Here is a 41,902-nt window from a genome sequence, read left to right as displayed (position 1 = left end):
CTCACTGCTTGAGCATGTTGTCCAGCATCAGGGCGCAGCGGATCAGCCCGAGGTGGCTGTACGCCTGCGGGTGGTTGCCCAGCCCGCGCTCGGCCAGCGGGTCGTACTGCTCGGGGAGCAGCCCGGTCGGCCCGGCCGTGTCGACCATCTGGACGAACAACTCCTCCGCGTCGCTGCGCCGGCCGGTGCGCAGGTACGCCTCGATCAGCCACGCCGTGCAGATGTGGAAGCCGCCCTCCCGGCCGGGCAGGCCGTCGTCCCAGTGGTACCGGTAGACGACCGGGCCGCTCCGCAGGTCCGCCTCGATCTTCAGCACGGTGGACAGGAAGCGCGGGTCGTCCCCGGCGAGCAGCCCGGAGATGCCGATCCAGAGCGACGAGGCGTCCATCTCCTCGTACCCGTAGGCGACGCTGTACGCCTCCGCCTCCGGGTGCCAGCCGTGCTCCAGCACGTTGTCGGCGATCCGGTCGCGCAGCTCGACCCACTCCGGCCGGTCCTCGCCGCCGTGCTGCCGCACCACGTGCAGCGCCCGGTCGACGGTCATCCAGAGCATGACCTTGGAGAAGACGTGGTGCCGGGGCGGGAGGCGGGCCTCCCAGATGCCGTGGTCGGGCTCGTGCCAGCGGCGGCGGACCGCCTCGACCATGTTCTCCAGCACCCGCCACTCGTCCTCGCGGACCGAGCCCCGGGCGTCGGCCACCGCGGCGATCAGGTCGGCGACCGGGCCGAACACGTCGAGCTGGAGCTGGTGGTTGGCGAGGTTGCCGACCCGGACCGGCCGGGAGCCGGCGTACCCGGGCAGGGTGTCGATGACCGCCTCGGCGCCCAGCTCGTAGCCGTCGACGGTGTAGAGCGGGTGCAGCCGCTCGGGGTGCCCGCCGGTGCGGTCGATGACGCCGTCGACCCAGCGCAGCAGGCCCTCCGCCTCCTCGGTGGAGCCGAGGTCGACCAGCGCGCGGGCGGTCATCGCCGCGTCCCGCAGCCAGCAGTAGCGGTAGTCCCAGTTCCGGACGCCGCCCAGCTCCTCGGGGAGCGAGGTGGTCGCCGCGGCGAGGATCGAGCCGGTCGGCTCGTGGCAGAGCCCGCGCAGGGTGAGCGCGCTGCGGGCCACCAGGTCCCGGGCGGTGCCGGGCAGCCGCAGCGAGGCCACCCAGTCCTTCCAGGGCTGCTCGGCGGCGGCCTGCCGCTCGTGGATGGGCACCCGGTGGTGCTCCAGGCTCTGGGTACCGAAGCGCAGCTCCAGCACCACCTGGCCGCCGGCGGCCGACAGGTCCACCACCGCCTTGGCGGTCTCGTAGCCGGCGTCGTTGGTGACCTCCCACTCGACGCCGGGCGAGTAGAGCGCCACCGGCTCGTTGGAGCCGAGCACCAGCAGCCCGTCGTCGAGCGGCTGGAGCTGCACGGCGACCTGACCGAACTCGGGACGCGGGGCGAAGTCGATCCGGGCCCGCCCGGTGCCGCTGAGCACCCGGACCAGCGTCGAGTCGCCGGTGACGATCGCCGGGCCGTCGGGCGTGGTCTCCTTCGCCGGCAGGTCCAGCCAGTCGGTCACGGTCAGGCCCGACCAGCGGGTCTCCACGGTCATGGTGTTGCTGCGGTAGCGCTGGCCCAGCGGGATGCCGCCCCGCTGCGGGCCGACGGTGAAGTGCCCGGCCGGGCTGCCGCCGACCAGGTCGGCGAAGATCGCCGCCGAGTCCGGCTTCGGGTGGCACAGCCAGGTGATCTTGGCTTCTGGGGTGACGAGAGCGACCGTGCGGCCGTTGGCCAGCATCGAGTGCCGCTCGATCGGCACCGCCCGCTCGCCGAAGAGCCAGTGCCGCCGGGTCTCCAGCAGCAGGCCCAGCGCCCGGGCCGCCTCGATGGGCTCGGCCACCCGGTAGTCGGCCCGGGTGTCGCCCGGGCCGATCTTGATGCCGACGTCGGGCCCGTGCAGGTTGCCGAAGGCGTTCTCGTCGGTGACGTCGTCGCCGATGAACAGCACGGCGCTGGCCGCGAGCTGGGTCCGGAGCTGGTCGACCGCGGTGCCCTTGTGGGTCGCCACCACCGACAGCTCGATGACCTCCTTGCCCTGGGTGACGGTGACGTCCTCCCAGGTGGCGGGGCCGCTGCGGACCGCCTCGATGGCCGCGGCCGCGATCTGCGGGTCGACCCCGCGGGTGTGCACGGCGACGCTGGCCGGCTTGCGCTCCAGGCGGACGCCCGGGTGGGCCGCCGCGATCTCGCGCAGCTCGTTGCGGAGCCGGGTGCGGACCGCGATCAGCTCCGGGGTGAGCCGCTCGACGAACCCGATGTCGAACTCGGAGCCGTGGCTGCCGACGAGGTGCACCTCGCTGGGCAGCCGGGAGAGGGTGGCCAGGTCGCGCAGCGCGCGGCCGGAGACCACCGCGACGCTCGTCTGCGGCAGGGACGCGAGAGCGCGGACCGCGGCCACCGACTCGGGCAGCGGCACGGCCTTGCTCGGGTCCTCGACGATCGGGGCCAGGGTGCCGTCGTAGTCGCAGGCGACCAGGAGCTGGGGGACCCGGGCGATCCGGCCGATCGCGGCGCGCAGCTCGGGATCCATCACCCCGCCGGGCGGAGTGGTGGAGGTGTTCGCGCTCACGCAGCCTCCGCATCGGGGACGCCCAGTTCGGTCAGGAAGGACTTGGCCCAGTGGCCCACGTCGTGGCTGCGCAGGTGGCGTTGCATTATCCGCATCCGGCGTCGGGCCTCGGGTTTCTCGACGTGCACGGCACGCAGCAGCGCGTCCTTCACCGCGTCGGGGTCGTGCGGGTTGCACAGGAAGGCCTGGCGCAGCTCGGTGGCGGCGCCGGCGAACTCACTGAGCACGAGCGCGCCGCCCTGGTCGGCGCGCGATGCGACGTACTCCTTGGCCACCAGATTCATTCCGTCTCGCAGCGGGGTCACCATCATCACGTCTGCCGCGACGTACATCGCGGCCAGTTCGGAGCGACTGTACGACTGATGCAGATAATGCACCGCCGGCACGCCGACCCGTCCGAATTCGCCATTAATCCGGCCTACTTCGCGTTCCACCTTCACCCGAAGTGCCTGGTAGTGCTCCACGCGCTCGCGGCTCGGTGTGGCGACCTGCACCATAACCGCGTCGGGAACTGTCAACTTTCCGTCAGCGAGGAGTTCGCGGAAGGCCTTCAGCCGGAGCTCGATGCCCTTGGTGTAGTCGAGCCGGTCGACGCCCAGGATGATCGTCTTCGGGTTGCCCAGCTCCTCGCGGATCTGCTTGGCGCGGGCCTGGATCGCCGGGTCCTCGGCCAGCCGCTCCATCTCCCGGGTGTCGATCGAGATGGGGAACGCGCCGGCCTTCACCTGCCGGCCGTCGACCTGGATCATCTGCCCCTCGTAGCGGAGGCCGAGCAGGTGCCGGGCCAGCCGGACGAAGTTCTGCGCCGCCAGCCGCTGCTGGAACCCCACCAGGTCCGCGCCGAGCAGGCCGCGCAGGATCTCGGTGCGGAACGGCATCTGCATGAACAGCTCGATCGGCGGGAACGGGATGTGCAGGAAGAACCCGATCCGCAGGTCCGGCCGCAGCTCGCGGAGCATCGCCGGGACGAGCTGGAGCTGGTAGTCCTGCACCCAGACCGTGGCCCCCTCGGCCGCGACGTCGGCCGCGGCCTCCGCGAACCGGGCGTTGACCAGCCGGTACGCCTCGCGCCAGCGCCGCTTGTAGGCCGGGGTCTCGACCGCGTCGTGATAGAGCGGCCAGATCGTCGCGTTCGACTGCCCCTCGTAGTAGCGCTCCAGCTCCTCGGCGCTCAGCGGCACCGGGTGCAGCCGGATCCCCTCCAGGTCGAAGGGCTCGGGGGCGGCGCCGGTGCCGCCGGCCCAGCCGACCCAGGTGCCCTGGTGCTCGGCGAGCACCGGGTGCAGCGCGGTCACCAGGCCGCCCGGGCTGCGTCGCCACTGCCGCCCTTCGGGTGTGCTCACCTCGTCGACCGGCAGTCGGTTCGCCACAACGACAAAGGAGCTACGGACGGTCACGATCGGCCACCTCCGGTTGCTGACGGGTCCACCGCGATGAGCGTACTGAGCGTAGCTGCGGCGTCTGTTGCCCCGTGCCGGAGTTCCCTACCCTTCCCGGAAGCGCCGAATCCAGGTCGTGATCTTGTCGACAGCTGCGGCGCGCCGCGTACTCCTGGGGCGGGGTGATGTGGGCGGAGCGGGGCGTACCTGTCAGGATTGAGGATGGCGTGCGCGCGGCCGGCCCCGGCCGGCGGCGGCGGGCGGACCTCACGGCCCGCGCCCGCGCCCGCCAGTTCGCGATCGCAACCGACGGAGGTAGCCCGCACCGTGGCCCAGTTCATCTACGTCCTGGAAAAGGCGCGCAAGGCGCACGGCGACAAGGTCGTGCTCGACAACGTGACGCTGAACTTCCTGCCGGGGGCCAAGATCGGTGTGGTCGGTCCGAACGGCGCCGGTAAGTCCAGCCTCCTCAAGATCATGGCAGGTTGGGACCAGCCGAGCAACGGCGAGGCCCGGCTCATGCCCGGCTACACCGTCGGCATGCTGGCCCAGGAGCCGCCGCTCAACGACGCCAAGACCGTGCTCGGCAACATCGAGGAGGCGGTCGCCGAGACCAAGGCCAAGCTGGAGCGGTTCAACAAGATCGCCGAGCAGATGGCGACCGACTACTCCGACGAGCTGATGGAGGAGATGGGCAAGCTCCAGGAGGAGCTGGACCACGCCGACGCGTGGGACATCGACTCCAAGCTCGAGCTGGCCATGGACGCCCTGCGCTGCCCCGCGCCGGACGCCGACGTGACCCAGCTCTCCGGCGGTGAGCGCCGCCGGGTGGCGCTGTGCAAGCTGCTGCTCGAGGCGCCGGACCTGCTGCTGCTCGACGAGCCCACCAACCACCTGGACGCGGAGAGCGTGCAGTGGCTGGAGCAGCACCTGGCCAAGTACGCCGGCACCGTCATCGCCATCACCCACGACCGGTACTTCCTCGACAACGTGGCCGGCTGGATCCTGGAGCTGGACCGGGGCCGGGCCATCGGCTACGAGGGCAACTACTCCACCTACCTGGAGAAGAAGGCCGCGCGGATGGCGGTCGAGGGCCGGCGCGACGCCAAGATGAAGAAGCGCCTCGACGAGGAGCTGGAGTGGGTCCGCTCCAACGCCAAGGCGCGGCAGACCAAGTCCAAGGCCCGCCTCGACCGCTACGAGGAGATGGCCACCGCGGCCGAGCAGACCCGCAAGCTGGACTTCGAGGAGATCCAGATCCCGCCGGGCCCGCGCCTGGGCAACACCGTGATCGAGGTCAACAACCTCGTCAAGGCGTTCGGCGACCGGGTGCTGATCGACGGCCTGTCGTTCTCGCTGCCGCGCAACGGCATCGTCGGCGTGATCGGCCCGAACGGCGTCGGCAAGACCACCCTGTTCAAGACCATCGTGGGCCTGGAGGAGCCGACCGCCGGCACGGTGCGGGTCGGCGACACCGTCTCGCTGTCGTACGTCGACCAGAGCCGGGCCGGCCTGGCGGGGGACAAGACGGTCTGGGAGACCGTCTCGGACGGGCTGGACCACCTCCTCGTGGGCAAGGTCGAGATGCCGTCCCGGGCGTACATCGCCGCGTTCGGCTTCAAGGGGCCGGACCAGCAGAAGCCGACCAAGGTGCTCTCCGGCGGCGAGCGGAACCGGCTCAACCTGGCGCTGACCCTCAAGATCGGCGGCAACGTCATCCTGCTCGACGAGCCGACCAACGACCTCGACGTCGAGACGCTCGGCAGCCTGGAGAACGCGCTGCTGGAGTTCCCCGGCTGCGCCGTGGTCATCTCCCACGACCGGATGTTCCTGGACCGGGTCGCCACGCACATCCTGGCCTGGGAGGGCGACGACCAGAACCCGGCCCGGTGGTTCTGGTTCGAGGGCAACTTCGAGGCGTACGAGAAGAACAAGATCGACCGCCTCGGCGCCGAGGCCGCCCGGCCGCACCGCGTGACGTACCGCAAGCTCACCCGTGACTGACAAGTTCGTCTACGACTGCACGCTGCGCTGGTCCGACCTGGACGCGTACGGCCACGTCAACAACTCGCGCTTCCTCACCCTGTACGAGGAGGCGCGGGTGGCGATGATGTTCGCCGGCGGGCGGGCGTGGGGAGTGGGCTCGTTCGCCGACGGGGTGGTCATCCGCCGGCACGAGGTCGACTACCTGCGCCCGGTCGACTACGCGCTGGGCCGGGCCACCGCGGAGGCGGCCCCGACGGTCCGGATCGAGCTCTGGGTGGAGGAGATCCGGGCGGCCTCGTTCACCATCGCCTACGAGCTCTACGACCGGGACGTGCTGGCCAGCCGGGCCCGCTCGGTGCTGGTCCCGTTCGACCTGGCCGCGCAGCGGCCCCGCCGGATCTCCGCCGACGAGCGGGCCTTCCTGCTCCGGTACGCGCCCGGGCTGCCGGCATGACCGCGCCGGCCACCGGCCACGGGCTGGACGGGGTGGCCGACGCGGGCGCCTTCCTGGCCCGCCTGGTCCGGCTGGACCCGGCCGTCCTGGTCCGGCTCCGGCCGGTGCCGGGGGCCGGGCGTACGGCCCTCTGGGCGCGGCTGCCGTGGGACGTGCTCGTGGTGCGTACCGTCCCCGGCACGGCGCCGGGTGACGCCACCGTCGCGGCGGCCGAGTTGCTGGCGGAGCTGTCGGCCGGCGGCGACGCGCTGCCCCCGCGCCGGGACGCCGGGTGGCGCTGGCCGCTGCCGCCGGTGGCCAGCCGGGCGGTGGAGGCGCTGCCCGGCGCGGAGGTCCGGCGGATCGCCGCCGCGGCGGCCGGGACGCTGCGCGAGGCGTCCACCCACGGCGTGGCCGGTCGGGCGGTGGGCCAGCGGGCCCTGCGGGACGCGCTGCTCGACCACGTCGCCGTGGTGGTGACCCCCGACGACGCGCCGGACGCCCCGGTGGAGGTGCCGCAGCGGCTGGTGCAGGGGCTGGTCCGGATGGGCTTCCTCGGCGCCGGCGACGTTCAGGTGCGCACCGCCGGCCGTTGGGTCGGGCTCGTCGGACCGTACGGAGCAGCCTGGTCGCGGAAGGTCGCAGACCTCGCCGTGACGCCCACCCGAGGTCATCCGAACGGATGACCCCCGTTCATTCTTCCGGTTTGGGGCAGCCGTTGGGGGGATGCCTCATCCCGGCTGTCCGGGTACCGTCCATCCTCGGATCCAACGCACCGTAGGCGACTGGATCCGCTGGGGAGTGAGGTGCGCGAGCGATGCCGTGGTGGTCATGGCGCCCAGGTCCCGCCAGTGGCGGCGATCCGGAAACTCGAAGCGGGACCACAGTGGAAGACACCGTCCGGGTCGGACCACCGACCCCCCGTCAGCCGGCGGACGACGCGGCGGCCGAGCGGCCCGTGATCGCCGACATGCCGGCAACCGTCGCCCCGGTCACCCTCGGCCGGGTCTGCGACGCGCTCGACCTGCTCGACGTGCGCTACCTGGCCGACGGCGACGGCAACCTGCTGGCCATGTGGGAGCGGCACGCCGTGCTGGTCACCCTGGAGGGCCCCGAGGACGAGATCCTGGTGATGCGGGCCCGCCCGCACGCGACGGTGCCACCGGACTGGGCCGACCGCGCCTACCGGGTGGTCAACGAGTGGAACCACACCCGGCGGTTCTGCAAGGCGTACATCGGCGACCCGACCGAGCGCGGCCAGCTGCCCATCTACGCCGAGCTCCAGGTGCCGCTCGGGGCGGGCACCCACGACGCGCTGCTGGTCGAGATGCTCGACTGCGGTGCGGCGGTGGCCACCACCTTCGTCGACTGGTTGCACGACGAGGGAGCCCTGCTCTGACGGGGTCGGCGCGGCCGCCGGCCGGTCAGCCCTCGGCCGCCGGGTCCTCCATCACGTTCACCATGAAGTACGCGGCCCGCTCCAGGTAGTCCCAGAGCGCGGCGGCGAGCTGCGGCGGCAGGTCGAGCCGGTCCACCGCCCGGCGCATGTGGCGCAGCCAGGCGTCCCGCTCGACCGCGCCGATCCGGAACGGCGCGTGCCGCATTCGCAGCCGGGGGTGACCGCGCTGCTCGGAGTAGGTGTGCGGGCCACCCCAGTACTGGATGAGGAAGAGGGTCAGCCGGTCCGCGGCCGGGCCCAGGTCCTCCTCCGGGTACATGGGCCGCAGCAGCGGGTCGGTGGCGACACCGGCGTAGAACTCGTCCACCAGCTTGCGGAAGGTGGGTTCGCCGCCGATCGCCTCGAAGAGGGTCATCGACTCGCCAGGGGAAGTCACGTCACCCATCCTGCCAGGTGCCGCCCGGAGGCGGCTCCCGCCCACCGCCGGAGCGGGAGTCAGGTCACCGCGTGCCGGCGCCGGCTGCGCTCGCCGGCCCGGTCGCCCACCGCCGTCCCCCGGGCCGGGGTGTGCGTGGCGGGCGCCGCCATGGTGGCCGTCGCGGCGGATTCCGCCCGGGCGACCTCGACGGCCGCCTCGATCGTCGCCGGGCGCGGCCAGGTGAGCACCGCGAGGAGCATCAGCAGCACGCCGGCGGCGCTCCACAACCCGACCACGGAGGGGATGGTGAACCGTTCGGCGAGAGCCCCCGTGGCCAGCACGGCGGCACCCTGGATGATCTGGGTCCCGCTGGCCATCACGCCGAAGGCGCGGGCCCGGTAGCCGTCCGGCAGCACCTGGACGAAGAGGCCGTTGGCGACCGGGATGAGCCCGGCCACCGCGAAGCCGCACGCGGCCGCGAGGAGCGCCACGACGATGGGCGGCGGGTCGAGCACCGCCGGGACGAGCACCGCCGGGGCGATCACCGCGAGCGGGCGCATCAGGGCCAGCCGGCGGGCCGGGGCGACGAGCCGCCCGACCATCAGCCCGCCGAGGATGTAACCGACCGGGTTGGCGGCCATGATGACCGCCTGGGCGGTGCCGGTGTCCATGCCGTCCCCGCTCCGCTCGGCGGCCCAGGCCGCGGCGAGCCCCTCGGGGACGATCGAGAAGACCATCGCGCTGAAGACCAGCACGGCGATGGCGCGCAGCACCGGGCGGCCGAAGACGAGCCGGAACCCCTCGGCGGTCTCCCGCAGCAGGTGACTGCGATGCGCCTCGGTCATGGCGGGCGGCCGGTTCCGCAGGCCGAAGCGGACCAGCGCGGCGGAGAGGCCGAAGGTGGCCGCGTTGATCAGCAGCGCGGCGGCCGGGTTGACCACGGCGATCGCCGCGCCGAGCAGGTAGCCGAGGACCTGGGCGGCCTGCCCGGTGCTCGCGGAGACCGACAGGCCGACCACCAGCCGGTCGCCGGCCAGGATCTGCGGCATCAGTGCGGACCGGGCGGCCTGGCTCGGCGGGTTGGCCAGCGTGGTCGCGAAGATCAGCGCGAGGATCGCCCAGGGCGGCATCCCGGGCAGGGCGACCAGCACCATCAACGCCATCCGCACCAGGTCGCAGGCCACCATGACCTGCCGGTAGCGGTATCGCTCCGCGAGCGCGGAGAGCAGTGGGCCGCCGACCAGCCAGGGCAGGTAGCTTGCCGCGAACGCGGCGGCCGAGAGCGTCACCGAGTCGGTCTGCCGGTAGACCAGGACGGTGACCGCGGCCTTCGCGACGTAGTCACCGATCCAGGACAGAGCGCTTGCCGTGAAGAGGACGCGGAACTCCGCGAGGCTGAACAGATCGCGGAAGGTGGCCGGGCCCTCCTGGGCGGGTCGCTCGTCGGACACCGTCGCCTCCATCGTTCCCGGGCCGACCACTCGTGATGGCCTGACCTGGGAACCGTCGTCAGATCTACGGATCAGCGAGGACACGAGCACGCTCCTTTGGGGAGCGTGTTCACCGGATTCTGCCCGATCGTCTGACAACTGGCTAGGGTGAACGGATTGATCGTCGCATCTCCGACTGAACGAACGGACGATACCCGAGGGGCCGCGCGGTGCGCGACCCCCGAAAATCGTCCGGCCCGCCCGGCCGACCGGAGACCCGCGTCAGGTGGCCCCGCCGGTGCCCGTCTCGCCCGGGGCCGCGGGGCGGGGCGGCAGCCCCGGATAGAGCCGGGCCGCCGCGATCCGCGCGGTGATGCCCGAGTTCTCCAGCGCCTCGGCGAGCCGCCGGCGCAGCTCGCGTCCGACCGCGAACTGCCCGTCGGCCGTGGTCTTGACCACGGTACGGATCACCGCGCCGTCGACCGTCATCTGCTCGACGCCGAGCACCTCCGGCTCCTCGACGATCTGCGGCGACAGCTCCGGGTCCAGCGCGACCGAGGCGGCCGCCGTACGCAGCACCGCGGTGGCCTCCTCGGTGCCGGCGAAACCGATCGGCAGGTCGACCACGACCAGGGCCCAGCCCTGGCTCTTGTTGCCGACCCGGACGATCTCGCCGTTGCGGATGTACCAGAGCACGCCCCGGCCGTCCCGGACCGTGGTGACCCGCAGGCCCACCGCCTCCACCACGCCGGTCGCCTCGCCCAGGTCGACGGTGTCGCCGACGCCGTACTGGTCCTCGATCAGCATGAACAGGCCGGCGATCAGGTCCTTCACCAGGCTCTGCGCGCCGAAGCCGAGTGCCACGCCGGCGATGCCGGCGCTGGCCAGCAGCGGGGCCAGGTCGAAGCTGAACTCCTTGAGCACCATGAGCAGCGCGATGCCGAAGATGAACGCCGTGACCATGCTGCGCAGCACCGAGCCGATGGCCTCGGCGCGCTGGCGCCGCCGCTCCGGCACGAACTGCTCCGGGTCGAGCGTGGCGCTGGGGATCCGCTCGCGCAGCGGGCGGAGCATGGTGGGCACAGCGCCCTCGGTGGTGGTCCGGACCAGCCGGTTGATGGTGCGGTGCAGCGCCCAGCGGGCGGCCACGGCGAGCAGCAGGATCAGCACGATCCGCAGCGGCTTCAGGACGATCCAGTAGCTGCCCTCGGCGAACCACGCCGAGCCGGTGATGTCGTAGACGTTCTTGCACCAGGTGTCGGTGCGGCAGTCGACGGACGGGGACGGGCTCGGCTCGACGGCGGACAGCGCATGGAGCAGCAGGTTGGCGGGACTCACCCTGCCTTCGTACCGCAAGGTCGCTGGGCGCCCGCTGGCGACCCGCCCGCCTCCCGCCGACGGGGCGGCCAACCGATCATGCCGGGCGGAACCGGTCATCGTGACACGGGCGGAGACAGCTTCCCGAGGGTACCCCGGATTAGTGCGTGCAATCCGGGGCGCGATCAGGGACTATTGGCGCAACGGACGTCGGTGATCCGGCCGGCGTCGGTGTCGTTCCCCGCTGCCCGCGGGGCGCGCCCGGCGCCATGGTGGCCGGAGCGGCTGGACCGGGAGGGTGAGCGCGATGCCTGACATACGACCCACGGCGGGCTCCGGTGCGCTCGTTCTCAACGCCACCTATGAGCCCCTGTGCGTCGTGTCGGTGCGTCGCGCCGCGATCCTCGTGCTCTCCGCCAAGGCCGTCTGCGTGGCCGACGGCGAAGGCATCCTGCACAGCGCGCGCAACGCGCTCCCGGTCCCCTCGGTGGTCCGGCTGACCCGCTACGTCCGGGTTCCCTACCGCACCCACGTCGGGCTCTCCCGCCGGGCGATCTTCGCCCGGGACGGCTGGCGCTGCGCCTACTGCCGCGGTCCGGCGGAGACCATCGACCACGTCTTCCCGCGCAGCCGGGGCGGCCGGCACGCCTGGGAGAACGTGGTCGCCGCCTGCGCCCGCTGCAACCACACCAAGGGCGACAAGACGCCGGCCGAGCTGGGCTGGCGGCTGCACAACCTGCCGGCGGCCCCGAAGGGCACGGCCTGGCGGGTGCTCGGCCACCGCGCGCCCGACCCGCGCTGGGCCGACTGGCTCGACCTGCGCGAGCCGGAGACCGAGGCGGCCTGAGCGGCGCTCACTGGCGCGCCTTCACCAGCGAGGCGTAGACCACCAGGTTGTCCGCGTAGCCGGTCTCGCCGCCCACCCAGCGGCCGCCGCAGGTGATGAGCCGCAGGTTTGGCCGGCTGAAGTCGCCGTAGACCTCCCGCACCGGCAGCCGCTCCTTGCCGTACCGCTCGATCGAGGTCACCTCGAAGACGGCCACCGAGCGGTCCTGCCGGGTCACCTCGATCCGGTCGCCGTCGTCGAGGTTCTTCAGGTCGTGGAAGACGGCCGGCCCGGTGGTGGTGTCGACGTGCCCCACGATGACCGCCGGGCCGTACTGGCCGGGGGTGGGGCCCTGGTCGTACCAACCGACCTCACCGGCCCGGCCGACGTCGGGCACCGCGATGCTGCCGTCCGGGGCGATGCCCACCCGGTGCACCGGCGCCCGCAGGTCGATCTTGCTGATGGTCAGGTCGGTCGGCGGGCTGCCGGACAGCACGGGGAACTTCTTCGGCGGCGGGCGCAGGCCGGCGGTGAGCTGTTCCGGCAGCACGCTGACGCCGGTCACCTGCTCCACGCCCAGCATGGCCACGATCAGCGCCATCAGGGCCGCGACGACGAGCACCGGGGCGCCGGGGCCGCGCTGGGCGGCGTACCGCCAGCGGCCGGCGGCCGGGGCGGGCCGCGGCGGCACCGGGCGGGCGTGCGGGTCGGCGGTGGTGACGCTCGCCGAGAAGGCGTGCCCGGCGGCGCGGACGAACCGGCGCGAGGCGCGGGACGCCAGTCGCAGCCCGACGGCGGCCCGGGACCCGGCCCGGTGCCGGCCCCGGCGGGCGCGGCGCGGTTGGCGGGCCATGGCCGCACCCCCGTCAGAAGCGGCTACCGGTCTTGCGGCGGGCACCCACCCCGGCCACCACGGCGACCGCGACCAGACCGCCGACCAGCAGCAGCGAACCGGCGCCCCGGCCGCCCGCGGTGCCCCCTCCGCCGGTCGCCGGGCCCTTGCTCGGCTGGGCCATGTTCAGCACGGTGAGCATGGTGGAGGTCCTCTGGCCGTTGGAGCACTCCAGGTTCACCGGGTAGTCACCGGGCGCCTTGTTGCCGGGGATGGTGACCGCCCCGGTCAGGAAGCCGTTGTCCGGCCGGAGCATCACCCGCCCGAAGGCGTCCGAGGTGACCTGGGCCTGCCGGTCGTTGTTGTTGTCGCAACTGGCCCGGATGCTCACCCGGGTGCCGGCCTGGGCGCTGTTCGGCGTGACCTCGACGAAGACGTTCTCCCCGGCGCGCGCCGGGGAGGCCGTGGCCAGGACGAACGCCGCGATCAGGCCGAGCAGGCCCAGAACGCCCCGGAGTGCGCGGTGTGACAGGAGCCCTCGCATGATTCCCCCCTTCCGGTGCGGCGCACCGGAATCCTGCTGACGGGCAGCGCGGGCTGAATTCCCCCTGATCCCAGGGCAAACCCGGGGCGGATCAGCGGCGCCGGCCGGCCGGGGGCGCTCCGGCGGGCGGGAGCGGGGTGACCGGGTGCCACTCCAGCGGCGTGGAGAGCACCATCGTGCTGGACGGCTGGCCGTACGGGGCGAGTCGGTCGATGACCCCCTCGAACTCGCCCATCGTGCCGGCGGCCACCTTGAGCATGCTGCACGCGTCGCCGGTGATCCGGTGGATCTCCATGATCTCCGGCCAGTCCGCCACCTCGGGGTCGTTGAGGATGCAGCGCGACCCGTAGCAGGACATCCGGATCAGCGCGAGCACGGTCCGGCCGGCCCGGGTCAGGTCCACGTGCGCGTGGTAGCCGGTGATCACCCCCGACTCCTCCAGCCGGCGTACCCGCTCGGCCACGGCGGGCGGGGAGAGGTGCACCCGGCGGGACAGCTCGCTGTACGAGAGCCGGGCGTCGGCCTGGAGTTCGCGCAGCAGCGCCCAGTCCATGTCGTCCACGCGGTGACCTTTCTTCCGTGAAGTCGAGTGCCGAAGACGCCTTCGGCTCGACAGGTGGGACTACCGTACCGCCGTTGAACAGGCATTCCATCTGCGGATCAACCAGCGGCATCATGTCGTCTACCCCGGCGTACGAAGGGAGATGACGGTGGAACAGACGACGGCGGTGCGGCCGGCGACCTCGCAGCAGCGGGCGGTCCGCGCGGCGCGCAACGGCGGCGAGCCGACCCTGGAGTTCGCCGACCGGGTGCCCTACGACGCCTACGTGCACGCCAGCACGCTGCACCAGCTCCAGCAGCCGCTCAGCGACGACCCGGGCGAGATGTCCTTCCTCATGGTCAGCCAGATCATGGAGCTGTACTTCAAGCTGACCTGCCACGAGCTGCGGCACGCCCAGCGCGAGCTGCGGGCCAACCGGATCTGGGACGCGCTGCCCCCGCTGCGCCGTGCCGCCCTGCACATCGAGGGGCTCAACGCCGCCTGGCAGGGGCTGCGCTGGATGACCCCGGCCGACTTCAACCGGTTCCGCGACCGGCTCGGCGAGGGCTCCGGCTTCCAGTCGGCCATGTACCGCCAGCTGGAGTTCCTGCTGGGCCTGCGCGACCCGGCGCTGATCCGCCCGTTCCGCCGGCAGCCCGAGGTGCACGCCGAGCTGACCGCCGCACTGACCACGCCGAGCCTCTGGGACGACGTGGTGGCGCTGCTCGCCCGGCGCGGCTTCGAGCTGCCGGCCGACCTGCTGGAGCGGGACGTGGCGACCGAGCACGAGTCGCACCCCGCCGTCGAGGCCGCCTGGGTGCGGATCTACGCCGACGGCGGCCCCGACAACCACCTGCGCCTGCTCGGCGAGGCGCTGACCGAGGTGGCCGAAGGGTTCAGCGACTGGCGCTGGCACCACATCAAGGCGGTGCAGCGCTCGATGGGGGCCAAGGTCGGCAGCGGCGGCTCCGCCGGGCTGGCCTGGTTGCAGCGGAGCATGGCCCGGGTGGTCTTCCCGGAGCTATGGTCCGCCCGTACCGCGATGTGACCGGAGAGAGCAGCATGCACACCCCCGAAGAAGACGCCCGCGCCCGCGACGCCGCCGACCCCGGCCACCGGCACCTGTTCCTGGTGCCGCCGGCCGAGGGCGGGCGCTACCCCGAGGTGGCGTACCTGGCCGGCAACTCCCTGGGCCTGCAACCCCGGGCCACCCGCGAGGAACTCCTGGCCGACCTGGACGCCTGGCGGCGGCTGGGCGTGGAGGGGCACCTGGAGGCGGAGCGGCCCTGGCTGCCGTACCACGAACTGCTGACGGCGCCGGCCGCGCGACTGGTCGGCGCCCGCCCCGCGGAGACCGTGGTGATGAACTCCCTCACGGTCAACCTGCACCTGCTGATGGTGAGCTTCTACCGGCCGGCGGGGGAGCGGACCCGGATCGTCATCGAGGACAGCGCCTTCCCCTCGGACAGCTACGCGGTCCGCAGCCAGGCCCGCTTCCACGGCCTCGACCCGGACACCGCCGTGGTCCGCCTCAAGCCGCGCCCCGGCGAGGACAACCTGCGGACGCAGGACGTGCTCGACTTCCTGGCCGCCGAGGGGCACACCGTGGCGCTGCTGCTGCTCGGCGGGGTCAACTACCTGACCGGCGAGCTGATGGACATCCCGGCGATCACCGCCGCGGGCCGGGCCGCCGGCGCGATGGTCGGCTGGGACCTGGCGCACGCGGCCGGCAACGTGCCGCTGTCGCTGCACGACTGGGACGTCGACTTCGCCGCCTGGTGCTCCTACAAGTACCTGAACTCCGGTCCCGGCGCCCTGGCCGGAGTCTTCGTCCACGAGCGCCACCTCGGCGACCCGGACCTGCCCCGCTTCGAGGGCTGGTGGAGCACCGAGGCGGCCACCCGGTTCGAGATGACCCCGGTCTCCCGGCCGCCGGCCACCGTCGAGGCGTGGCAGATCTCCAACCCGCCGATCTTCGCGATGGGCCCGGTACGCACCTCGCTGGAGCTGTTCGACTCGGTCGGCATGCCCGCGCTGCGCGAGCGCAGCCTCCGGCTCACCGGCTATCTGGAGCGGCTGCTCGACGAGGTGACCGCGGACCGGCCGCTGACCGTCATCACCCCACGCGACCCGGAGCGCCGAGGCTGCCAGCTCTCGGTCCGGATCGGCGCGGGCAGCGCCAGCGAGCTGACCAAGCGGCTGCGGCACGAGCACGGCGTGATCGCCGACGCCCGGGAGCCGGACGTCGTCCGGTTCGCCCCGGTGCCGCTCTACTCGACGTACCACGACTGCTGGCGGGTCGCCGACGCGCTGGCCGCGACCGTGGAGGTGAACCGATGAGTGCCGAGCGCGAGGAGATCGCCGTCGTCGGCGCCGGACTGGCCGGCTGTTTGCTGGCCTGCTTCCTGGCCCGGCGCGGCTACCCGGTCGCCCTCTACGAGCGGCGGCCGGACCCGCGCACCGGCCGGGTCGAGCGGGGGCGCTCGATCAACCTGGCGCTCTCCGAGCGCGGCCTGGACGCGCTGCGGCGGATCGGCCTGGACCGGCAGGTGATGACGGACGCGCTGCCGATGCGGGGCCGGATGATCCACCCGGTGGAGGGGGAGCCGCAGTTCCAGTCGTACAGCGTCTCCGGCGACCGGGCGATCAACTCGATCAGCCGGGGCGCGCTGAACAACGCGCTGCTGGACGCCGCCGCCGCGCTGCCGGGCGTGCGGATCGCCTTCGACCACCGGCTCGTCGGGCTCGACCCGGCCAGCGGCGAGATGACCTTCGAGACCCCGCAGGGCAAGGTCACCGAGACCGCGTCGGTCGTGCTCGGCACCGACGGCGCCGGCTCAGCGGTGCGCGGGCAGCTGCTGGCGTACGGGGCGGTGACCGAGAGCCTGGACTTCCTGGACTACGGCTACAAGGAACTCACCATCCCGCCGATCGGCGGCGAGTTCGCCCTGGACCCGGGCGCGCTGCACATCTGGCCGCGCGGCACCTCGATGATGATCGCGCTGCCCAACCCGGACCGCTCCTTCACCTGCACGCTGTTCTGGCCGACCCACGGCACGCAGAGCTTCGCCTCGCTGGGCAGCCCGGCCGCCATCGAGACGTACTTCGCCACCCACTACCCGGACCTGGTGCCGCTCGCGCCGAACCTGGTCGACGACTACCAGCACAACCCGGTCGGGGTGCTCGGCACCGTCCGCTGCACGCCGTGGCAGGTGGCCGGCAGGGTCGGCCTGCTCGGCGACGCGGCGCACGCCATCGTGCCGTTCTACGGCCAGGGCGCGAACTGCGCGTTCGAGGACGTGGTCGAGTTGGACCGCTGCCTGGACGAGTGCGGCGACCAGTGGGCGTCGGCGCTGCCGCTGTTCCAGCACCGCCGGCAGGCCAACGCCGAGGCGATCGCCCGGATGGCGCTGACCAACTTCGTGGAGATGCGGGACAAGGTCGCCTCGCCGGTGTTCCAGACCCGCAAGAAGATCGAGCACGCGCTGGAGCGCGCCCTGCCCGGCCGCTACGTCTCGCAGTACGAGCTGGTCTCCTTCTCGACCACCCCGTACGCGGAGGTGCGCCGCCGCGTGCGCCGGCAGTACCGGGTGGTGGGTGCGGTGGCGGCCGGCGCGCTGGCGGCGCTGGCCGGTGCGGCGGTGGCGCTCGGCCGGGGGAGGCGAGGATGACCCTCTGGGATCCCCGGCTGATGGCCGGGCACGCGCCGGACGGCCCCGGGCTGCTGCGCAACTTCGTCGGCGGCTCCTTCACCGACGCCGGGCCGCGGTTCACCAAGCGCAGCCCGGTCACCGGCGAGCCGGTCTTCGAGGTGGTCGAGGCCGGCGAGTCCGTCGTGGACGACGCGGTGACCGCCGCTCGGGCGGCGCTGCGCGGCCCGTGGGGCCGGATGGGCGAGCGGGAACGCGCCGAGGTGCTCCGCCGGGTCGCCGACGAGCTGGAACGCCGCTTCGACGACCTGGTGGCCGCCGAGGTCGCCGACACCGGTAAGGCCATCTCCCAGGCCCGCACGCTGGACATCCCCCGTGGGGCCGCCAACTTCCGGGCGTTCGCCGAGATCGTGGCGACCGCCCCGACCGAGTCGTTCACCACGGTCACCCCGACCGGCGGGCGGGCGCTGAACTACGCGGTCCGCAAGCCGGTCGGCGTGGTCGCGATCATCGTGCCGTGGAACCTGCCGCTGCTCCTGCTCACCTGGAAGGTCGCCCCGGCCCTGGCCTGCGGCAACGCCGTGGTGGTCAAGCCCAGCGAGGAGACCCCGGCGTCGGCGACCCTGCTCGCCGAGGTGATGGCCGCGGCGGGCGTGCCCGAGGGCGTGTTCAACCTGGTGCACGGCTTCGGCCCCGGCTCGGCCGGCGAGCACCTCACCCGGCACCCGGGCGTCGACGCGATCACCTTCACCGGGGAGTCGGCCACCGGCAGCGCCATCATGCGGGCCGCCGCCGACGGGGTGAAGGCGGTGAGCTTCGAGCTGGGCGGCAAGAACGCCGGCCTGGTCTTCGCCGACGCCGACCTGGACGCGGCGGTCGCCGGCTCGGTCCGGTCCAGCTTCACCAACGGGGGCCAGGTCTGCCTCTGCACCGAGCGGATCTACGTGCAGCGGCCGGTCTTCGAGGAGTTCACGGCCCGGCTGGCCAAGCGTGCCGACGAGCTGGCGTACGGCTGGCCGGCCGACGAGGCCACCGTCAACATGCCGCTGATCTCGCACGCCCACCGGGACAAGGTGCTCGGCCACTACGGGCTGGCCCGCACGGAGGGCGCCGAGGTGCGCGCCGGGGGCGGCACGCCGCGCTTCGGTGACGCCCGCGACGGGGGCGCGTACGTACAGCCGACCGTGCTCACCGGCCTGGGCCCGGACGCGCGCACCAACCGGGAGGAGATCTTCGGGCCGGTGGTGCACGTCGCACCGTTCGACGACGAGGACGAGGCGTACGCCCTGGCCAACGGCACCGACTACGGCCTGGCGGCGACCGTCTGGACCCGGGACGTGGGCCGGGCGCACCGGGCCGGGGCGCGGCTGGACGCCGGCATCGTCTGGGTGAACACCTGGTTCCTGCGCGACCTGCGCACCCCGTTCGGCGGCGTGAAGGCGTCCGGTATCGGCCGGGAGGGCGGGGTGCACTCGCTCGACTTCTACTCCGAACTCACCAACGTCTGCGTGGACCTCTCATGAGCGCGCGGGGTGCGCGCGACGGGCAGAATGGCCGGCGTCGTCAGCGCACGCAGCGAGGAGCCGGGATGACCGTCGACATCGAAGCCGCCAACCGGGAGCTGGCCGTGGCCCGGCAGGAGGAGAAGCCGTGCCCGCCGCTGCGCGGGCGGCTGCTGCCGGAGGGCGACATCGAGGCGGCCTACCAGGTGCAGCAGGTCTACACCCGGCAGCGGCTCGGCAAGGGTCACCGCCGGGTCGGCGCGAAGATCGGCCTCACCTCCCGGGCCGTGCAGGAGAACTTCGGCGTCTTCCAGCCCGACTTCGGGGTGCTCTTCGACGACATGGCCGTCGGCGACGGCGTCGAGGTGCCGATGAGCCGGCTGCTCCAGCCCCGGGTGGAGGCGGAGATCGCCTTCGTGCTCGGCGCCGACCTGCCCGACGAGCGGGTCACCACCGTCGACCTGATCCGGGCCGTCGACCACGTGCTGCCGGCCATCGAGATCGTCGACTCCCGGATCGCCGGCTGGGACATCTCCATCGTGGACACGGTGGCGGACAACGCCTCCAGCGGGCTCTTCGTGCTCGGCACCGCGCCCCGCCGGCTGGCCGACGTGGACCTGCGGCTCTGCGGCATGGTGCTGGAGCACGCCGGCGAGCCCGTCTCGGTCGGCGCCGGGGCGGCCTGCCTCGGCAACCCGTTGCACGCACTCCTTTGGCTGGCCGGCACCATGGCCCGCGCCGGTGACCCGCTGAAGGCCGGGGACGTGGTGCTCTCCGGGGCGCTCGGCCCCATGGTGCCCGTGACGCCGGGCGCGGCGTACGAGGCGCGGATCTCCGGGCTCGGCTCGGTGCGGACCTGTTTCTCCAAGGAGGCCTCATGACCGTCGGAGTGGCGGTGCTCGGGTCGGGCAACATCGGCACCGACCTGATGATCAAGGTGCTGCGGCTGAGCGGCGAGCTGCGCATGGTGGCGATGGCCGGGATCGACCCGGCGTCCGACGGGCTGGCCCGGGCGCGGCGGCTCGGCGTGGCCACCACCGCCGAGGGCGTCGACGGCCTGGTCGCCATGCCCGAGTTCGCCGACGTCGAGCTGGTCTTCGACGCCACCTCGGCGGGTGCGCACCGACGCCACGACGCGGTGCTGCGGGCGCACGGCCGGACCGTGGTCGACCTGACGCCCGCCGCCATCGGCCCGTACGTGGTGCCGCCGGTCAACCTCGACGAACACCTGCACCAGCCCAACGTGAACATGGTGACCTGCGGCGGGCAGGCCACCGTGCCGATCGTGCACGCGGTCGGCCGGGTCACCCCGGTCGCGTACGGGGAGATCGTCGCCTCGATCGCGTCGAAGTCGGCCGGGCCGGGCACCCGGGCCAACATCGACGAGTTCACCGAGACCACGGCCCGGGCCATCGAGGTGGTCGGCGGCGCCGAGCGCGGCAAGGCCATCATCGTGCTGAACCCGGCCGACCCGCCGCTGCTCATGCGGGACACCGTCTACTGCCTCTGCCCGGACGCCGACGCCGACCGCACCGCGATCGCCGCCTCCGTGGCCGACATGGTGAAGACCGTGCAGGAGTACGTCCCGGGCTACCGGCTCAAGCAGGACGTGCAGTTCGACCGGGTGGACACGTACGCGCCGGTGCTGGGCCGGCACTTCACCGGGCTCCAGGTCTCTGTCTTCCTGGAGGTCTCCGGCGCCGGGCACTACCTGCCCGCGTACGCCGGGAACCTGGACATCATGACCTCGGCCGCGCTGCGCACCGCCGAGCGGCTGGTGGCCCTGCGGGCGAAGGAGGTGCCGGCATGACCGACCTGTACATCCAGGACGTGACGCTGCGCGACGGCATGCACGCCATCGCCCACCGGTACACGGTGGACCAGGTGCGGACCATCGCCGCCGCGCTCGACGCGGCCGGGGTGGCCGCCATCGAGGTGGCGCACGGCGACGGGCTGGCCGGTTCCAGCGTCAACTACGGCCACGGTGCGGCCGGCGACGCCGACTGGATCGCCGCCGCCGCCGAGGTGCTGACCAACGCGCGGCTCACCACCCTGCTGCTGCCCGGAATCGGCACCATCGCCGACCTCAAGGCGGCCAAGGCGCTCGGGGTGACCAGCGTCCGGATCGCCACCCACTGCACCGAGGCGGACATCTCCGCCCAGCACATCTCCTGGGCCCGCGAGAACGGCATGGACGTCTCCGGGTTCCTCATGATGTCGCACATGAACGACCCGGCCGGGCTGGCCGCCCAGGCCAAGCTCATGGAGTCGTACGGGGCGCACTGCGTCTACGTCACCGACTCCGGCGGGCGGCTGCTCATGTCCGACGTGGCGCAGCGGGTCGACGCGTACCGGCAGGTGCTCGAACCGGAGACGCAGATCGGCATCCACGCCCACCACAACCTGTCCCTCGGGGTGGCGAACAGCGTGCTGGCGGTCGAGCACGGCCGGATCCCCGGCCCGGGGCCGGCCGGCGCGGACGCCCCGCACGGCCGGACCGTCCGGGTGGACGCGTCGCTGGCCGGCATGGGCGCGGGCGCCGGCAACGCCCCGCTGGAGGTCTTCGTGGCGGTCGCCGAGCTGCACGGCTGGAAGCACGGCTGCGACGTGTTCGCGCTCATGGACGCGGCCGACGACCTGGTCCGCCCGCTCCAGGACCGGCCGGTCCAGGTCGACCGGGAGACGCTCTCCCTCGGGTACGCGGGCGTCTACTCCAGCTTCCTCCGCCACGCCGAGCGCGCCTCGGCCAAGTACGGGGTGGACGTCCGCTCGATCCTGGTCGAGCTGGGCCGGCGCCGGATGGTCGGCGGCCAGGAGGACATGATCGTGGACGTGGCACTCGACCTGGCGAGCAAGGAGCACTCATGATCGGGCCGGACATTGCGGGGATCGCCGAGAAGCTGGGCGCGGCCGCCGACTCGGCCACCGCGATCCCGCAACTCGCCGCCGAGACCGGCCTCGACGTGGACGCCGCGTACGCCGTGCAGGCTGCCCTGCTGCAGCGTCGCCTCGACCGCGGCGAGCGGCTGGTCGGGCTGAAGATGGGGCTGACCAGCAAGGCGAAGATGGCCCAGGTCGGCGTGGACGAGGTGATCTGGGGCCGGCTCACCGACGTGATGCGGGTGCCCGACGGCGGCACGGTCGACGTGGCCGACTTCATCCACCCCCGGGTCGAGCCGGAGGTGGCGTTCCTGCTGGACCGCCTCCCCGAGCCCGGTGAGCCGGTCGGCGCGTTCAGCGAGGCGGTCCGCGCGGTCGCCCCGGCGATCGAGCTGATCGACTCCCGGTACGCCAACTTCACCTTCTCCCTGCCGGACGTGGTCGCCGACAACACCTCGGCCGCCGCGTTCGTGGTCGGGCCCTGGTCGCCGGTTCCGGACGGGCTGGACAACCTCGGCGTGCTGCTGGAGATCGACGGGCGGGTGGCGCAGGTCGGCTCGACGGCCGCGATCCTCGGCGACCCGCGCCGGGCCCTGGACGAGGGCATCCGGCTGGCCGGCCGGCACGGCGTCCGGCTCCGTGAGGGCTGGGTCTTCCTGGCCGGCGCGGCCACCGCCGCCGTGCCGCTGCGCCCCGGCGCGCACGTCCGGGCCGTCGTGGAGAAGCTCGGCACGGCGTCCCTGAAGGCGGCCGCATGACGGCCCGGGTGGTGGCCGGGAAGGCCGTGCCGCGCGGCGCCTTCCCGCACGTCAAGGTCGCCGGCGGGTTCGTCTTCGTCTCGGGTACGTCGTCGCGCCGGCCGGACAACACGTTCGCCGGTGTCTCGGTCGACGAGTTCGGCACCACCGACCTCGACATCCGGGCGCAGACCCGGGCGGTGGTCGGGAACATCCGCGACCTGCTCCGCTCGGTCGGCGCCGACCTGGGTGATCTGGTGCAGGTCACCAGCTACCTGGTCAACATGAACGACTTCGGTGGCTACAACGAGGTGTGGGCGGAGTTCTTCGACGCCACCGGGCCGACCCGGACCACGGTGGCCGTGCACCAGCTTCCGCACCCGCACCTGCTCATCGAGATGCAGGCCGTGGCCCTACGTCCGTCGGGAGGTCAGTCATGAGTGAGATCGCCGAGCCGTTCAGCTTCCAAGGCTGGATCGGGGAGAACCAGCACCTGCTCAAGCCGCCGGTGGGCAACAAGGAGATGCTGCCGGGCAGTGACGACTTCATCGTCATGGTGGTGGGCGGCCCGAACCAGCGGACCGACTTCCACGTCGACCCGTACGAGGAGTTCTTCTACCAGGTCAAGGGCAACATGCACATCAACCTCATGCTGCCCGAGGGGCCGCGTACGGTGCACGTGCGCGAGGGTCAGATGTGGATGCTGCCGCGCAACACCCCGCACTCGCCGCAGCGCCCCGAAACCGGCTCGATCGGCATGGTGATCGAGCGGGTCCGCGAGGAGGGCACGCTGGAGAAGTTCCAGTGGTACTGCCCCGAGTGCAGCCACAAGGTGCACGAGGTGGAGCTCCAGGTCCGCGACATCGCCGCCGACCTGCCCCCGGTCTTCGCGGAGTTCTACGCCGACGAGAAGGCCCGCACCTGCGGCAACTGCGGCGCCCTGCACCCGGGCAAGGGCTGATGCCGGGACCCGTCGTCGACGTGCACACGCATGTCGTACCCAAGGGGTGGCCGGACCTCGCCGCGGCCTGCGGCGGGTCCGGCTGGCCCTGGCTCCGGGTGGACTCCGAGCGCGCCGCCATGATCATGGTGGGGGAGACGGAGTTCCGGCCGGTCGGCGCGGAGTGCTGGGACCCGGAGACCCGCCTCGCCGACATGGCCGCCGACGGCGTCGACGTGCAGGTCGTCTCGCCGACCCCGGTCTTCTTCAGCTACGACCGCCCCGCCGACCAGGCCGTGAAGGTCGCCCGGATCTTCAACGACCTCACCCTGGAGGTCACCGCCGGGGGCGGTGACCGGCTGGTGCCGTTCTGCCAGGTGCCGTTGCAGGACCCGGACGCCGCCTGCGCCGAACTGGACCGCTGCCTGGCCGCCGGGCACGCCGGGGTGGAGATCGGCAACCACGTCGGCGACCGCGACCTCGACGACGCCGGCATCGTGCAGTTCCTGACCCACTGCGCCGAGGTCGGCGCGCCCGTCTTCGTGCACCCGTGGGACATGCCGGGCGGGCCCCGGCTGGACCGGTGGATGGCCCGCTGGCTGACCGGGATGCCGGCCGAGACGCACCTGTCGGTGCTGGCGCTGATCCTCGGCGGGGTGTTCGACCGGGTGCCGGAGACGCTGCGGATCTGCTTCGCGCACGGCGGCGGCAGCTTCCCGTTCTGGCTGGGCCGCGCCGACAACGCCTGGCACCGCCGCGGCGACCTGGTACGCGGCGCGTCCAGCGCCCCGCCCAGCGCCTACGTCGACCGGTTCAGCGTGGACTCGGTGGTCTTCGAGCCGGCCGCCCTGCGGCTGCTGGTCGACACCATGGGCGAGGACCGGGTGCTGGTGGGCAGCGACTACCCGTACCCGCTGGGGGAGCGCCCGGTCGGGCAGGTGGTCCGCAAGGCCGACTTCCTCAGCGCCGACCAGCGCGACAAGCTGCTGTCCCGCAACGCCCTGCGCTTCCTGCACGGCTGACCGCGGTACCGGCCGGCTGGCCGGCGCGTGAGAAGTGCATCAGGTGCAGGTCGCGGGCAGGATGACGGTATGGCCGAGCCGCACGACCTGACCGCGCTGGAGCAGGCCGCCGCGATCCGTCGGGGTGAGCTGTCCAGCGTGGAGCTGGTCGAGCACCACCTGCGCCGGGTGGACGCGCTCGCCGACACCCTCGGCGCGTTCGTCACCGTCACCCCGGAACGCGCGCGGGCGGCGGCCGCCGCCGCCGACGCGGTGCCGGCGGAGCGGCGCGGCCCGCTGCACGGGGTGCCGACCGCGATCAAGGACCTCACGCTCACCGCCGGCGTACGCACCACCTTCGGCTCGGCGGCCTTCGCCGACTTCGTGCCGCCGGTCGACGCCGACGTCGTCCGGTTCATGGCCGCCGCCGGGCTGGTGAGCCTCGGCAAGACCACCACCTCCGAACTGGGCTGCTCGCTCTACTCGGAAGGGCTCGTCGCGCCGCCGGCCCGCAACCCGTGGGGCCTCGGCTACACGGCGGGCGGGTCCAGCGGCGGGGCGGCGGCCGCCGTGGCCGGCGGTCTGGTGCCGGTGGCGCAGGGCTCCGACGGCGGCGGTTCGCTGCGCATCCCGGCGGCCCTCTGCGGCCTGGTCGGCTACAAGCCCAGCCGGGGGCTGGTTTCCAGCGGCCCGCTCGGCTTCGGGGCCTTCGGGCTGCCCACCAGCGGCCCCCTCGGCCGGACCGTGACCGACGTGGCCGCGCTGCTCGACGTGCTGGCGCAGCCGGTGCCCGGCGAGCCGTACCTGCCGCCCGCCGCGCCCACCGGCGGCTACCTGGGCGCCGCCCGGGACGCCGCGCCGGGCCGGGTGCGGATCGGCCGGTTCACCGCCCCGATGCTCGCCGACGAGCCGGTCCACCCGGACTGCGTGGCCGCCGTCGACCGGGCCGCCGCGCTGCTCACCGAAGCCGGCCACGAGGTGGTCGACGTCCCCGCGCCGCTCGGCCCCGACGCGTGGCCGCTCTTCGAGACCGTCTGGTACGTGCTGGCGCTCGCCCCGGTGCCGGCGGAGCGGGAGAGCGACCTGCTGCCGCTGACCCGGTTCCTCCGCGACCGGGGCGCGGCCGTCGGCGCCGGCCCGCTGATGGCCGCGCTCGGCGAACTCCAGGCCCAGGTACGCCGCGGCGTGCGCCGTACCGCCGGGTGCGACCTGCTACTCTGCCCGACCCTGGCGGCCCCGCAGGCGCCGGTGGGGTCGTTCGCGAGCCTCGGCCCGGCCGAGGATTTCGACCGGCAGCGCCGGTTTTCGCCGTACTGCGCCATCTTCAACGTCACCGGCGACCCGTCCGTTTCCCTGCCGGTCGGCCGGACCGGTGACGGGATGCCGGTCGGTGTGCTGCTCACCGGCCGGTACGGCGACGACGCGACATTGATAGCCACTGCCGCGCAACTGGAGCACGGGTGTGGCGGGTGGGATCAGCACCCCGCAATCTGGCGGGCCGTCGACTCCGCTAACGTGAACAGCACAAGCGGAGTCGGGCGCGCGTCGTCATGACCGTCCACCCGACCCGGAACATTCCTGGTCTCTCTTTCCGCCTGGGGGCGTTGGGATTGTCTGTTACCGAGACGTTGCTGGTCTTCGTCGGCATCCCGGCGGCCGCCGTGCTGGTGATCGCCGGGCTGGCGGCCGCGGGCAACCGTGGCGGTGGCGGTGGCGGCGCCAAGCGCTACCGGCCCGGCCGGCCGTTCGACTTCACTCCGGTCTGGTTCCTGGGCCGTCCGGAGCAGCTGGCCGACTCGGCCGGCACCGCACTGGCCGCCGGGGCGCAGGCGCCGGCGCTGACCAGTCGCAAGCAGGAGCAGGCCGGCCGGGAGGCGCCGGCCGGTGGAACCGGAGGCGCAAGTGACCGTTGGTGAGAAGCAGGCCGCGACGGGGACCGGTACCCCGCCCGAGGTCCTGGACGGGCCGTTCTCGACCCGTCAGCTGCTCCGCATCGACGAGGCGCTCCGCCTGGCCGACCAGGGCACCGGCCTGGTCTTCTCGGTCTACGTGGGCGGCCTCGACGAGCCGATCCGGGAGCACGCCGGGCGGCTGCACCGCCAGCTCGCCGACCCGGACAGGTCCGTGCTGATCGCCGTGTCGCCCAACCAGCGGCAGCTTGAGATCATCACCGGCCGGTACGCGCGCAAGCGCATCCCGGACACGTACGCCAAGCTGGCCGCACTCTCCATGGTGGCCTCGTTCGGCGGCGGCGACCTGGCCGGCGGCATCATCCAGGGCCTCGACCAGCTCGCCAGCCACGCCGGCAAGGGCTGAGCCCACCCGCACACGACAGAGCCCGGCCCGCGAAACGCGGGCCGGGCTTCTTCGTGTCTACCGCCGGTCGGGGCGGGGCGGCCCGAGCCCGGGCCGCCCCCGAGGATCAGGCGCTCCGGGCGTCCCGGGCGCGGGCGTTGAGGGCGCGGGACACGCCGTCGCGACCCTCCGCGACCAGCCGGCGCAGCGACGCCGGGTGGCCCTCCTGGGCCAGCCAGGCGTCGGTGGCCGCCACCGTGTCCTCCTCGACCAGGTACGCCGGGTAGGCGAGCTGGACGAACTCCTGCGCCGGCTCGCTGTCCCGCTGCGCCCACACCTGCGCCGCCGCGGCGAAGTACTTCTCCCGGTACGGCGCGGTGAGTTCCACCTGCGCCGGGTGGGTGAAGCCCTGCAGCAGCGCCCGGTTGCGCCAGTTCGGCAGCGCCTCCGGGCCGGTGAGCTCCGCCCACACCGCCGCCTTGTTCTCGGCCGTCGGCACGAGCGCGTGCGCGTACGCGGCCTCCCGCTCGCCGCTGGCGGTCCGGTCGCCGGCCAGCTCGGCCTCCACCTCGGCGGCCCCGGCCGCGCCGTTGGCCACCAGCGACTGGAGGACGGTCCAGCGCAGCTCGGTGTCCACGGTCAGCCCGTCCGGCACACCGGCGCCGTCCAGCCAGCCGCGCAGCGTGGCCAGGTCCTCGTCGGAGCGGGCCGCGGAGGCGTACGCCCGGGCCCAGGCGAGCTGGAAGCCGCTGCCCGGCTCGGCCGCGGCGAGAGCGGTCCGGGCGGTCCGGGCCAGCTCGGCCCAGCCGGTCGGCGCCCAGGCCGGGTCGGCGTAGAAGGTGAGCGTGGTGGTCGCCTGGCGCAGGGTGGCGGTGACCAGGTTGATGTCGGTCTCGGCCGGCAGCCCGGCCAGCACGAGCGCCACGTAGTCCCGGGCCGACAGCTCGGCGTCCCGGGTCATGTCCCAGGCGGCGGTCCAGCAGAGCGCGCGGGCCAGCGACGAGTCGAAGCCCGCGATGTGCTGCACCACGGTCGCCATCGACCGCTCGTCGAGCCGCAGCTTGGTGTAGGTGAGGTCGTCGTCGTTGAGCAGCAGCACGTCGGCGGCGGGCCTGCCGTGCAGCACGGACAGCTCGGTCAGCTCGCCGGTCACGTCCACCTCGACCCGCTCCCGGCGGACCAGCCGCCCGTCGGTCAGGTCGTAGAGGCCCACGCCGATCCGGTGGGTGCGCAGGGTCGGGTGCCCGGCGGGCGCCTCCTGCCGGACCAGCACCCGCTCGTACGCGCCGTCGGCGCCGATGGTCACCTCGGGGCGCAGCGTGTTGACCTGCGCGGTCTCCAGCCACTGGGCGGCGAACTTGCGCAGCTCCCGGCCCGAGGCCGTCTCCAGCTCGGAGAGCAGGTCGTCGAAGGTGGCGTTGCCCCAGGCGTGCTTGCCGAAGTAGGCGCGCAGGCCGGCCAGGAACGGCTCCTCGCCCACGTACGCGACCAGCTGCTTGAGCACGCTGGCGCCCTTGGCGTAGGTGATGCCGTCGAAGTTGACCTCGACGGCCTCCAGGTCCGGCATCTCGCAGTAGACCGGGTGGGTGGAGGAGAGCTGGTCCTGCCGGTAGCCCCAGTTCTTCCGGATGGACAGGAAGGTCGTCCACGCGTCGGAGAAGCGGGTGGCGTGGGTGTTGCACCAGTGGCTGGCCCACTCGGCGAACGACTCGTTCAGCCACAGGTCGTTCCACCAGCGCATGGTGACCAGGTCACCGAACCACATGTGCGCCAGCTCGTGCAGGATCGTGTTGGCGCGCTGCTCGTACTCGAAGTCGGTGACCTGCGAGCGGAAGATGTAGTGCGACTCGGCGTGCGTGACGCAGCCGAAGTTCTCCATCGCGCCGGCGTTGAAGTCCGGCACCCAGAGCTGGTCGTACTTGGGCAGCGGGTAGCGCACCTGGAACTTCTCGTGGAAGAAGTCGAAGCCCTGCTTGGTGATCAGGAACAGGTCGTCCGCGTCCATGTACCGCGCCATCGAGGCCCGGCAGTAGACGCCCAGGTCGATGCCGTCGTGGCTGTCCCGCACCTCGTGGTACGGGCCGGCGCAGAGCGCCGTGATGTAGGTGCTCATCCGCGCCGACTCGGCGAAGTGGACGGTCTTGAGCCCCTCGCCGGCCGGCTCCTCGCGCTCCACCGGCATGTTGGACACCACCCGCCAGTGGTCCGGGACGGTGGCGTGCCAGGTGTAGACGCTCTTCAGGTCGGGCTGGTCGAAGCAGGCGAAGACCTTCTGCGCGTCGGCCGTCTCGAACTGGCTGTAGAGGTAGGTCTCACCGTCCACCGGGTCGACCGTGCGGTGCAGGCCCTGCCCGCTGTTGGAGTAGCCGAAGTCGGCGTCGACCACGAGGACGTTCTCGTCGGCCAGGCCGGTGAGGGTGAGGCCCTTCTCGGCGGACCAGCCGGCGAGATCGACGGGCGTGCCGTTCAGCGTCGCCGACCGCACCGACTCGGCGGCCGTCTCGATGAAGGTGCTCGCCCCCGGCTCGGCGCAGCGGAACCGGACCTCGGTCACCGACCGGAAGGTACGGCCGTCGGCCTGCACCGCGGTCGACAGGTCAAGCTTGATGTCGTACCCGGTGACGTCGAGCAGGCGGGCCCGCTCGGTGGCCTCGACCTGGGTCAGGTTGCGCACTCCCGGCACTGTTCGTCTCCATCCCACTCGTCTCGCCGCGCCCCGCGGCACCGGCCTCCCGGCCCGCTCGTGACGGCCGGTCCGAAACCGAGTCTTCCATGCACGGACACCCTTCGGTGGCCGAGGTCACGCTCTCATTCCGGTACCGGTCGATGCCGGTTGGGGTGAGGATCGGAGGGGAAGGCGCCGGAGCTCCGGCGTTGTGGAGTCGCGAAGGGATGACACCGTGACCGAACGTGTCGCCGTGGACATGTGGTTCGACCCGCTGTGCCCGTGGGCGTGGATCACCTCCCGCTGGCTGCTGGAGGTCGAGCAGGTCCGGGACGTGGACATCCGGTTCCACGTGATGAGCCTCTCGGTGCTCAACGAGGGCCGGGACCTGCCGGAGCAGTACCAGGATCTGATGAAGAAGGGCTGGGGCCCGGTGCGCGTCTGCATCGCGGTCGAGCAGGCGCACGGCGGGGAGGTGCTGGGGAAGCTCTACACCGCGATGGGCACCCGGATCCACCTCGGCAAGGAGGAGCTGGGCCGGGACATGCTGGCCGGCGCGCTCACCGATGTCGGCCTCGACCCGGCGCTCGCCGACGCGGCCGAGTCGACCGAGTACGACGAGGCGCTGCGGGCCAGCCACGAGGCGGGCATGCGGCCGGTCGGCACCGACGTGGGCACCCCGGTGATCCACGCCCCGGGCCCGGACGGCGGGCAGGTGGCCTTCTTCGGCCCGGTGATCACCCCGGCGCCGAAGGGCGAGGCGGCCGGCCGGCTCTGGGACGGCGTCCTGCTGGTGGCCGGCACGCCCGGCTTCTACGAGCTGAAGCGCAGCCGGGAGGTCGGCCCGGTCTTCGACTGAGGCCGTGCCGGACGAGCCCCGCGCCGCCCCGTCACCGGGCCGGTGCGGGGCTCGTTTCACCGGGTGTCCCAGCCGGCGGCCCGTCCGGGGCCGCAGCCCGGCAGCTCCTGGAGGCGTTCCCATGGGTAAGCACCGCCGCCGCCTGTCCGCCGACCCGCCGGAGACGGCGACCGAGGACTCCGGCGCGACGTACTGGTCGGTGGCCGAGGGCGACTGGCCGGCGGTCCCGGCCGAGATGGCCGGCCTGCTGGCTCCGCCGATCGTGGTCGGCGTCGCCCGGGTGGTGGCCACCTCGCGGATGACCCCGCCCGCCGATGCGGGCGTGCCGGCCCGGACCCCGGGCACGGTCCGCACCAGCGCCGCGGCGGGCCGCCCGGCCCCGTCCGGGACGACGACGGTCCGGCTCACCGCCTCCGGCGGCTCCCGGCCGGCCGCCCCGACGCCGGGCGGGAGCGCGGCCCCCGGCCGGCACCGCACCGGCTGACCGCGTCCCCTTTCATCTGGTGGACGGCGCGCGGGTCCGGCACCGTCGCCCCGGACGGCGCGGGTAGCGTCAGCGGGCATGACGGTCGTGCATCCGATCGCCCGGGCCTGGATCACCACTGGCGGCACCGGCGCGCAGAACTACGACGAGTTCGCCGACGACGCGGAGATCACCGCCATCGTCGAGACGAACCCGCACAGTGCCCTGGGCATCGAGATGCCCCACCGGGCGCCCGGGAGCCTCGGGAAGTCCTTCCTCGACGCGCTCCCCGACGCGGTGGCCCGCCTCGCCGAGGCGAAGGCGGACGGCAGCTACACCCCGGCCGAGCAGGTGGTGGTCCTCTACCGGATCAGCGCGCCGGGCGAGGAGAGCGCGTACGGGCTGTTCGCCATGGTCGACACCGACCAGATCTCCACCCGGGCCGACGAGCCCGGCCTGGTGATCCGCAACGAGGACGTGTTCATCGCCAAGGTGCGGGAGCGCGTCGCCCTGGCCGAGGCGCTGGGTCACCTGCTCTCGCCCGTACTCCTGCTCCAGACCGGGCGCGGCGACGAGCTGCACGCGGCGCTCGCGGCGGCGACCGAGTCCGCCGGCGCGCCCGCCGCCACCGACGTGGACCAGGCCGGCCGCACGCACGCCATCTGGCTGCTCGGCCCGGGCCCGGCGCAGGACGAGCTGACCGCCCTGGCGGGCGGCGGCGAGCTGGTGGTCGCCGACGGCAACCACCGCAGCCTGGCCGCGCAGACCGGCGGCTTCCCGCGCTTCCTGTCGGTGATCACCACGCCGGCGTCGGTCGCCATCCAGCCCTACAACCGGCTGGTCAGCGAGCTGACCACCACCCCCGACGAGCTGCTCGACCGGCTCCGCGCCGCCGGCGCGGAGATCACCCCGATCGCCGGCCCGGTCGACGTCCCGGCGACCGGCGGCACCGTGCACCTCCACCTCGCCGGCCAGGGGTACGCGGTGAGCCTGCCGCACGTCGGCGGCGACCGGCTGGAGAACCTCGACCACGCGCTGGTCGAGCGGCTGCTGCTGCGCGACGCGCTCGGCCTCGACCCGGGCGACAAGCGGATCACCTACGTGGGCGGCGACTACCCGGCGAGCTGGCTCACCGGCGAGGTCGACGCGGGCCGGGCCGAGCTGGCCGTCCTCGTGGCGCCGGTGACCGTGGACGACTTCGTCGCGGTGAACCTGGCCCGGGAGAAGATGCCGCGCAAGAGCACCTGGTTCACCCCGAAGGCGCGGGCCGGCCTGGTCGTCGCCGAGCTTCCTCGCGCAGCCGTGTGACGAATCCGCCTCCGTGCCGCCGCCCGCGCGCCGGCACGGGGGCGGGCCTGTCAGACTGCGCGGTATGCGCGTCTACCTGGGATCCGATCACGCCGGTTTCGAGCTGAAGGTGCACCTCGCCAACCACCTGGCCAAGCAGGGGTACGAGGTGGTCGACGTCGGCCCGCACGCCTTCGACCCGGACGACGACTACCCGGCGTTCTGCCTGCACACGGGGCAGCGCGTGGTCGACGATCAGGGCAGCCTCGGTGTGGTCATCGGCGGCTCCGGCAACGGCGAGCAGATCGCCGCCAACAAGATCGCCGGGGTCCGGGCGGCGCTCGCCTGGAACATCGACACCGCCCAGCTGGCCCGCGAGCACAACGACGCCAACATCGTGGCGGTCGGCGCCCGGCAGCACACCCTGGACGAGGCGACCGCCCTGGTCGAGGCGTTCCTCACCACCCCGTTCTCCGGCAACCCCCGGCACGCCCGCCGGATCGCCCAGGTCGCCGACTACGAGCAGAGCCGGGAGCTTCCCGAACTGCCCGCCTGACGCGTCGCCGACGGGCGCGCCGCGCGGGTCGCGCCCGTCACCGCCCGGTGCGGGGCAGCTCCTCGCGGGGCACCCAGTTGCGGCGGACGATCACCACCCGGGCCTCGGCCTCGGCCAGGTCCTCGTCGGTCGGCCGGGCGGCGTCCCGCGCCCGCAGCGCGGCCGTCACGCTCACCTGCGACGAGCCGGAGCCGACCAGGCCGCGCAGCCCCCGCTCGCCCTCGTCGGCGGGCGGTCCCGGGCGCCGGCCGCGGGGCTCGTCCGGCTCGGCGCGTCGTGCACCCCGCGGCGCCCGGGAGCCGTCGTCGTCGTGCACCCCGGCCGTGCTCGCGGTCAGGCCGTCGCCGTCGGGTGACCCGCCGTCGCCGTGGTGCCGCAATCGCCGTCGCCGTCGCTCCGCATCGCCCACCCTGCGACCGTACCGCCCGGCGCGGGCCGCCGTCCCCGACCGACCAGGCCGGCGATCATGAGGTTGGCGTCGACGGCCCGCGCGGATCGCCGCAGGGTGGGGGCGGCGGGTCGTCAGAAGACCTCCATGGGGGCGGGGGCGCGGTGCCAGCCGAAGGCGGCCGCCGCCGTCGCCACCGTTCCCGGGACCAGCTCCCGGACGCGGCCGGCGGCGGTGAGCGCGGCCAGGCCGGCGCCGCCCAGGTAGAGCTCGCCGAGGGCGCGGACGTCGCAGGCAAGCCCGGCCGGCGCCGCGGTGGCCGTGCACTCCGCCCCGGACGGGCCGCCGACCAGCCGCCACCGGCCGGCGTTCTCGGGCAGCAGGTCGTCGGTGACCTCGACCACCACGTCGACGTCGGTGGCGTACCGGCGGGCGGCCAGCGCGGCCGGCACGTCCACGACGCGCACCCAGAGGGCGTCGGCGAGCTGGGCGCCGAGCTGCCGCGGCTCGTCCACCAGCCGGAACAGCGGCTCGTCCACGGCGGCGATCGGGAAGGACACTCGGCGGGTCAGGTCGATCGAGAGCAGCAGCCGCCACAGCGCCAGGTACGCCTCCGACCGGGCGGCCACCACCTCGCCCACCTGGACCTCGGCCCGCGGCCCGGTGCCGGCCCACTCCTCCTTCGTCCGGTAGAGCGCGTACCCGTCGAGGCCGTCCGGCCCGTCGTGCAGCAGCACCCGGCGCTCGGTGGCGCCGCCCCGCAGCCCCTTCACGTCGGCGAGGACGTAGTCCCACCAGCGCTCGTCCCGGCCCGACCAGCCGGGGCGGTCGGCGCGTACCCGCTCGTACAGCCGGGCCAGCTCGGCCCGGTGCGGGTCCGGCCGGTCCAGGCGGAGGGTGCCCTCGGCGGGCGTCGGGTCCGGCAGGCGCAGCCCGAGGGTGTCGCCGGCCAGCACGAACCGCTGCGCGGCCAGGCCGTAGCCGAAGCGGGGATAGATCCGGCCCTCGCTGGCCCAGAGCACCGCGATCGGCTCCCGGCCGGCGTCGCGGACCTCGCGGAGCTGCCGGCGCATCAGCGCGGTGAGCAGCCCGCGCCGGCGGTGCGTGGGGGCCACGGAGACCATGGTCACGTGCGCGGCCGGCACGCTGGCCCCCGGAACGGCCAGGTCGCGGCTGAACGCCGCCGCGTGCGCCACGGCGGTGCCGCCGTCGCGGACCAGCAGCGACCGGTCCGGTTCGAAGATCCCGCGCTCGACCTTCAGCAGTTCGGGGTCGACGTCCCCGTGGAAGGCGAGCGCCAGCAACGCGGCGATCTCGTCGAAGTCCTCGGCCCGGGGCACCAGCGCGTCAATCATCGGATGTGTCTAACCCATCACCTTCGGGGTCGGCACCCTATTTGCCGGCTCGCTACCCTCGGAACCGTGGCCGGCGTGGGTCGAGGGGGAGGACACGAGATGGCGGACCAGACACAGCCGTGGGCCGAGCGGACGGTCGAGGTGCCGCCGCAGCCCGGCGTGGTGCCCCCGCAGCGGGACGCGTTCCGGCGTGGGGTGGCGGCGGTCGGCCAGCCCCGTGCGCCCCGGACCGAGCAGTTCCCCGCCGTCGACCCCGCCGACTGGACGGGCGAGTCGTCGCCCCGGCGACCGATGGGTTGGCACCTCGCCCAGCTCCGCCGGGGCGGGGAGTGGAGCGCCGCGGGCGCCCTGTTCGCCTTCGTCTGCTGGGGCATCTGGGCGATCTCCGGCCGGGGCGACCTGACCGCCCCGCTGCTCACCTTCGTCCTCAGCCTGCTCACCGCCGCCGGCCTGTTCGCCCTGGCCCGCCTGCTCGGCCGGCTGGTCCTGGAGCGGCAGCTCGGCCGGGTGCGGCGCAGCGCCCGCGGGGCGCACCTCGTGACCGCGCTCTTCCTGGCCGGCGTGGGGGTGGCCTACCTCCAGCAGACCGAGTGGGTGGTCTCCGCCTGGAACTGGGTGACCGGCAACTGAACACCGTGGCCGCGGGCGGGACGGCCCCCCGCCGCCCGCCCGCGTGCCCGGTCGCGGAACGCCGCGACGCCGGTCGTCACTCCACCAGGACGGCGCTCGCATTACCCGGCCGGACGCGGTTCATCCGTCGCCCGGTGGGCTGAGCGGTCACCGCCCTCGGCGTCGGCCTTTCCAGAGGCGACCGCCCACCGCCGCGGCCGGGCCGTTCACCGAGCCGGGGCGCGCTTCCGGCGCACCGACCCCGGCCGGCCGTCGTGCCGGCCCGGGGTCGCGACCAGCATGGCGGTATGGGCGCGTATCGATCAGCGTACGAGCGGAGCCTCGCCGACCCGGCCGGCTTCTGGCGGGAGGCCGCGGCGGACCTCGACTGGCACCGGGCACCGGAGCGGATCCTCGACGACAGCGCGGCGCCGCTGTACCGCTGGTTCCCCGACGGGGAGCTGAACACCTGCCACAACGCGCTCGACCGGCACGTGGCGGCCGGCCGGGGCGACCAGCCCGCGCTGATCCACGACAGTCCGGTCACCGGCACGGTCCGCACCCTCACGTACGCCGAGCTGCTCGCCGAGACCGCCCGGTTCGCCGGTGCGCTGCGCCGGCTCGGCGTCGGCCGGGGCGACCGGGTGCTGCTCTACCTGGCCATGGTGCCGGAGGCGGTGATCGCCATGCTGGCCTGCGCCCGGATCGGCGCGGTGCACTCGGTGGTCTTCGGCGGCTTCGCCGCCCACGAACTGGCCGTCCGCCTCGACGACGCGCGGCCGACCGTGGTGGTCGCCACCTCCTGCGGCATCGAGGTGGACCGGGTGGTGCCCTACCACCCGATCCTCGCCGCAGCGCTGGACGAGGCGACCCACGCCCCGGCGCACTGCGTCATCGTGCAGCGCCCCCAGGAGCCCGCTCCGCTGGTCGCCGGCCGCGACCTGACCTGGGACGAGGCGATGGCCGACGCCGAGCCGGTGGAGTGCGTGCCGGTCGCCGCCACCGACCCGCTCTACATCCTCTACACCTCCGGCACCACCGGCCGCCCCAAGGGCGTGGTCCGGGACAACGGCGGGCACGCCGTGGCGCTGCGCTGGTCGATGCGGAACGTCTACGGCATCGAGCCGGGCGACGTCTTCTGGGCGGCCTCCGACGTGGGCTGGGTGGTCGGCCACTCCTACATCGTGTACGCGCCGCTGCTCACCGGCGCGACCACCGTGCTCTACGAGGGCAAGCCGGTCGGCACCCCGGACGCCGGGACGTTCTGGCGGGTGGTCGCCCAGCACCGCGTGGCGGCCCTGTTCACCGCCCCCACCGCGATCCGGGCGATCCGCCGGCAGGACCCGGACGGCGCGCTCCTGGCCGGCCACGACCTGAGCAGCCTGCGCGCCCTCTTCCTGGCCGGTGAGCGGCTGGACCCGGACACCTGGGCGTGGGCGGGGGAGCGGCTCGGCGTGCCCGTGGTGGACAACTGGTGGCAGACCGAGACCGGCTGGCCGGTGGCGGCCAACCCGCGCGGCCTGGAACCGCTGCCGATCAAGCCCGGCTCCCCGTCGGTGCCCGTCCCCGGCTACGACGTCCGGGTGGTCGACGCCGGCGGCCGGGAGGTGCCGCCGGGCACCGACGGCTCCATCGTGATCCGGCTGCCCCTGCCGCCCGGCTGCCTGCCCACCCTGTGGGGCGACGACGAGCGCTACGTCCGCTCCTACCTCGCCACCTTCCCCGGCTACTACCTGACCGGCGACGGCGGCCGGTTCGACGACGACGGCTACCTCTACGTGATGGGCCGCACCGACGACGTGATCAACGTGGCCGGGCACCGCCTCTCCACCGGGGCGATGGAGGAGGTGCTGGCGGCGCACCCGGCCGTCGCCGAGTGCGCGGTGATCGGCGTGGCCGACGCGCTCAAGGGCCAGGTGCCCAGCGGGTACGTGGTGCTCAAGGCCGGCGCCGACGCGGACCCGGACGCGCTCGCCGGTGAGCTGGTCGCCCTGGTCCGGCAGCGGATCGGGCCGGTGGCCGCGTTCCGCCGGGTGACCGTGGTGCCGGCGCTGCCCAAGACCCGCTCCGGCAAGATCCTCCGCCGGGCCATGCGGGGGCTGGTCGAGGGGCGGGACGAGCCGGTGCCGCCGACCATCGACGACCCGGCGGCGCTGGCCGTCTTCCGCGACCTCGGCGCTACTCCTTGACGAAGCGGTGGAGGACGAAGTCCTCCTCCGAACCGCACGCGATGACCTGGGTGTTCCAGGAGCAGGAGTCGCCCCGGACGTCCTTCAGCTCGCCGAGCTGGGCCACCTTGCCCGACCCGGTGCCCACCCCGGCCACGCTGCGGTCGTCCACCCCGCTGCCCAGCGGGTCGGCGAAGACCAGCAGGTTGCCGGCGTCGACCCGGACGGCCACCCCGTCCTCGTCGTCGAGCACCTTCGTCCCGTCCGGCGCGAAGAGGGTCGCCGCCGGCTCCGGGTAGATCCGCCGGGCCAGCACCCGCTCGCCGACCGACACCAGCTGGGTCATCCCCGGCGCCGCCCACCGCTTGACGCCCTTGCCCTCCTGCGCGGCCACCACCACGGCGGTCTTGTCGTCGGAGCTGGTCACCTCCAGCAGGCAGGCCCGGTGCTCCCCGCACGGCGCCAGCGCCTTGCCCCGGCGGTTGTCGTCCTCCGCCCGGTAGAGCACGCTCGGCTGCGCCTGCTTCCCCAGGTCGTACGCGAGCAGCCGCCCGTCGTCGCCGGCCACGTAGAGCCGGTCCTCGTGCGCGGCCACCAGGTCGTCCGGCTCGGCCACCGCCTTCCAGTCGCGGATCACGTCGCCTGATCCGAGGTCGATGAGCCGGACCGACTTGTCCGCGCTCACCTGCACGAGTTGCTCGACCGGGCCCTGCTCCGGGTCGCGGGGCGAACCGTCGCCGTACCCGGGGCCGGACACCGCCTCGTCGGTGGTCACCGGGTGCACGCTGTCGCGCGCGTTGCCGTACTGGTCGGTCAGGTCGGGCAGTGACCACTTCTCGTCGCCGTTGCTCAGCTTGAGCCCGACCAGCCGCTTCCGCTCCTGGTCGGTGAGCGCCACCACGTCCCTGCCCACGAACATCTCGTCGTCCCCGTGCACGGTGTGCCGCCAGCGCGGCTGGCCGGACCCACCGTCGAGCACCTCCAGCTCGCGGGGCGTGCTGCTGCCCGACGCGTCCGCGAGCAGCCCCACTGCGCCGGGCAGCGCGACCACACCGGCCCACTGGTCGGCCGTGGTGGCGCTCTCCTTGCGCCACAGCTCCTTGCCGGTGCCCGCCTCGACGGCCACCACCGCCAGCCGGTCGTCCTCACGCGGATAGGCCAGGTAGGCCCGGTCGCCCGCGACCGCCGTGAACATCTCCACGGGCCGCTCCCCGCCCGCCGCGACCCGGACGCCCTTGCCGAACGCCTCGAAGTCCAGCTCCGGGTGGCGGTCCCGGGTCAGGTAGAGCACGGTCGCGGTGGCCACCCCGACCAGGGCCGCCACCGCGCCCACCGAGATCCACAGCGCCCGCCGGCGCCGGCCACCGCCGGTCGGCGCGGCCGGCGACCCGGGCGCCCCGTTCCCGGGTACGCCGGGCCAGCCCGGCCACGCGCCCGGCTGGTGCGGGACACCGGGGCCCTGCGGAGGTACGCCGCCGACCGGCGAGCCGGGCGGGAGGGGCGCGGCTGCCGGCGTACCCGGGACGGGTGAGTGCGGGGCCACGGCGGTGCCGCGCGGTCCGGCGGCGAGCGGCGTGCCGTTCGGTCCCGCGGCGACGGTCGTGCCGTCCGGTCCAGTGGCGCTGCCAGCCGGGAGAACGGGGGTCTTCGGATCGGCGGCAGCCGTCGCCATCCCGGCGGGCAGCGTGCCGGCGGGACCCAGGCCGGGCAACGTGCCGGCCTGGCCCGCCGCAGGCTGGTCGGCTCCGGCGAGCGGCGACGTGGTGGGCTCGCCGAGCCCGGATCCGGCCGGCCGCTCCGCGGCGGGAAGCGGTGGCGTGCCGGGGTCGAGCAACGTGCCGGCCGGGCCGACGCCCGGGGTCGCGGCGGCCGGCGGGCCGGCGAGGGCCGCGCCGGCCGGCGCAAGCGGCAGCGGCGGGGCGGCCGGGCGGTTCCGGCGCAGCGGCAGGTCGGTCAGCGCGCCCTCGGCGACCGGCAGCTCGGGCTGCTCCAGCACGGTGGGCGCGATCCCCAACTCGGCGTGGAGCAGCCGCGCCACCAGGGGAATCCGGGACGAGCCGCCCACCAGGAACAGCCCGGCGAGCCGCTCCGGGGTCAGCCCGGCCGCGGCGATCACCCGCCGGGTCTCGGCGACCGCCCGCCGCAACAGCGGGGTGGCCACCCCCTCCAGCTCCGCCCGGCTCAGCGACACGGCGGCCGGCACCCCCGGCACCGCCACCGGCGCCGCCGTCGTCCGCGACAACATCTCCTTGGCGCCCCGGACGTGCTCGACGAACTGCAGCCGCTCCCGCCACTGGGTGGTGTCGGCCGGCTCGCTCAGCCGCGCCCACTGCGCCGGGTGGGTGGCGGCGACCCGCGCACCGACCAGCGCGAGCAGGGCGGCGTCCAGGTCCAGCCCGCCCAGGTCGTCGAGGCCGCCGCAGGAGATCACCCGGAAGCCGGAGTCACCCCAGGGGTCCGCGCCCTCGTTGCGGACCACGGCGACGTCCAGCGTCCCGCCGCCGAAGTCGAAGACCGCCACCGACTCGCCCACCGGGACGGGCCGGCGCAGCACCTCGGTGTAGTAGCGGGCCGCCGCGACCGGCTCGCGCAGCAGCCGCGTGCCGGGCGGGGTGGGACCGGACAGCGTGTGCTCGGCCGCCGACGGCCAGCCGGCCAGGGCGAGCGCCTCGGCGAGCACCTGCCGCCGGCCGGCGTCCCAGGTGGCCGGGCAGGTGACCACCGCGGGCGGCAGGAACCCCAGCGCGCCCACCGCGGCCTCGCCCACCGCCCGCAGCACCGCGCCGAGCAGCTCGGCCGGGGTGTGCCGGCGGTCGCCGAGCGTCACCTCCGGCTCGTCGACGCGGCGCTTGGGGTTCGGCTCGTAGCGGTCGGGGTCGGCATGGGCCAGTCGCAGCGCGTCCCGCCCCACGTGGAGGCGCCCGTCGGTGTCGGCGTACACACCGGACGGCAGGATCGGGTCACCGTCCACGAGCAGCGGTCGGGTACGCCCGTCCGGCCAGCGCAGCACGGCCACGGTGTTCGAGGTGCCGAGGTCCACGCCGAGGGCGAAACCGTCCTGCTGGCCTGACATCCGTCACTACCTCCACCCGACGAGGTGACGTTCGGCCCCGCATCGTACGCAGCCCTCGCCGTACGCCGTTCTGCGGTGGGCGGCGCGGAAAGCCAGGTGCGGTGTACGACCCGGACCGGCCACCATGACCGGATGATCGAAGCACGCAGCGCGGCCGGGGCGGTGCCGCCCGCTGTCACCGAGGCCGTCGCCGCAGCCGTGGGCGGGAAGCCCGATGATCTGCGCCGGCTCCTGACTGCCTTGTCCGCTGTGGACGCGGGCGGCGACGTCGACGCGGCCCGGGCGACCCTGCGTCTGCTGGCCGGGCAGCCCCGCCTGCTGACCCGGCTCGACGAGCACGTCCGGTGGAACCCCTGGCGACCGCCGTACCGGTCGTCGGACGTCGACCGGCTGGCCGCCGCGCTCACCCGGCCGACGGTCGGTCCGGTGGCGGTCGCCGTAGCGGCCAGCCATCCGGACGGCCGTATCCGGGAACGGGCGGTCCGTGTGCTGCTGTCCCGACCCGTGCCGGAGCTGACCCCGTTCCTGGTGCTGCGCACCGCCGACTGGGTGCGGCCGGTGCGCGACGCCGCCCGCGCCGGCCTGGCGCTGCTGCTCGCCGATGAGCCGGCCGCGTACCTGCCGGCCGCCGTGCCGGCCACCGCGCTGGTCTCCGTCCGGAGCCGCGGCGGCTTCGCGGTCCAGCAGGTCACCGCCGCGCTGCAGGCCGCGCCCGCCCGGCTCCGCGCCGAGGTGGCCCGCAGCGCGCCGGCCGCGCAGCGGCGCGCCTTGTTCGACCTGGATCTGGCGCACGCGCGGATGCGGCTGGACGACATGCTCGCCGCCGTCACCGACCGGGATGTCCGGGTGCGCGCCCGGGCCGCCGAGGCCGCCGCCCGCGAGGCGGTCTGGACCGGCCGCCTGCCCGTGCTGCACCGGCTCGCCGGCAACCGGCACGCCGAGGTACGGGCCTTGGGCCTGACCGGGCTGCTCCGCCTCGGTCGGCACGCCGAGGTGGCCGCCTTCCTCGACGACCGGCATCAGCTGGTCCGCGCCATCGCCCGCGAGGCGGCCCGCCGGGAGGGAACCGACGCCCCGGCCGCCTACCGAGCGATGGTCACCGGCGGGACACCGAGCGTCGGCGCGGTCGCCGGGCTGACCGAGGTGGGCGACCCCAGCGACGCACCACTGCTGCACCCGCTGCTCGTTCATCCGGATCCGCGGCTACGTGCCGCCGGCGTACGCGGCCTGGCCCAGTTGGGCGCCGTGCCGGTGCCGCTGGTCGTGCCGCTGTTGCGCGACCCCGCCGCCGGAGTGGTCCGGGAGGCGGCCACGGCGCTGCGCCCGATCAGCGGCGCGCTCCCACCCGAGCTGCCCTGGGCGCTGCTCGCCGACGAGCGGGTGGAACTCCGTCGCGCCGGCTACCGGCTGCTCGGCACCCGCCCGCCGGCGCTGCGGCTGCGGGCCGGACTGCTCCTCGTCGAGGACCCGGATCCGCGGCTGGCGGAGCGTGCTCGCGCCGATCTGACCGGGCTGGCCCGGGCCACCGTGCGGACCTACCGCTGGGAACCGTCGCCCCCGGAGCTGGAGCTGACCGTGCAGTCGCGGGCCGAACTGCTCCGGCTGACCGCGGCGGTCGAGCCGGCCCTCGGCGCACAGATCATCGAGCGACTGACCGAGTGGCTGCACCGCGGCTGAGGCCGAGCGGGTCGCGCCAATGGTGGTGGTGGAGCGGGCGACGGGAATCGAACCCGCACCGTCAGTTTGGAAGAGCGCGCTCAATCGGTC

General features: G+C 74.0%; 38 protein-coding genes. 26 read left to right on the top strand and 12 right to left on the bottom strand.

Going from position 1 to position 41,902, the window contains the following annotated elements; all coding sequences use genetic code 11:
• Nucleotide 1: 1 nt before the first annotated feature.
• Nucleotides 2–2,563 (bottom strand): trehalose-phosphatase, encoded by a 2,562-nt coding sequence (gene otsB / locus IEY96_RS28010; RefSeq protein WP_189197915.1) that lies wholly within the window; start codon nt 2,561–2,563, stop codon nt 2–4.
• Nucleotides 2,564–2,598: 35 nt separating this feature from the next.
• Complete coding sequence (locus IEY96_RS28005; protein ID WP_091269672.1) at nt 2,599–3,999, bottom strand: alpha,alpha-trehalose-phosphate synthase (UDP-forming); 1,401 nt, start codon at nt 3,997–3,999, stop codon at nt 2,599–2,601.
• 309 nt (nt 4,000–4,308) lie between these two features.
• Here IEY96_RS28005 and ettA point away from each other — a divergent pair, with 309 nt between their 5' ends.
• The 4 genes from ettA (at nt 4,309) to IEY96_RS27985 (ending at nt 7,799) form a co-directional block, all read left to right on the top strand.
• The gene (gene ettA, locus IEY96_RS28000; protein WP_189197800.1) at nt 4,309–5,985 is read left to right on the top strand and encodes an energy-dependent translational throttle protein EttA; all 1,677 of its coding nucleotides are present in this window, start codon (nt 4,309–4,311) and stop codon (nt 5,983–5,985) included.
• Nucleotides 5,978–6,421 carry an acyl-CoA thioesterase gene (locus IEY96_RS27995; RefSeq protein ID WP_189197799.1) on the top strand — a complete coding sequence of 148 codons (444 nt, stop codon included), beginning with the start codon at nt 5,978–5,980 and terminating at the stop codon, nt 6,419–6,421. The genes ettA and IEY96_RS27995 overlap by 8 nt, the downstream gene beginning before the upstream one ends.
• Nucleotides 6,418–7,086, top strand: a complete 669-nt coding sequence (locus IEY96_RS27990; RefSeq protein WP_189197798.1) for a DUF8185 domain-containing protein — start codon at nt 6,418–6,420, stop codon at nt 7,084–7,086. The genes IEY96_RS27995 and IEY96_RS27990 overlap by 4 nt, the downstream gene beginning before the upstream one ends.
• 131 nt (nt 7,087–7,217) lie before the next feature.
• The gene (locus IEY96_RS27985) at nt 7,218–7,799 is read left to right on the top strand and encodes a type III secretion system chaperone family protein (protein ID WP_189197797.1); all 582 of its coding nucleotides are present in this window, start codon (nt 7,218–7,220) and stop codon (nt 7,797–7,799) included.
• 25 nt (nt 7,800–7,824) lie between these two features.
• Here IEY96_RS27985 and IEY96_RS27980 read toward each other — a convergent pair whose 3' ends face one another.
• The 3 genes from IEY96_RS27980 to IEY96_RS27970 all read right to left on the bottom strand — a co-directional run bounded on the left by IEY96_RS27980 (nt 7,825) and on the right by IEY96_RS27970 (nt 10,985).
• A complete protein-coding gene (locus IEY96_RS27980) occupies nt 7,825–8,244 on the bottom strand; it encodes a globin (RefSeq protein WP_373293663.1) in 420 nt (139 codons plus the stop codon).
• Between the two features lie 50 nt (nt 8,245–8,294).
• Nucleotides 8,295–9,680 (bottom strand): MFS transporter, encoded by a 1,386-nt coding sequence (locus IEY96_RS27975; RefSeq protein ID WP_189197796.1) that lies wholly within the window; start codon nt 9,678–9,680, stop codon nt 8,295–8,297.
• Between the two features lie 249 nt (nt 9,681–9,929).
• Nucleotides 9,930–10,985: a mechanosensitive ion channel family protein gene (locus IEY96_RS27970; RefSeq protein ID WP_308429954.1), complete on the bottom strand. Its 1,056-nt coding sequence runs from the start codon at nt 10,983–10,985 to the stop codon at nt 9,930–9,932.
• A gap of 286 nt (nt 10,986–11,271) precedes the next feature.
• On the opposite strand from IEY96_RS27970, the gene IEY96_RS27965 reads away from it, so the two are divergent.
• Nucleotides 11,272–11,811, top strand: a complete 540-nt coding sequence (locus IEY96_RS27965) for an HNH endonuclease (protein WP_091319047.1) — start codon at nt 11,272–11,274, stop codon at nt 11,809–11,811.
• 7 nt (nt 11,812–11,818) lie between these two features.
• On the opposite strand, the gene IEY96_RS27960 is transcribed toward IEY96_RS27965, so the two are convergent.
• The 3 genes from IEY96_RS27960 to IEY96_RS27950 all read right to left on the bottom strand — a co-directional run bounded on the left by IEY96_RS27960 (nt 11,819) and on the right by IEY96_RS27950 (nt 13,728).
• Nucleotides 11,819–12,643, bottom strand: coding sequence for a class F sortase (locus IEY96_RS27960; RefSeq protein ID WP_189197795.1), 825 nt, complete (start codon nt 12,641–12,643; stop codon nt 11,819–11,821).
• Between the two features lie 13 nt (nt 12,644–12,656).
• Nucleotides 12,657–13,166 carry a hypothetical protein gene (locus IEY96_RS27955; protein WP_189197794.1) on the bottom strand — a complete coding sequence of 170 codons (510 nt, stop codon included), beginning with the start codon at nt 13,164–13,166 and terminating at the stop codon, nt 12,657–12,659.
• A gap of 91 nt (nt 13,167–13,257) precedes the next feature.
• The gene (locus tag IEY96_RS27950; RefSeq protein ID WP_189197793.1) at nt 13,258–13,728 is read right to left on the bottom strand and encodes an Lrp/AsnC family transcriptional regulator; all 471 of its coding nucleotides are present in this window, start codon (nt 13,726–13,728) and stop codon (nt 13,258–13,260) included.
• Nucleotides 13,729–13,870: 142 nt separating this feature from the next.
• Between IEY96_RS27950 and IEY96_RS27945 the strand changes: the two genes are divergently transcribed.
• From IEY96_RS27945 to IEY96_RS27880, 14 genes are all read left to right on the top strand, one after another.
• The gene (locus IEY96_RS27945) at nt 13,871–14,755 is read left to right on the top strand and encodes a tryptophan 2,3-dioxygenase (protein ID WP_189197792.1); all 885 of its coding nucleotides are present in this window, start codon (nt 13,871–13,873) and stop codon (nt 14,753–14,755) included.
• Between the two features lie 14 nt (nt 14,756–14,769).
• Complete coding sequence (gene kynU, locus IEY96_RS27940; protein WP_189197791.1) at nt 14,770–16,047, top strand: kynureninase; 1,278 nt, start codon at nt 14,770–14,772, stop codon at nt 16,045–16,047.
• Nucleotides 16,044–17,378, top strand: a complete 1,335-nt coding sequence (locus IEY96_RS27935) for an FAD-dependent oxidoreductase (protein WP_189197790.1) — start codon at nt 16,044–16,046, stop codon at nt 17,376–17,378. Before kynU ends, IEY96_RS27935 begins: the two co-directional genes overlap by 4 nt.
• A gap of 20 nt (nt 17,379–17,398) precedes the next feature.
• Nucleotides 17,399–18,880 carry a 2-hydroxymuconic semialdehyde dehydrogenase gene (locus tag IEY96_RS27930; RefSeq protein WP_189197912.1) on the top strand — a complete coding sequence of 494 codons (1,482 nt, stop codon included), beginning with the start codon at nt 17,399–17,401 and terminating at the stop codon, nt 18,878–18,880.
• Nucleotides 18,881–18,945: 65 nt separating this feature from the next.
• On the top strand, nt 18,946–19,740 hold the full coding sequence (locus IEY96_RS27925) for a 2-keto-4-pentenoate hydratase (RefSeq protein WP_189197789.1): 795 nt from the start codon (nt 18,946–18,948) through the stop codon (nt 19,738–19,740).
• Entirely contained in the window at nt 19,737–20,669 is a 933-nt protein-coding gene (locus IEY96_RS27920; RefSeq protein ID WP_189197788.1) for an acetaldehyde dehydrogenase (acetylating), read from the top strand. The genes IEY96_RS27925 and IEY96_RS27920 overlap by 4 nt, the downstream gene beginning before the upstream one ends.
• Entirely contained in the window at nt 20,666–21,727 is a 1,062-nt protein-coding gene (dmpG, locus tag IEY96_RS27915; protein ID WP_189197787.1) for a 4-hydroxy-2-oxovalerate aldolase, read from the top strand. Before IEY96_RS27920 ends, dmpG begins: the two co-directional genes overlap by 4 nt.
• Nucleotides 21,724–22,497, top strand: coding sequence for a 2-keto-4-pentenoate hydratase (locus IEY96_RS27910; RefSeq protein WP_189197786.1), 774 nt, complete (start codon nt 21,724–21,726; stop codon nt 22,495–22,497). The genes dmpG and IEY96_RS27910 overlap by 4 nt, the downstream gene beginning before the upstream one ends.
• On the top strand, nt 22,494–22,916 hold the full coding sequence (locus IEY96_RS27905; RefSeq protein WP_189197785.1) for a RidA family protein: 423 nt from the start codon (nt 22,494–22,496) through the stop codon (nt 22,914–22,916). Before IEY96_RS27910 ends, IEY96_RS27905 begins: the two co-directional genes overlap by 4 nt.
• Nucleotides 22,913–23,437, top strand: a complete 525-nt coding sequence (locus IEY96_RS27900) for a 3-hydroxyanthranilate 3,4-dioxygenase (protein ID WP_189197784.1) — start codon at nt 22,913–22,915, stop codon at nt 23,435–23,437. Before IEY96_RS27905 ends, IEY96_RS27900 begins: the two co-directional genes overlap by 4 nt.
• Nucleotides 23,437–24,438: an amidohydrolase family protein gene (locus IEY96_RS27895; protein ID WP_189197783.1), complete on the top strand. Its 1,002-nt coding sequence runs from the start codon at nt 23,437–23,439 to the stop codon at nt 24,436–24,438. Before IEY96_RS27900 ends, IEY96_RS27895 begins: the two co-directional genes overlap by 1 nt.
• Before the next feature lie 69 nt (nt 24,439–24,507).
• Entirely contained in the window at nt 24,508–25,971 is a 1,464-nt protein-coding gene (locus IEY96_RS27890) for an amidase (RefSeq protein WP_189197782.1), read from the top strand.
• Between the two features lie 56 nt (nt 25,972–26,027).
• A complete protein-coding gene (ctaJ, locus tag IEY96_RS27885) occupies nt 26,028–26,333 on the top strand; it encodes an aa3-type cytochrome oxidase subunit CtaJ (RefSeq protein ID WP_444543428.1) in 306 nt (101 codons plus the stop codon).
• Complete coding sequence (locus IEY96_RS27880; protein ID WP_189197781.1) at nt 26,320–26,733, top strand: DUF5130 family protein; 414 nt, start codon at nt 26,320–26,322, stop codon at nt 26,731–26,733. Before ctaJ ends, IEY96_RS27880 begins: the two co-directional genes overlap by 14 nt.
• A 106-nt stretch (nt 26,734–26,839) precedes the next feature.
• Here IEY96_RS27880 and pepN read toward each other — a convergent pair whose 3' ends face one another.
• The gene (gene pepN, locus IEY96_RS27875) at nt 26,840–29,386 is read right to left on the bottom strand and encodes an aminopeptidase N (protein ID WP_189197780.1); all 2,547 of its coding nucleotides are present in this window, start codon (nt 29,384–29,386) and stop codon (nt 26,840–26,842) included.
• Between the two features lie 226 nt (nt 29,387–29,612).
• Between pepN and IEY96_RS27870 the strand changes: the two genes are divergently transcribed.
• The 4 genes from IEY96_RS27870 to IEY96_RS27855 all read left to right on the top strand — a co-directional run bounded on the left by IEY96_RS27870 (nt 29,613) and on the right by IEY96_RS27855 (nt 32,542).
• Nucleotides 29,613–30,236, top strand: a complete 624-nt coding sequence (locus tag IEY96_RS27870) for a mycothiol-dependent nitroreductase Rv2466c family protein (RefSeq protein WP_091319089.1) — start codon at nt 29,613–29,615, stop codon at nt 30,234–30,236.
• A gap of 121 nt (nt 30,237–30,357) precedes the next feature.
• On the top strand, nt 30,358–30,720 hold the full coding sequence (locus IEY96_RS27865; protein ID WP_189197779.1) for a hypothetical protein: 363 nt from the start codon (nt 30,358–30,360) through the stop codon (nt 30,718–30,720).
• 78 nt (nt 30,721–30,798) lie between these two features.
• Nucleotides 30,799–32,007 (top strand): DUF1015 family protein, encoded by a 1,209-nt coding sequence (locus IEY96_RS27860; RefSeq protein WP_189197778.1) that lies wholly within the window; start codon nt 30,799–30,801, stop codon nt 32,005–32,007.
• 64 nt (nt 32,008–32,071) lie between these two features.
• Complete coding sequence (locus IEY96_RS27855; protein ID WP_189197777.1) at nt 32,072–32,542, top strand: ribose-5-phosphate isomerase; 471 nt, start codon at nt 32,072–32,074, stop codon at nt 32,540–32,542.
• 37 nt (nt 32,543–32,579) lie between these two features.
• Here IEY96_RS27855 and IEY96_RS27850 read toward each other — a convergent pair whose 3' ends face one another.
• On the bottom strand, nt 32,580–32,951 hold the full coding sequence (locus IEY96_RS27850; protein ID WP_189197776.1) for a hypothetical protein: 372 nt from the start codon (nt 32,949–32,951) through the stop codon (nt 32,580–32,582).
• 113 nt (nt 32,952–33,064) lie between these two features.
• A complete protein-coding gene (locus IEY96_RS27845) occupies nt 33,065–34,285 on the bottom strand; it encodes a GNAT family N-acetyltransferase (RefSeq protein WP_189197775.1) in 1,221 nt (406 codons plus the stop codon).
• 99 nt (nt 34,286–34,384) lie between these two features.
• Here IEY96_RS27845 and IEY96_RS27840 point away from each other — a divergent pair, with 99 nt between their 5' ends.
• Together IEY96_RS27840 and IEY96_RS27835 are read left to right on the top strand one after the other, a co-directional pair.
• The gene (locus IEY96_RS27840) at nt 34,385–34,915 is read left to right on the top strand and encodes a hypothetical protein (protein ID WP_189197774.1); all 531 of its coding nucleotides are present in this window, start codon (nt 34,385–34,387) and stop codon (nt 34,913–34,915) included.
• Between the two features lie 287 nt (nt 34,916–35,202).
• Nucleotides 35,203–37,083, top strand: coding sequence for a propionyl-CoA synthetase (locus IEY96_RS27835; protein ID WP_189197773.1), 1,881 nt, complete (start codon nt 35,203–35,205; stop codon nt 37,081–37,083).
• Here IEY96_RS27835 and IEY96_RS33240 read toward each other — a convergent pair.
• Nucleotides 37,073–40,135 carry an Hsp70 family protein gene (locus IEY96_RS33240; protein WP_189197772.1) on the bottom strand — a complete coding sequence of 1,021 codons (3,063 nt, stop codon included), beginning with the start codon at nt 40,133–40,135 and terminating at the stop codon, nt 37,073–37,075. The two genes, IEY96_RS27835 and IEY96_RS33240, sit on opposite strands and share 11 nt — an antisense overlap.
• 132 nt (nt 40,136–40,267) lie before the next feature.
• Between IEY96_RS33240 and IEY96_RS27825 the strand changes: the two genes are divergently transcribed.
• On the top strand, nt 40,268–41,812 hold the full coding sequence (locus tag IEY96_RS27825; protein ID WP_189197771.1) for a HEAT repeat domain-containing protein: 1,545 nt from the start codon (nt 40,268–40,270) through the stop codon (nt 41,810–41,812).
• Nucleotides 41,813–41,902 lie beyond the last annotated feature (90 nt).

It is taken from the genome of Micromonospora fulviviridis (assembly GCF_014648395.1).
Classification (GTDB): Bacteria; Actinomycetota; Actinomycetes; order Mycobacteriales; family Micromonosporaceae; genus Micromonospora; species Micromonospora fulviviridis.
The sequence above is the reverse complement of the archived record's forward strand: the minus strand, read 5'-3'. Positions and strand labels throughout refer to the sequence as shown.

Bases quoted from the DNA above. Each gene is read 5' to 3' on its own strand.
- otsB (WP_189197915.1), bottom strand. From the start codon at position 2,563: ATGGATCCCGAGCTGCGCGCCGCGATCGGCCGGATCGCCCGGGTCCCC.
- IEY96_RS27990 (WP_189197798.1), top strand. From the start codon at position 6,418: ATGACCGCGCCGGCCACCGGCCACGGGCTGGACGGGGTGGCCGACGCG.
- IEY96_RS27985 (WP_189197797.1), top strand. From the start codon at position 7,218: ATGCCGTGGTGGTCATGGCGCCCAGGTCCCGCCAGTGGCGGCGATCCG.
- IEY96_RS27980 (WP_373293663.1), bottom strand. From the start codon at position 8,244: ATGGGTGACGTGACTTCCCCTGGCGAGTCGATGACCCTCTTCGAGGCG.
- IEY96_RS27975 (WP_189197796.1), bottom strand. From the start codon at position 9,680: ATGGAGGCGACGGTGTCCGACGAGCGACCCGCCCAGGAGGGCCCGGCC.
- IEY96_RS27965 (WP_091319047.1), top strand. From the start codon at position 11,272: ATGCCTGACATACGACCCACGGCGGGCTCCGGTGCGCTCGTTCTCAAC.
- IEY96_RS27960 (WP_189197795.1), bottom strand. From the start codon at position 12,643: ATGGCCCGCCAACCGCGCCGCGCCCGCCGGGGCCGGCACCGGGCCGGG.
- IEY96_RS27955 (WP_189197794.1), bottom strand. From the start codon at position 13,166: ATGCGAGGGCTCCTGTCACACCGCGCACTCCGGGGCGTTCTGGGCCTG.
- IEY96_RS27945 (WP_189197792.1), top strand. From the start codon at position 13,871: ATGACGGTGGAACAGACGACGGCGGTGCGGCCGGCGACCTCGCAGCAG.
- kynU (WP_189197791.1), top strand. From the start codon at position 14,770: ATGCACACCCCCGAAGAAGACGCCCGCGCCCGCGACGCCGCCGACCCC.
- IEY96_RS27935 (WP_189197790.1), top strand. From the start codon at position 16,044: ATGAGTGCCGAGCGCGAGGAGATCGCCGTCGTCGGCGCCGGACTGGCC.
- IEY96_RS27930 (WP_189197912.1), top strand. From the start codon at position 17,399: ATGGCCGGGCACGCGCCGGACGGCCCCGGGCTGCTGCGCAACTTCGTC.
- IEY96_RS27925 (WP_189197789.1), top strand. From the start codon at position 18,946: ATGACCGTCGACATCGAAGCCGCCAACCGGGAGCTGGCCGTGGCCCGG.
- IEY96_RS27920 (WP_189197788.1), top strand. From the start codon at position 19,737: ATGACCGTCGGAGTGGCGGTGCTCGGGTCGGGCAACATCGGCACCGAC.
- dmpG (WP_189197787.1), top strand. From the start codon at position 20,666: ATGACCGACCTGTACATCCAGGACGTGACGCTGCGCGACGGCATGCAC.
- IEY96_RS27910 (WP_189197786.1), top strand. From the start codon at position 21,724: ATGATCGGGCCGGACATTGCGGGGATCGCCGAGAAGCTGGGCGCGGCC.
- IEY96_RS27905 (WP_189197785.1), top strand. From the start codon at position 22,494: ATGACGGCCCGGGTGGTGGCCGGGAAGGCCGTGCCGCGCGGCGCCTTC.
- IEY96_RS27900 (WP_189197784.1), top strand. From the start codon at position 22,913: ATGAGTGAGATCGCCGAGCCGTTCAGCTTCCAAGGCTGGATCGGGGAG.
- IEY96_RS27895 (WP_189197783.1), top strand. From the start codon at position 23,437: ATGCCGGGACCCGTCGTCGACGTGCACACGCATGTCGTACCCAAGGGG.
- IEY96_RS27890 (WP_189197782.1), top strand. From the start codon at position 24,508: ATGGCCGAGCCGCACGACCTGACCGCGCTGGAGCAGGCCGCCGCGATC.
- IEY96_RS27865 (WP_189197779.1), top strand. From the start codon at position 30,358: ATGGGTAAGCACCGCCGCCGCCTGTCCGCCGACCCGCCGGAGACGGCG.
- IEY96_RS27860 (WP_189197778.1), top strand. From the start codon at position 30,799: ATGACGGTCGTGCATCCGATCGCCCGGGCCTGGATCACCACTGGCGGC.
- IEY96_RS27855 (WP_189197777.1), top strand. From the start codon at position 32,072: ATGCGCGTCTACCTGGGATCCGATCACGCCGGTTTCGAGCTGAAGGTG.
- IEY96_RS27845 (WP_189197775.1), bottom strand. From the start codon at position 34,285: ATGATTGACGCGCTGGTGCCCCGGGCCGAGGACTTCGACGAGATCGCC.
- IEY96_RS27840 (WP_189197774.1), top strand. From the start codon at position 34,385: ATGGCGGACCAGACACAGCCGTGGGCCGAGCGGACGGTCGAGGTGCCG.
- IEY96_RS27835 (WP_189197773.1), top strand. From the start codon at position 35,203: ATGGGCGCGTATCGATCAGCGTACGAGCGGAGCCTCGCCGACCCGGCC.
- IEY96_RS33240 (WP_189197772.1), bottom strand. From the start codon at position 40,135: ATGTCAGGCCAGCAGGACGGTTTCGCCCTCGGCGTGGACCTCGGCACC.
- IEY96_RS27825 (WP_189197771.1), top strand. From the start codon at position 40,268: ATGATCGAAGCACGCAGCGCGGCCGGGGCGGTGCCGCCCGCTGTCACC.